The sequence below is a fragment of the Paenibacillus algorifonticola genome, assembly GCF_000971975.1.
In the GTDB taxonomy this organism is placed as follows: Bacteria; Bacillota; Bacilli; order Paenibacillales; family Paenibacillaceae; genus Pristimantibacillus; species Pristimantibacillus algorifonticola.
Window position 1 is genome coordinate 1 of record NZ_LAQO01000018.1, and the last position, 57,671, is coordinate 57,671.

Here is a 57,671-nt window from a genome sequence, read left to right on the forward strand (position 1 = left end):
TATATGACGCCTGTTCAGTATCGCCAAGAAGCCCTTAAAAAAGTTGTCTGATTTACTGTTGACAATCCAGTATTTACATAGAACATATGAGTGTCACCTCCTATTAAGTTTCTATATATTTTCACGCCTGTCAGAATACCAGCTCGCAATCCTGATTCTCCCACACATCAAAGCCATCCCGGCACGCGGTGCTCGGCCACACGTCGGCGGTCAAGCCTGTCCGCAACCGGAATTACATTATAGGCTATGCCTAAGATCTTCCCAGATTTCATGAGTGACCTCTCCTTTGAGAATATATAGTTTTACATTCTTCGATTTTAGATCATAAAAATGATTCTAATATACATGCCAATCACCGGGATTTTTTAATGAAACGAGTTCTAGAGTCTTTAAAAGTATCCTCCTTTAATTTCATTACCTGTTTTCGGATAAATTTCAATAAATAAATGCTTCCACGCAATCATGAAATCACTTTCAAAAATCCTATTATAGAAATCAATATGCTCATTCCAAAAATCAATAGATTTACAATAGTACTCTCCAAGGATGAATGACGGATAGTTATGAATTGAACTTGCCATCGTACTTATTTTCTCCATCTCATTCAAACGAATTAATTCAATTAAGTTGCTTATTATGTACTGAATAGGTGCAACGCTTAAATAAATACGTTCGATATTTTTAGCTCTTGCAAAAGGTCTAAACCTCTCAAGAATAGAAACTATAGATTCTTTATAGGGATTAGCTTCCTTGGATGCCCTTAGATTGTTTATAAGTTTTTGGATTGAACGATAGTTCATTTTCATGTCCTTCTCTAACCAATCTTGATAGGTATGAAGTATTTGATTCAATATAGGATTTAATGGTTCAGACCTAATGAAGATAAAAAGATAGTGCAAGGAATTCATTACGTTTTTTGCATACATCTTTTCAAATATATGAATCAACTACCTTCGGGTTATTATATAGTTGCAGCCATCTTTAAATTAGCGTCTATCATCTAAACCTGACTTGCATAAGATGATATCCTTCTATTTGCCCTCCCTATACGTTTTCTAAACGGGGAGCCGCCCGGCAAAATTATCTGACCTCCAATACTCCTAAAAACACATTCCTTTGTCAGATTTTCAACGATTTCCTGTAAAATCAAAGGCCGATTTTTGCTCGTTGCATTGCTAACGGTGAAGAGCCTATTTTTTTCTATTTCGTGAAATGCCATATATCACAGCAAAAATTACGAAGCCTACAAATACGAAAATATTAGTTATTGGCTCATTAATTTTAGGAATTGAATCTTGAAAAATCTTTAAAAAAATGAATACTCCTACCGTTAAAATAATTACGATAATAGATATTGGCTTCATTATTTTTCCTCCCTAATTACCAACATCCGATGTAGGTTGCATTTAATAAGAATGCCTGCTTATAGCGACTACGATTCCGCGTGAAGTAGTGGCGGCGTTAGAAGGCTTTTTGACACTTACCAATGAAACCGCTACTCTTACATTACTTGAACTCTTTCTTCCGATGAATGTGGACTGACACAAAGTAGGATATGACAAACAGGATTGTTGCCATACACGAAGAAATCATACCAACCAGCGGGTGACGAAGCTGCATGCCTCCTGTAACGGGGGCCAGTAACGCGGCAAGTACCAGCATCATCCCTATCGCAGCAAAGCCCGAGAAAAATACCACAAGTTCATTTTTTTCCGTGCCAATCTTCAACATGATCGGATACATCAAAGACACTAATGTGATCGACAACGTCAACCCGAATCCATAACTATAAATCACAATCTTCGGATCGAGTTCAAAACCTGCAACGTACACAAAACCAAGCGTGAGCAAACTCATCATCACACCAAGGAGGATTAGTAAGGTAAATGACACATACTTCGCCCCAATAATCGTACGACGCCTGATTGGCAGCGTCAGTTCAAACTTGTTCCATTTAGAAGTTTCATCCACTCGCAGCGAGGCACCGGTATTGACAACAAACAGGAATATTTGTATGGACAAAATCATGGGAATCGCGGCCGACTCCTTAAGAACCAAAGGAACCAATGATAAAAATCCAGCCATTATTAAGGAAAGTCGGATATTGCTTGCCATGGAATAAAAATTGTTGCGGAGTAGTCCCCTCATTTATTGATCCCCCTTAACTAATAACAACATAATTTCATCAATGGTGATATCATCAATGATGATTTCACGATGCTTTTTGGCAAACTTAGCTTTGTCAGAGATCAACATTTCGATTTGCAGTCCTCTTTTCCTGTATGCGAGATACTCCAACTTGTCAACAATCTGAAACTGCTCCGATTTGCAACGAGCAATCCCGTATTTGTATAAAAGCGTATCTTTTTTCTCTGTTAAAATGATTCTTCCATTGTGAATAAATGTGATATAATCTGCAATTTTTTCCAAGTCGCTGGTGATGTGGGAAGACATGAGAATAGAATGTTCTTCATCTTCCACAAACTCTAAAAATAAATCCAGCATCTCTTCTCTGACAACAGGGTCAAGTCCGGAAGTCGCCTCGTCCAACAGCAACAGTTTTGCTCCATGCGACATAGCCACTGCCGTGGCCAACTTCATCGTCATGCCACGCGACAAGTCTTTTACTTTGATGTGAGCAGGCACCTGAAGTCTGCGAATTAGATTCTGAAAGAGATCATCATCCCATTTTTGATAAATATCTTTGAACACTGCAGCTAACTTATCGGCAGTGAGATCTCCAGGGAAATTAATGGCATCAAACACAACCCCAATATGATTGCGGATGTCCGGTTGTTCATCTGTCATCTCCTCCCCAAAAATTTCGATCTTCCCGCTGTCTCTCCTGATTGTATTCAGAATTGAACTAAACGTCGTTGTCTTGCCTGCTCCATTCTCCCCCACAAATCCCATGATACTTCCTTGAGGAACAGAAAAAGAAACATTATCCAAATGAAAATGAGATCCGGCATAGGCCGTCGACAGATTTTTAACTTCCAAACAATAATTCATCGACTAGTCCCCCTTGTAGAACATGCTTAAAAGCTCCGTAAGCTGTTCTAATTTTATCCCGCTTGTTCGTGCGGTTTCCGCAGCCAGCATTAGATACTCTTCTATTTTTTTCTGCTGTTCTTCTTGTATAAAATCCCGATTCTGTGCAGATATAAAACTGCCTCGTCCAACTGTCGTTTCAATAAACCCATCTCGTTGCAAATCTTCATATGCCTTTTGCACTGTAATTACACTTACATGAATCGTCTTGGCGAGCGAGCGCATAGACGGAATCGGATCGCCTGTTTTTAATTCTCCTTGCATTACCATCGCTTTGATTTGTGTTGTGATTTGTTCATAGATAGGCTTACTCGAGTTGCTGCTGATAATAATTTCCAATCAAGCTCACTTCCCAACAATGTACTTATCGTTGCAGTACATTATATATCACTACAGCACCGTTTTCAATAGAACATCCTAGTGAACTTCCTGTGCGTCCTGTCCCTCATTTTTATTACATTGAAATTTAAGTGAAATCATAGCGTAATTGGATCGACCGGTCGGGTTTCGAGGAGGGTAAGCGATGAACAAAATGCGTTCATTTCGCGGAGAGACAAAACAATTGATTATGGAGAAGGCTGGAATAATGTTTATGTATAGGGGTTACCATGCCGTAAGCATGAATGAGATCTACATATTAGAAAATATGAGCAAAGGCAGCAACCGGAATCCCATTGTAGACAATGCCTAAGATTTCCCCGGATTTCATGAGTTACCTCCCAAATTATGCTGTGGATGTTTGGCTTTCATAAAATTATATATACATTTAAATCGTTCTACCCCAGGGTACTTCTCACCTAAACTCGTAATAATAAACCCATTCTTCTTATAAAAGTTTACTGCCTCTCTATCGGTTTCAGCAATGATAGGAGCTGATGACGTAAGTTTCTGTATCTCTTCTATCAATTTGCTGCCAAGCCCTTTATTTCTATGATTTGGATGTACGGCTATATGTTTTAGCTCTGTTTCCAATGTATGATGGATCAAACCGATAATTCCTGTCAGTTCATTTTCAAAATAAATGCCATATAATTCTCGATTTTTTAGCGTTTTATAGTTTTTGCATTCATGAATAATTCGCTCCGGTTTCGGACTCATACAGTAAGAAAGGAATTGATATAGCTCTTGATCTGAGATTTCCTTGATTCTCTGTATCTGCATCATGTGATCATTCCTTCTTGTATGTAATGTTCTTATAACTAATTAGTCTATCTTGTTCAATTCCATTTCTTTAAGCCTTTTCTCTACTCTTATAAACATTAATACGAAAAATAAAATCATTAATCCTATTAATATCATCGTTATGGATATCCCTTTAAACAAGAGACTTATTAGACACCCAATTATCAAAAATATGATTCCATACTGCTTCATAATTTCCGCACTATATTTGTTTGCTTCTTTCCATAAATCAATATTTTTTAATGATCTTGATGTTCTATAACCATACGTTACATTGATTTCTTTTGGAGGATATTTCTTCAGGAAGAATCCGCTTAAATAAAAGACTAGAGCAATCACAACGCTTAATATAAGATTACCGAATTGGCTTTTATCCATTTAATTCTCCTCTATTTTTTAAACTTTGGGCTTTTCTCTCCACTCTTCCCCAATCATCCCGTAAGTTACTCGATCTAAATATTTGCCGTTTAGAAATTCGAAGCATCGAACGGTTCCCTCTTCCTTAAACCCTAGGCGCTCTGGAACAGCTCTACTTCTAATATTGCTTGTAGCCATGCATATTTCAACTTTGTTTAATTTAAGTTCTTCAAAAGCATATTTCATAAATAATGAACACGCCTTAGTAACTAAACCTAATCCTTCATAATCTTTAGATAACCAATATCCGATTTCCGTCTTCTTGCTATGCCAATCAAAATATAAATAGCCAATTGATCCTGCAATTCTTCCTTTATGCCAAATCCCAACCCAGTATCCATTATTAGCTGCAAATGAACTTAATGTTCGTTCAATAAATTTCCTTGTATCATTTATTTCGTGTGTATGATTGGGAAAATCCAGCCATTCTCTAATGCTGTCTCGACTATTATCAATTAACTCAAATAATTCTTCCGCGTGTCTATATTCTAAAAATGAAATGTAGGAATCCTGATCTATGATTGATTTGAACATACTTTGCCCCCTGAAAAACTGAATTTATGGATTGAAACTATGCATGAATATGCTGCCATTTGAAGTAAGTTCCTTCATCGATCTAGCCTACCTGATTCTCTTATTACTATCGTCTCGAAGATTATTTGCTAGAATTACAGTACGGATAGAAAAATATCCTCCAATAAAAACTAATTGAGAAGTCCCAATATATATTGGAATTCCAGCTTCCCATAAGACAAACTCCCATCCAAAGAACTTATTCCAGTCTCCAGAAAAAAATAAATCATGGTCTTCCTTCATTTTAATGACTCCATAAATGGTTGATATTGAAACCCAAAGCAAACATATTATTATTCCTTTTATGCCTCTATACCTATTCACGATTTTTGACGAATAATAAAGCATTATAGAAATTATAGAATAAGAAATTAAATAAATTGTCCATGATTCATATCCGTATTTGAACGGCCAAGTTCCTAAGAAGATTCCTGAGCACAAATAGATAATGAAAATAGAAAAGGATCCAATAATTCCTTTCATTTAACCATTCCTTCTATTTATGAATTATGCCGATTTTATTTCATGTTCTTGTATGGTTGGGTAGTGTTAAATCTGAATTTAATACTCGCCATTATATTCAATAAAACTTGTTCGTTTAAATCGTGCTACATGGCTTGGAATATAACTATTCCTTGTATGTGGGGATAGATTTTCTATAAAAGTGATAGCAGCTTCTACAATTTCATTAGTTTGAAAAACACTTTCATCTAAATATCCGCTCAGCAAGGCTGCTTCACCCTTAACTTTTAAACAAAGATACCCAAACCCAGGGTCTACTATAACTAAGTTGATAATCTCTTCTTCCTCTTGCTCTCTTGAACTATCATAAAACCTTAATAAAATATCATCCTCTTTATAAAAAACATCAACATCACATGAAAAGTTCTCAAATATAAATTTCATTTTTTACGTTCCTTTCATATAACGTCCTGGTACTCGAGAAGAAAAATTATTGTCGCAGATGTTTATGGCTCATTCTAATCCCTTGTTTCTCTATATAATTCTGCATATATCAATTCGAATCTTGTTGTTGGTCGTAATATGCTTTCTCTGTTTCCTTGAAGACTCTCGCCTGTTTTACTATCATACCAAGTAGAACAAGTGTTACATTCTTTAATTAGAATATTCTCTGTTAAGTTAGTATAGTAGTACAGGTCTCCTTGACATATATCACAGGATTCTTCAAATGGCTTATTAAAAACTAATAATGATTGCATCAGTCCAATATAAATCATCATATAGCTCTTAACTATTCGTTCATTTTTCAGCCTTTCATAAGCCCGTAACGTGTCAGTTAACATATCTTTCGTAATCATTATTTCCAATGCTTTTATGCAATTGAGTCTATCATTAAAGTGGTTTGTCCACATAGGATTTATGTTTTTTATATATTTGTGAATATAAATCCATGAGCTCCTGATCGCAGCGATAATCACATCATTGTCGATCATATTTTTTTCAGAAAATATGGGCTCTAACTCTTCTGTGGCATGTTTTATATGTCCATATATATTCACAGCATCACATCCCTCCAAATTTACATACTGATTTTTAAAGCGATATTAGTCTTGCTAGAATCCGATTTCTCCAAAATAAATAGTTTTCACAGCAATTACTAGTAACTTTCCTCCATCTACGACATGACCCGGCCTTAGATAACTCTTATCTTAGGTCGGGTCGCGTGTTGTCTGAATATTCTTCTTTGCTTGCATATTGACAGTAAAGTCGTGCATCTTTGTAGCCCAGAGTCAGATAAGATGCCCCTTAACCTATAAGCTTCTTAAATAATCCGTAGTCCCTGTTAATTCTGACCATCTAGCTGAGAGAAATTTCGCATAGTTCAAAGGACTGATTCCATAACTCCCTAGAGAATGACCATCGTTTATTTCTACCAGCTTCATATTTCCTTCTTGATCAATGCCAAAATCCATCCCATATGCAGCTGGCGCATCAATAAAATCCCTAACCGCACTTTTTATTATATTTAAATCCAATTTCGAATCCCAAGCACCTTTATAATATCTAATATCTAGTATTTGTCCGTAGCGTATAAAACAACGCCATTCCGTTGTAAAATCAATAACTTCTGAACACCAAATATTCGTATCTTCATTTTCTTCAATTAAGCCTATAAAATCTTTATATTCTCTCACAACGGTTCCAGCAAACTTTTTTGTAATGTCTTTTGGCTTTATAAAAACGTTCCAGTTCTGTTTATTTTCAAAAAGCTCTTGAGTAGTTGTCGTCCATATTTTTCTGCCAAAATAATGAGATAAGGAAGTCGGATAATCGATTTCTCCTTGATTCCTTTCTACACCTAAAATCTCAAGGCGCTTTCTCACGTTACCAATTCCGCCAACTACTAAATCTTCGGGATTATTTTCTTTGATTTCTGTTATATCATTAAACTTAATGGTCTCCCACCCTAATGACGTGAAACCTTCGTTAGCAATAAAAGCATTCACATTATAGAACTCTCCGTTCTTGTTTGTCTGTATAAAGGCTTTCATCCTGTAGCCCTCTCTTCCTCTATTAGGTAATTTCCATATGTGTGACTTACAGCTTTGTAATCCCTTGTGTTTCATATGGATAGTCAATTTGTTTCTTAAGAATCTCAACAACTTCCTATATATCAGCCCCCTCTGCAAGGTTAGCCTTGCAGAGGGGGCCGATTTTTCTACTTCCTCGTTTCTTCACTTCTCCCGGACCAATGGTGTATGCCCACAGTATGAATATGTTTTATCTAATGAGGCTTTCCTCTTCATATACCTACATTTTTATAGTTTCATTTGAAGCCTTCCTAGTCTTGTTAATCTGGATTTTATTGCCCCTTCCGTCCTCTCATTTATTATTGATAATTTCTTTATTGATTCTCCTTGATCAAAATCTCTTACTAGTTTTTCATCCTCCTCTTCGCTCCATGACTTCCCTGATTTTGAAGGTACAATTAATTCTTTATTCTCGCGCTTCTCTAGTAATTCAATTCCTTTTAATGCAGTATATAACGCTCTTATTACTTCCGGTTGTTGATAAGGACTGTCATTGTGATAGATTTCACCTGTGATTGGGTCAATACCATCGGAAAGCAAAGAAATAATTTCTTTTGCTCTGGCTGCATTCATTAATATCATTCCTTTAGTTTTTTCTTTTAATCCCCAAAAAATCCATGTCTGATAACGGTACTGTATTCACGAATCAGAGAGCCCTAAGCGACGACGTAGGAATGTAATGTTTTCTTAGGGATTGGCATACCCTGAGAAACTCACAAATATTATTCCGATTCTAATATGCTTTTTATAAAATCAGTTTTTGCCTCTGTATAAGCTTCTCTGTCTTCTCTGTTTTCTTCCGCTAATTTTCTTTTTAGTTCGGCGTACTGCTCAGCCAAATTAGACTGTTCCCGAAGTTTATTTCTGAATTTAATTTGTTTTTCCCAATGCTCTTCATCCTCTAACATCAAATGAAGATGACAATCTCTTCTATCATTTTTAACTTTGACAAAAAATCTTCTCCACTCATGCCCGTCCAGTTCCAGTGGAACATAATTCCAATTATCAGTTTTCAAACTTTCAATAATCTCTTCTAAATCATTATAGGTCTTGATTTTTGCCATCATATCAATAATTGGTTTGGCTGGGAGATTGGGAATTGAGGTACTACCAATATGTTCTATATCCCTCACTCCGAAAGGATAAAGATTTTCTCTTAAACGATCAACTTCTTGTGTCCCCTTCACTAACCAAGCGGGATCAGGGATCTTAATCTCAACTGGTTCTGTGGCCCATACTGGCCAGTTATTCGCTTTAACAGAAGATTGGATTTGAGCTATGTGATGATGGTTATGCCATACAAATCTTTGAAGTGCTATATCCAATGTTATTTCTCCTAAAACTTGAGTCTTCAAGATTCGCCTGAAATCTTCCGTTTTTAAATGGTTAAGCAAGACCAGAAATCGTCTATGAAGTATTTCAATTAGTAATATAGAGTCTTCAATAGGTATATTTTTATAGTCGCTTAATTGTGCCCATAAATCTTCCCGATAAGAGTTTCCCATCGGTTCATCTTCAGTTAGCGCCCTCTTAAATCTTAAGTAAGCATTCATATCATTATCAGCAAGGTGATGAACGATTTGCTTTATTGTCCAGCCGTCTTTGCGGTAGGGAATGTTAATTTGGGCTGGCTCCAATTCATTCAAAATAGTCCTTAATGTCTTTGTAATTTCTGGTATATGATTGATGAAGAAAACACGTTCTTCATTTGTTGGATTGATTACTGGTTTAAACGGACCTATAGGAAACCGAATATGATCCACTTCTCGATCAACTCCCCTTAAAAAATTTGCAGTAATTATGCTTAGAGTTCTGGTATTTGTATACGATGTTATCTGATGTTTCTACCTTCTTGAGATTGCTGTTTGAACTTACATACCCGATTCTTCAAGCATCTTCTGATAGATCTGATAGTTTTCTTCATCAAAACAAACGAATTGTATTCTATCTATAGCTGAATGCAGTTCAATATAATTTTTGACTGACTTCAGCGCGATTTGAGCTGCAACGATCTTGGGAAATCGATATATCCCTGTACTAATGTTAGGAAAAGCTATGCTTCTTATATTATGCTTACATGCAAGTTCTAAAATATTTATGTAGCAACTCTGCAGTTTTTCTTCCTCATTATTTTTTCCGTCATTCCATACCGGCCCTATAGTATGTATGACATATTTTGAATTCAACTTACCTGCGGTTGTTATAACTGCTTCTCCTACAGCACATCCACCTTGTCTGGCTCTTATTTGTTTGCATTGTTCAAGTATTTCACTTCCGCCGGCACGGTGAATGGCACCATCTACGCCTCCACCGCCAAGTAAACTAGTGTTTGCAGCATTGACAATACAATCTACTTCAGATTTTGTAATGTCCCCATGTATCAATTCGATGGATGTCGGATTATATTCTTTCCTCATTTTTTTCAACCTGCCTTTCGTACCTTTCAGATAACGTTCCTGTATTTTGGGCGCTATACCACCTTAAGCTCGATGGGCGGCCGTGGATACGCTTAACTACTCACAACCGTTCTTGAGATCGTACTATTTGCTCTATTAATTTATCCTGTCCTATTAATAATTTATTCGAGGTTTCTTTATAATCATGGATTGATATAGCATATTCTTTGGGATCTGATGGACAGACGCTCCATCCCTCCCTTAAAGAATAACCATAAGAAATTTCTATTTGTTGAGTACTAACTCTTCTGATTCTAAAACATCCTGTATATTGATCTGAGAAATCAATTGGTAAGTAGCGTTCTTCTTTACTACCGAGGTTAATTATGTTTTCAATCTAGTATGATAATAGACTTTTTAAAGATGCAGCTATCTTACAAGTACCATCCCTTTCAGGTTGAATCGTATCCTCTATCTCAAAATAATAGGTATCAGCAATGACTAATAAGTCCATTTCTTTAAAACTTACGATTAAATCTTCATGAGCTGTACCATTCTCTTTAATCAAAACCTCCATTGAGTTCCTCCAAAATAAGACTTCTTGTTCTTTAATTTAACGCTTTCGTGTTCAAGATATCTAATCGACTTAATTCAATGGTAGAGATTCGCCACGAAGCGATTAGTCGGTGCCACGTCCGCTGATTCTGATCCCTTGCTTCTCTTCTTTTGCCGGCCACAGAACGTCAGCCCACAGAGTAATTACAGCGTTAAATGATTCCTTCGACTTCCTCAAAATGCTTAAAATATGCCGCAACACCCTGCTTATTAACTTTTATCATATTGAGCTTATGACTTGTATAAAGAGCTTTACTAAAAAAAAGAATCCAATTACCACCATTACTAAAAATATTGTATTCATTTGTATCCCTGTTCTAAGCAACTTTTTGTTGTAGATGAAGTACTCCTCATTAATTTCTTTATCTTCGTAGTTCGCTTTTAATATTCTCAACTTAACGGTTGTTCTAACTAAACTAATAAAAGAAACTATACTCCATAAAAAAATGATTATTAGCAACAAAATAGATATATTTAATAATGTATCATCGATTATATTTCCTAACCTAGGAGCGAAAATAAACACTACAAAAATAAACACTAAAACTAGTCCTGCTTTTCCAATATAGGAAGATGTCTTATTATGATTTGATTTCATTGCTCCCCCTCAAAAAATGCACTCTAGCACATGGATGGTTTCATCTTACGTTCTAATATTCATGAATATTCCATTCGTACAAGCTATCTGCTTTTCTTAGCAATATCTTCTCTAGTTCTTTCTCACACTCAAAATAATAGACATCTGCGTAATGCCCCACTAAAAGTGTTCCTGACCATTCGTCTTTTTACTTTCTGCTTCCACTTCTAATTTCGTCCCCATGACTTGGAATAATATTACTATAAAATCACACAAAAGGGGAGAATACAGGAACTTTCATTCCCATATCCTCCCCACAAGAGGCCTTGCTATTATTCGGCGGCTGCTGCATTCAAGCCTTCTATCAGAATGAACAAAGCCAGTGCCTGTCCATAGCCCATCGGGCTAAGTGGAATATCCTTATAGAACTGGGCATTCTGGCCGACAGGAGTTCCGTAGGACACCTGCTGTACGCCCCCATTATCATCAATGTGCTGAAGCACAGCTTCAAGCGCCTTCAAGCCTGTCTGACGATAGGATTCATCCACATATCCATGCCGAATTCCCTTGAGAATGCCGTATCCAATCGCTGCCGTAGCCGAGGCTTCTTTGTAAGAGTCCGGATCATCCAGTACGGTGTGCCACATGCCATCCTCTTCCTGAAGCTTGCTCAGTGCTCTGATTTGAGCGGTCGCCGTATCCAGCAAATATGCTTTCAGCCCTTCTTCTAGCGGCACGATATTAAGGAAATCAATAACTCCCGCCGTGTACCACGCATTGCCTCTGCCCCAATGGACAGCACCATAATTATGATTCTCGTTAAAATCCCAGCCATGATAGAATAATCCGGTTTTCTTATTATACAAATATTTGATATGCACAAGGAACTGTCGCTTGGCTTCTTCCACAAACTCAGGTTTGTTGAAGTACACCCCTGCCTTGGCCAAAAATAGTACCGTCATAAAAAGGGTATCAATTAGAATTTGGCCATCATTGGCATCTCCGGTTATCATATGCTGAAACGCACCATCTCCCGTACGCAGCAGCCCCTCCATAATCCAGCTGCTCCATTCCTCACAGACACGCTCATATTCCCTGTTCCCGGTAATCTCACATAGCGAAATAAGCGTAAGGAGCGGAGCGCATGTATTCACATTTTTTTCCGGCAATCCTTCCATCAGCCTTGCATTGTACCATGACTCCAGAAATTCCAGCACCTCGGCATCCTTCGTTGCCTCATAAAGCTGAAGCAAGCCATATAGACCGACACCTTGCGGCCATTCCCATAAGTGAATATCAATCAGTCCAATCGGAAACTGCTCGTCTATTGTTGTGTTTTCCATGGACTCCATCGCATGGGATACCTTGCTTATTTTCTCCAGAAGCATCGTTCTGTTCAGCATGTTCGTTTTCGCTCCTTTGCTTTGTTGCACACGACTCAGTGCTCCATGTCCAGCAGCTGCAATTGTCCCCTCACGCCATAACCGCCGTGTACCATTTCCTCTCCTTCTACAAGAAAAGGCTTGTTCATCCCCCATTGAATTTGACCATATATCGGGTCTGCTAGGGTAAGAGATAAGGCTTGAGTGTCGAATTGCGGGCTTGCAGATAAAATTTGGTTTTTAAAGGTGTTAAAAGAACCGAACTGCTGCTCGCTGCCGGCCCTTATAATCCAGGCGTTGCGCAAGCCGGGCGAGATGAGCTCACGCTCTTTCGTCACCCCAGTTGTCTCCATAGCTGCCCCATTGGCCGCATATATGGCGGCATATCCCTTATCCAGACGAGCAAAATACCAGTTTTCCTCCCTTGCCCATTCCGTGAAGGAATAGGAAGGAAAATAAGCATGTGTCCAATCTGAGCTTTGATTAGTGGGAATATCAAAAATCATTAACGCTATACTCTCATGCTGAACGACGTCGGGCAATATTCCATTGCCTGCCCAAAAACAAGGCCGGCCATCCCCATGCTTATAAATCTCTGCCGGATGATTCACCCAAATTTGAGCCTCAGGAGATAGAGATAAATGATTGACATGCTCCTGATAGCCTTGTTTGCCTGGACGAAACCGGATAATTGAAGATAGGGAGTATTCCTCCGTCCGATAGTGATAGAGCTGGGCATAACCTCCCTTGCCCTGCTGATTGGTGAACACCAATTGCTGTTTTTCCCCAAGCAGCAGATGCTCCTGGTACACTGCTGGAGGCGTGTAATCCGATAAACACAACGCAACATTGCTTATTGAATAATTGTTTACATTGCCGACTCCGTATCCAATCCAGCACATTGAGGTCGTTCCCGCTGCATAATGGCCCAACAATTCCTTCTCATAGCTGCGGCCGAATGTCGTAGTCATGACTCCTTGATGCATTTGAACGGTAATATAATAGAATAATAGGTCCATTGCCTTTTTTGCTTGCTCTCTGAGCTGGTCACTATGGGCAAATTCATAAATATGCAGCAGCCCGACCGCATCAATTGGGATATAGGCGCTGGAATTCCATTCTGCCAATCCTTCGTCAAAAAAGCGCTCGAACCATAACGAAAGCCTCTGCTCTGCTTTTTGGCGGTGTACTGCACCGGATTCCCCGCTGTTGCCAAACGTTTCTTCCTCGAACAGCTGGCCCGCCAGCAGCTCATTGGTATGAAACAATAGGGCATGGTTTTCACTGAAAAACCACATCACATCATCGCCCGGCTCATCAATCCAATAGCGATAACCCAGAATGCTTGCTTTTACCCGATCCCAGAACGATTCGGTAAACAAACCGCTATTTCGCTCATCTCTCCAGAGGCGGAATAGCCCGACCAGGTAAAAGTCACTGCAATCTTTCCGCTGTTCTATCCCTTCCACCCCATCCAGCAAAATCTTCTCTGCTGTCTGGAGATCGCCTCCTGTTTTCAGCATGGCGATGGCCTTATGTATATTAGGACTCCCCTTCTCGGCCATACAGCGCAGAGCGAGAGATTTTCGAGCTTCTATATCCGCAGCCTTCTGAGCAGCCTCGTCATAGGCAGTATCATAGGATTGACAACCAAATTTCTTCGTCAGTACAACGTTTGAAACGGAAATGGTTAATGTGAAATAAACGTAATGATGGCCGATTTCATTCGTATGTGCCAAGGTCAGATCAGCTGCACCTTCAGCAATGCGTATCGTTTTATTTTCCGTCCCATCAAAAAAATTGCCATACAGTATATCTGCCTCTGTAACGATGTCAGGAAAGGGGAGCGGGAGCCGCAGCTTGATCTCCTCCCCTTTAAAAATATCCGAAGGAAAATAAGCCTGTTCAAGAGCTTGCTCTGCCGATTGCACGAGCTGCACCAGACCGGGAGCGATAGGCAAGGAAATAGCCAATTCCTCGCCGCCTTGATATTCCACTGCGAAAGCATACATCGTATCCCGTTCGGCAAGATCCTCCCAGCAGGCATAAATTTCATTGATTCCGGCCACAAGCTCTGCTTCAATGACGATTTCCTGCTCCTTGTTCCGGGTGAGCGGGGCAAAGTCTGCCACCAGCTGCCCATTAATCCACAGCGCCAAGCTGCCGTAGGTTCTCACCCGTAACGAGGCAGTATGGCTAGCAGGCGATACAAGCCGTGTCGCCGCATAGCTGCGAAGATGGGTCGGGACGAACCAAAATCCTGATTTCTCCACCCTCGGATTATTCCAAGGCGAATACAGCTCCCAAGACCTCCCACCCTCTATTCCCTGCAGTCTGTCTCCTGGCGTTGGAAACTTACTCCATTGATCGAAGAAGCGACCCGGGGGCTGCATTCTCCGATTGTCTACAAATTCCTTGCGGCAAGGATTTTCATGAATGGCAAAACCCTCTATGAGCCAATCATTAATGTCCCCCTCCATCGTTGTTGGAACAAATTTAACAGGCTTCGTGTAAATTCCGCTAATCAACCAATGATTAATCATTTGATTTTGCCCTAATTTCATGGGCTTATAAGATAAGGCGTCAATTCCGCCACTTATGGTGTCAGACATTCTAATCATCCTTTCATACCTGAAGTAATCATGCCGCTAACAAAATAGCGCTGGAAAACGATAAAAACGACAAGCACTGGAATCATCGTGATGACGGACATGGCAAGCAAGCTTCCCCAATCCACGCTGTATTCTCCTATAAAATTAGACAGTGCCAGCTGGATCGTGTATTTAGCTGGATCACTAATTGCAATGAGCGGCCATAGGAAATCATCCCATCTCCACATAAAGGAGAAGATCGCCAGCACGGCAAGAATAGGCTTAGCCATGGGAAGAATAATGCTCCAGTAAATTTTCCACTCTCCTGCTCCATCCATCCGTGCAGCTTCCAGCAGCTCATCCGGTACCGTCAGCAAATACTGCCGCATCAGGAACACCCCTGTCGGGGTAGCCGCAGGCGGGATAATAATCGCAAGCATGCTATTATACATGCCAAGTGCGCTCAGCACCTTGAATATCGGAATCATAATGACCTCGATTGGAATCATCAGGGTGGAGATAAAACCGATCAAAATGATAGAGCTCCCGCGAAAGCGGTACTTGGCCAATGCAAAGCCTGCCATGGAATTGATCAGCAGCAGGAGCAGCGTTGAAGTGAGCGTCACGATCGTACTATTTTTGAAATACAAGCCAAAATCGCCTTTGCTGAACGCCTCCTTGAAATGCTCGAAGGTTACAGGATGCGGCCATAGTTTTGGAGGATAACTGTACAAATCGCTATTCGTTTTTAGAGCAGAAATGACGACCCATAATACCGGCAGCAGCCAAAATAATGCTGCTACACTTAACAGACTGTAGATGGCGATTTTGGTTAGAGGTCTAAGCTCCATTAGACAGCACCCCCTTTGGAAATACGGAATTGCAGGGCAGAAAACCCGCCGATAATGACAAATAACATCACGGACATCGCACTAGCCAAGCCAAGCTCCTGCTTCGTAAAGCCAATCTCATAAATGTATTGAACAATATAGGTCGTTTCTTTGCCCGGCCCGCCGCCTGTAAGCGCAAATATAAGCGGGAACGCTTTGAACGCATCAATCAGAGACAGCATGAATACGAGCAAACTAGTTGGCTTCAAGAGCGGGAGTGTAATATGGCGGAACACCTTTAGTCCCGTTGCCCCGTCCAATCGAGCAGCCTCATAATAATCCGTAGGTATCGCCTGCAAGCCCGCTATGAAAATGACCATGAAAAAGCCGGCCCGTGACCATACCGTCGCGATAATAACAGCCGCATTGGCCCAGAATGGCGAGGTTAAAAAGCCGACCGGCTCCACTCCGATCAGAGTAAGCATGTGGTTCAAAATGCCAAATGAATCTCCAAAAATCCACTTCCAGGTCAAACCTACTATGATAAAAGAAATCATCGTCGGCCAATAAAATATGGCTCTGAACAAGCCGCGCATTTTAATCTCACGCGCAAGCAGCATCGCAATGCCTAATGCCACTGCATAAATGAGCGGAACAACAATCGCCGCATAAATCCCCGTTCGTCCTATCGTCGACCAAAATTCCTTATCCCCAATAATTTTGATATAGTTGCCGAGTCCATTGAACTTCATTGGATTCAAGCCATCATAAACATGGAAAGAATAAAACAAGCCCAATAAGGAGGGAATTACGATAAAAACACCAAATATCAGGAGGTTGGGAAGAATAAACAGATAAGGAGCAATGGCGAGCTTCCTCGTCTGTCCTGTCTGCTTTTTACGGTTTAAACTTTGACCTCCGTTCATCTGCTTGCCCCTTCCATATGAATAAAATGAAAGGGCGGCCTGACAGAAATCGGTCCGCCACCCCTTTAGTAATACGATTTGTAGCCTTAGGCTCGCCTACTGGCTTCCAATAGCCTCGTTAATCAGCTTGGCTGTCTTGTCCATTGCTTCCTGAGCAGTTGCTTTATCCGACAGAACGTCAATAATATTATTTTTTAAGTCCGTCGAAATTTTGGAGATAAGCGTCTGTCTGGACCAGTCATTGGCTGCAAGCGGCGAAGTATTTTTGAGTTCATCCGAGAAGACCTCATACATTTCCTTGCCAAACTCATAATCCAGCACAGAGCTGTCCTTGCGAGGACTCATAAACAGTGACTCTTGATTATATTTAGAATTCACTTCTTTGGACGTCAAATAGTTAATAAAGGCTGCTGCCTCCTGCTCATTGCCACTGCCTTTGAAAGCCATAAGGAATTTCCCGCCTGGCACCGAGGAACGTTGTGTTCCTTTCGGCATATAGGTAACTCCCCATTCAAAATCAGTAATGTCCTTGTAATTGCTAATCATCCAGTTGCCAGCCCAGTGGGCAGCTACCGTCCCGGAACGGAACAAATTGTTAGGATTCTCCCCGCCGAGCCATACGGATTCCGGCATGATCCCATCCTTATGAAGCTGCTTAAAGAGCTCCATACAGCGAACTCCGGCTTCACTATTAATCGCTGCTGCGCTGCCATCTTCAGTCACAATGCTTCCGCCGTTCTGATACAGAAGCGTGGACCATCTATGCGGTGTAACATCCCAAACCATGCCATATCTTGCTCCGCCTTTGGCCATAACCTCTTTCAGTGCAGCGATATACTCATCCCACGTCCACACTTCCTCAGGAGAAGTCGGTACTTTAACGCCCGCTTTATCGAATAAGGTTTTGTTATAAATCAGCCCATTCGCTGTTACATCCATTGGGGCAGCGATCAGCTTATCATCAATCACATAATAAGGCTTAAGCGAATCAATAAATTGACCCTCGAACTGATCGGCACTTTCCACGTAAGGGGTAAGATCCACTGCCTGATTAGCGAACGATCCCGTATCCGTGATCCGACTCAGAGCAGGCGGCTTGCCGCCAGATATCATCGTTTTCAATTTTGTTTGAAGATCCTTGAAGCCGACTTCAATCAGATTGATTTTGACATTGGTATTGGACTGCTCGTATTCTTTAATGATCCCCTTGATCACTTCTCCTTCATTCCCATCAGAGAACCACAAGAAATCTAGAGTAGCCTGCTTGGCCCCTCCGGTGCTACCGGTATTGACCGTGCTATTATCGGTATTGCCGCAAGCAGTTAGCATAATGAGTGACATAATCAAAACCAGGCTAAAGCTGAGCTTGAAGTTCGTTCTTCGTTTCATACAAACATCTCCTTTGAAATGATTAATGAATTTCGCTTTAGTTAAGCACTTTATTTTTTCGGAATAGCTGTGGCGATGCACCAACATATTGTTTAAAAGCTCTACTAAAATATTCTGGTGTGTTGAAGCCCAGCGTTTCTGATATGGACAAAATCGGCTCATCCGTAGACAGCAGCAGCTTTTTGGCCTCAGCCACCCGTTTTCGTATCACGTAATTGCTCACTGTGTATCCCGTCGTCTCTTTAAAAGAGTGGCAAATGTAATATTTATTCAAATGAAGCATTTTGGACAGCTCATCCAAAGAAACATTTTCTGTATAATTTTGGTTCAAATAGTTAAGAACCCGACTCACGCTTGTTTGCTTCTGAGTAGAAGATGGAATCTCATTCACGGACTGCTCAATTTTCATTTTCCGGTAGATGCGCAGCAGCAATTGAGTCAGGCTCATCTTGACCATCATTTTATATCCTGTATTTCTGGCTTCCATCTCCTCCTTGATTCCTTTGAATATGCTTTTGATTTGTTCACGCTCCTGCAAGGACCAGTGCACCAATAATCCATTAGGATGACGAAATATAGACATCAGATTTTCGAGTTGGCTAACACTGAGCATGTCCAAAAGCAATAATTCTGTAAAATTGACGAAGCTTCGCTTGTATACGATTTCTCTTGAAGGATTAATCCGGTGCGGCACCGCCCCCCTGAATACAAACATATCCCCGGGCGAAGGCTTATAGATTCGATCTCCGATTAAGAAGGTCGCATCCCCCTGTATAAAATAATGAATTTCATAACCGTTATGAGTATGAATAGGCCATTCATCCTGAAAATTATCCGCTTCTGATCGCACATAAACTTCATTTTCCTCCAAAGCAACATTCGTCGGGGTATGGATGGATAGCACCAATAACTATCTCCCTTCTATAAATAGAATCAGCAATATTGATCAATAATTAAAAATGATAGCGCTTTATATTGAATTGTATCATAGTCATTTAAATAGAATCAGGACTATATTGCTGTATTGTTGATCAGAATTGTTGAAAATAATAATAGCTGATTTCACAAGATCATAAATCTCCGTGGGCCTTCCAGACACTGGTTGAATAGTGAAGTCGGCAGTGCCGCATCTCAGGCTTGAACGCTACGACAGCCTCAGTATTTACATGTAGACTTAGCTGCAGAAATAAAAGAAGACCGCATGTACAGCCCAGAGGCTGATCATGCGGTCTATTAGGGAATGGTCAAATGATACACTAATTTGTTCCGTCTAAGTAAAAATGAATTTAGTTATTCTTTATCCAATATCTTTTAATTATATTTCCATCATCCTCAATGAAATCTGTGTCCGGAATTCCGCCATTATTAATGATCGTTTTTTCAGATCCTACATTACCAGCATCACAAACAACAAGCACATCTTCTATTTACAAAAACGATAGCATCTTTTGAAAATCACTTGGATCTTTACTAATAACCCAAGGAACCACATCCTATTTAGATTCTTTCCACTCCTGATAGAAAGCTAATCCTTTAATAGATTTTTTAGTATTTCCAATTCATATTCTAAGTTTGTCTTGCTATATTCATTCCATTCATTCTCATTAAGGACATCAACATGCAATGGTGTTCCATGTAGAGAATAATGCTTTAGCTTCAAATACCGACCTATTGGAAAATCTCCACGGCTCCAGTTCTCTCTATACCCAACCAGACCATACTTTGAGATAATCATATCTAGACTAGCAACTAGATGAATAATAAACTCTCTGATCTCACAAATTTCACTTAAAACCTGTTCATGCAGTTCTTGCCCATTTAGTTCTTTGATTCCGTCCTTATATTGTTTAATAGTAATTCGCATTTGGGTTGTATTAAGTTTTTCCAGTGTCCATTCAACAATAGAAGGTTCTTCATTCCATTCAAAAGTTGATGATTCCACTACTTCATCTATTGGTGTAAATTCTGGAAGCAGAATCATTAGTGATTGAATCAAATCTACTAGTGGTTCCGTTAGATAACTCGGCGTAAAAAATTCTCTACCCCATTTATTTCAAGACTAGCTTTACCCCATCCAACACTTTCTAAGTCATATGTAAAATTCACATAGCGTCCACGCATTCCTTCAGTTCTTTTCATATACTCGTTATATGATTCTTGAATTTTTCTCTTACATATTTCTTCCCATATATTTTTTAAGCTTTCATAGTTATTTTCATCATCAAATGATTCCGGATTCATATCACCACCAAAACCAATCCAAGCATTCTTTTCGAATTCTGACTCGCCTTCACTATCAGAGTAGGCAATTTCACTTGGAGCCTTTATATAAGATAAAGATTCACAAGAGTTTTCTAAGCAATGGTAACCAGGATGATACGATCCATATTTGTAATACAGAGGAGCCTTTCCGTTCTTTTCTTTATCAAATCCACAATACAATTCTAAAATGACATGATTAATTGCCATATTAAATTCCTTTCTTGAGTTCTTCAACAATTTCATCGTTTTTCGATACTTGCAGATACGGTTGTCACAATCACAAACCTTCACAGATTTAGATAGCTCTCCTTTTGGTACATGCAGGGTTATCTGCTGAATCTACTTATAGTTTTTAAAATGTATTAATTCCTCTAATGCTTCTTTTCGAATAGTTTCTATATCTCCATAGATTCCTTGTGTCGCCAAGTAATATCCGTCATCCAATCGATCCAATATATTAGATAACTTATCATCAATTAATAAAGCACTTACTTGAAAATGGATACTACTAATGTATTCAAAAAATTTTTCGTTTGTTATCCGCTTCTCTTCAAGTTTAGTTACCAATTCACCTATTATTTTATATAGTGGTTCATTAATTGTTTTCTCACAACAGGCTTTTTTTAGCATGGAAATGGTTTCTTTAAGCGACTTATTATTGGACAATGAGACGTCAATTAATTCATACGGAAAATCTTCCATATCCTCAATCACAGTATCTGCCCAATTTAAGATGTTTTGTTTAACCTTCTTTGAATTTACTATAAGGCCTCACTCTCTTGAATAAATCAATGCTCCGCCTGAGCCCATAATGACTAGTTTTTTACCCGATGGTGAAAATCCACATTTAATGTTTCCATCTAATCGGTTTATATCAAGCTTAGTAGCGTCATTTAAATATGTATAAGTTGCTTTAAAGGCATTGTCTATTATTACAGATGCTCTTGGCCACCAAGGGTAAATAACATCAACGATCCATCCATCGTTTGTTGTATGAATCCCATCCCCTGATTCAAAACCAAAAATACTTGTATACTCATTATTTAATGGCAATTGAAAAGTTAAATCGTTATTACTCATTCTTTCGTAAGTTAAATTAGAATCCCTATCTCTATGTATTAAAACCCCTGTTCTAGCTTGAGTAATGCTATAGCCTGAACTGCTAATTAGAACAAGATCCTCATCACTATTCCATCCACAAGCCATACAGCCAGCTGCAGGAATAATAACCTCAGTCTCCCATGGATGCGGTGGTTTGGCTGGTTTCATTGATTGTGCTTTATATAACAAATCCACTTCAAATTTAGTTCTTATTTCTTGTGGGGGTGTGGTAAAAAATTTCATATTGAGCTCCTTAATAGGTTATATATCTTGGTATCGCTTTGTTACACAGTGTGATGTTACCCACTCCTTATGCTTATCAACATACACATCTTTCTTTTATGTTAACCTGTAATACTTACTATAAAAATCAATTACTTTTTCTCTAGTCATGTAATCATCATTTGTTTCATATTGCTCTATGTATTCCAATATCTCTTTAGTTTTTGTCGTATTTAATTTTTGCAAAAAATGAATAGTCTCATTAAGTCCTGCACCAATTAGCAATTCTCCATCAATATAGCACCCTGCATCAAAATCTTTCATCTTAGCATTCCAGATTAGGAGAGTGGATCCGCTATCTTCATAGAATCTATTTGCATTTATTTTTGAAATTGGAGTTCCTTTTTGCCATGTTTTTATAGGCACTAAATGAACTCCCTCCAGTAATTTCTCTAAATTAGTTACATTAGATGAAACTGATAAATATACACGGTTCCCCGCACTCATTCCCATAAATCTAACTTTTACTTCGGGTGAAGTATCTAAATAAACCACGAAATAATAGTCTTCATCGACAATAGAAAAATAAAACTCAGCGGATTGTTCTCCATCATTCATTATGACATCTGCTATTTTAGGTTTGTCATTCTCATAAACCAATTTATGTACGGATAAATACTGTTTCGTTAGCTCGAAGGATTGTTCTTCTATTTCCTTAAGTGCAACTTTCTCAAGTATCTCAATCATCTTCGAACCTCCATAAAATATTGACCTCCAGATTATTTATATACTTACTATACTTTCAGATAATAAATGAATATTATTCCAACTAGTTTCAGTATACCAAATTTAGAAATTTAAACATAAAAAAGAGACTCTCCGACTGCCTCGAGCAAAGTTCTTCAAGGTTTATCCTCTTTATTTCCCTCTTCAATTCTTTAGATTTTCTTTAGAAATATACCCGTAAATTCCTTAGATGTTTTCGTTATTATTTCTCTAACAAAATAAATCGAGGAGGCCAATCATGTTTAGCAACACAATCTCGCAACTGTTCGAGCAGCATGGCTATCTGATTTTTTATTTAGCCTTCTCTTTAGGCCCGTTTGGCATTCCTGTCCCGAATGAAATAACGATACTCACAGGCGGCGTTTTGAGCAACACCGGTGCTTTAGATCCGTGGACAACCTATATCTGCATTCTAAGCGGTCTATTAACCGCCATTACGCTCTCTTATTGTGCAGGCCGAATTTTTGGGGAGAAATTAATAAAAAGATTTCAGCATAAGCGACATTTTCAGAGGGCGGAAGAGATTTTAAAACAACGAGGAGATTGGGCCATGTGTATTGGCGTATTCATTCCAGTCGTGCGGTATATTCTCCCCCTATTCATCGGGCTAAGCGGTGTGAAATTCAGAAAGTTTGCCCTGCTTTCCTATCTCAGCGTTTTATTTTGGACCATCACATTTTTTACAGTCGGCAAATACTTTGGCACTCATCTGATAGACTCGCTTCGTACATTCAGCTTCTAATTTGCTTCAGCACGTCATCAAGAAAATGAAATATTGGGGGAACATCCATTGAACATCAAGGAATGTCTACTTTTTCTGCAGCGCTTTATTCAAAGCCCGAAAAGAGTCGGAAGTGTTATGCCCAGCTCTCGATTTCTGGCAACAAAGATGGTTAGCTCTATGCCCTTGCATGGTGTCAAGGCAGTCGCTGAGCTTGGATCGGGTACAGGTGCAATCACACGCTTTATCAAGAAACGGTTATCTGGATCTGCTAAAGTGCTGCTGTTTGAAATGGATGATAGGATGAGGAACAATTTACAGTCGGAATATCCGGATTTTATCAGTCATCCAAACGCCTGTTACTTAGTTGAAGGGATGAAGCAAGAAGGCATTGAGCAGCTGGACTGTATTATTAGCGGTTTGCCCTTTTTTAACTTTTCAAGCGAGCTGCGAGAAACGCTGCTTAATCAGACTACCCAAGCACTCAAACCAGACGGAACCTTTATCGCCTTTCAATATTCCCTTCAAATGAAAAAACAATTTTCCAAGAAATTCATCATTGAAAAAATCGAATGGGTGCCATTTAATTTCCCTCCAGCTTTTGTATACACATGCCGCAAGAGGGACACCCTTTAATTAAAATAAATGATCCCTTTTTTCTTTGTTAAAATCATTGATAAGGAGGTAAATCCGTTGAGCATTACCGAATGTCTGCTTTTTTTGCAAGGCTTTCTTAAAAATCCAAATCGAGTAGGAAGTGTTCTACCTAGTTCGCGATTTCTAGCAGCCAAGCTGGTCCAGTCCATACCTTGGAATGAGGTACAGGCAGTCGCTGAGCTAGGGTCAGGCACAGGCGCGGTTACACGCTTCATGAAGACACAGCTAAAGGACTCTACTAAAGTATTATTGTTTGAAAGAGATAGGAAAATGAGAAATAAACTAAGGGCAGAGTACCCTAATTTCGTAGGTCATTCAAACGCTTGCTACTTGCTTAAGAAAATAAAGCAAGAGGAAATCGAACAGTTGGATTGTATTATTAGTGGATTGCCCTTTTTCAATTTTTCCAACGTAATGCGAGAAAGGCTGCTTCATCAAATTATGAACTCACTTAAGCCCGGGGGGACTTTTGTTGCTTATCAGTATTCCCTTCAATTGAAAAAGCATTTATCCGATAAATTTATTATTGAAAAAATCGAGTTTGTGCCATTCAATTTCCCTCCAGCTTTTGTATATACGTGTCGAAGGAAAGAAACGCTATAACTAAATAATGAAACCATTTTTGATCATAAAGAACCAAAGAAGGAGCATCATGCCATGCATACCGTGCTTGTTGTTGATGATGACTCGGAAATTAGAGATGTCATTCATGTATATTTGCGAAATGAAGGATATCGTGTCGTTGAAGCGACAGATGGTCTTGAAGCTTTAAATGTCATACAAACATCCTCCATCCAGCTTGTCATTTTGGACGTGATGATGCCTCAAATGGACGGGATCAAAACCTGCTTTAAAATAAGGGAAATATCGAACATTCCGATTATTATGCTGTCGGCTAAGGAAGAAGATATTGATAAAATCACAGGCCTTACGACAGGTGCTGATGATTACATGATCAAACCCTTTAATCCGTTAGAGCTGCTTGCTCGAGTTAAAGCCCAACTGCGGCGACAATCACTAATTGGAAAAGAAGAATATCATTCGCTTATCCTTATTAAAGATCTTGTCATTGATAAGAGCAAGCATTCCGTAAAGCTCAAAGGAAATGATATTTCGTTGACCCCTCTGGAGTTTGCTATTCTGGTGCTGCTTGCAAGCCACCCTGGGCAAGTATTCGGCGCTGATAAAATTTACGAAAGTGTCTGGAAAGAGCCCTATGGATATTCAGATAATACGGTGATGGTCCATATTCGTAATTTAAGAGAAAAATTGGAGGAGTTCCCAAGAGATCCTCAATATATTAAAACTGTATGGGGAGTAGGCTATAGAATTGAATGAACATATCAAAAAGCCAAAACGCAAAAAAAAGATTCAGGTTCACATTTTGAGCAGAATAGCACTAAGTATAATCATATCCCTTGGTATAAATAATCTTATTATTATGCTTTTTTTAAAAATTAGTACAGTCATGGAATCGACTTGGTTTCGCAATTTCTTTCCATATCTGATTACCCCATTATTTATGCTTATATTTATTTTCACTTTTTTGATTTTGACAAGACGCCTCGTTAAAGACTTAATCAACTTGGAACGTGGACTGCAAATTATTTCTGAAGGGGATTTGAGTTATCGGGTATACGTAGATCGTCAGGATGAGATCGGCCGGGTTGCCAATAACATCAATCGAATGACGGAACGTTTAGAGCAGCAGATTGTGAAAGAACGTGATTTGGAAAAATCCAAGATGGAGATGATCACAGGTATTTCACATGACTTGCGTACGCCTCTGACAAGTATCATCGGCTATATCGAGCTTTTAAAATCCGAATCGTTTCAAGATAAGGATGAATATTCGCGCTTTGTTCAAAACACTTATAACAAAGCGATTCATTTGAAAAAGCTGCTGGATGACTTATTCGAATATACCCGGCTTAGCTCTATCGAGACTCAACTGGGTTTAAAGATGATTGATGTGCATCAACTGCTATATCAATTGCTTTTTGAATTTGAGCCTATTGCCCAAGAGAATGATATCCATATCGAAAAAGAGATTGGTGACACTCCCCTTCTGGTTCGCATAGACAGCGAAAAAATTGCAAGAGCCATTGATAATCTATTGATGAACGCTCTAAAATACTCCCTAAAGCCGGGAACCATCCGCATTTTTATGAAAACGGATAAGAATCATATAACGATTGTAATAGAAAATAAAGGGCAGCCCCTCACTCAGGAGCAACAACTTAAACTCTTCGACCGCTTTTATAAAGTGGATTATTCCAGACGCAGCGACGGCATACAATCTGGTGCTGGGCTCGGCCTTTCGATTGCCAGAAACATTATTGAACTGCATGGAGGAACCTTAACACTCGATCATATAACCAACATTTTCAAGTTTAAGCTGACTCTGCCTTTGGAAGACAGTATCATAAATCCAAAATGATTAAAATTCATTGCTATCATTAACTTATGCAATTGTTGCAGCCGCCTCCTTATATTAACCTGAGTACAGGTTATCACTATTTTGTATTTGGGGGGTCCACATGAGTCAGACGATCATTTATCCAGCACCGGAGGGTGCCATTGGTTCAGATAACTATCGCGTTCGCGTTCGGCCAATCGGAGGAGGGTGGCAAGAGCTGTTCGTGTACGAAGTCAAGGTGGATATGCATAACGTTCGGAAGGCTTCCATGGCTTATTTTGATATGGAGGGCACGGTTGAGGTAGAAATCGACTGCTGCTTCACGCCTATAGTCAGCGTCGTAGTACGCCCTCTATCGACTGGCATTCAGGCTGAATATAGCAGCAATACCATTCGCTTCACATTGGATCGACCTGAAAAGTTATCGATTGAGGTTAATGACGAACGCTTCCGCAATCTGCATCTATTCGCCGGTAAGCTTGAGCTTACAGCACCTAAGCCCGGTGATCCCGGTGTGCTTGTGCTGGAGAGCGCCGGAAAACCTGTTATTCACCGAACCGAGGATATTTTAAAATTAGCCGAAACCCCGACAGCTGAGACGGGGCACGCGCCCGATGTGATTTATTTTGCTCCCGGCATGCATTATTTAGAAGAAACGATACTCCGTATTCCTTCAGGCAAAACGGTTTATATTGCTGGGGGCGCCATCGTTGTCGGCTCGCTCGTCTGCGAGCATGTTGAGGATGTAACCATTAGAGGAAGAGGCATCTTATACCTATCCGATTTCCATCGCTACTCGGCTTTCCGTGGCGTACGTATTGTATTCTCACAAAATATTCAGGTTGAGGGGCTTATATTGATCGATCCGCCCCATTACAGCATTTATATTGGAAAGTCCTCTCATATAAGCATTAGCAACTTCAAATCCTTCAGCACAAGAGGCTGGTCAGATGGCATCGATATGATGGCTAGCTCCGATATAGACATTGATGATGTTTTTCTGCGGACATCGGATGATTGCATCGCTATTTATGGAACTCGCTGGGATTATAAAGGAGATACGCGCCGCGTGCGTGTCCGCAATTCGGTGCTATGGGCGGATGTCGCTCACCCGTTAATGATCGGAACCCATGGTGATCACCAGTATGACGGAGATACGATTGAGGATATTACCTTTGAGAATCTGGACATCCTTGAGCATCACGAGCCCCAAGAAAATTATTGGGGGGCGCTAGCCATTAATGCGGGGGATAAAAATACGGTTCGCCATGTGCTGTACGATAATATCCGCGTCGAGCCGTTCGAGCAAGGACAGCTGATCGATATCCGGGTCGTTCACAATGCTGATTATAATCCTGTACCTGGCAACCGTATCGAAAATATTACGTTCCGCAATGTCGCTTACAATGGAGACAATAGCAATCCCAATCGGATATACGGATTCGATGAAGAAAGGCCTGTCGAAAATATTACTTTTGTTAATCTCCGCATCAATAACAAATGGATTAGCGATGCTTCTGAGGGCCATTTTCAAATCAATGCATTTGCCAAAAACATCAAGTTTTTGCCCAATTAATCTGAAACAGCCCCTTCGTCACCGAATGACGGAAGGGGCTGTTATTTGCGCTATATGCCGCTGTCTACCGCTATCGCCGTTAATTAGCTAAATTCTCGCTTGCCAGAAGCGGAACTGAAGAAAGCTTATAATCGGTTAAACCGCCACTTCTGGGAGGGACCTCCATTGTCCGTCCATATTTGCACATTCGTTCCGTTGGCCGTTCCATTCCCCGTTACATCGAGCGCTTTGCCGCTATTTGCATCCATGAGTTTGAACGAGCCGTCTGCGTTGTCTACTATTTTCCAGCTCTGATTAACTCCGCCGTTATAGCTCCATATTTGCACATTCGTCACATTGGCTGTTCCTTTGCCGCTTACGTCCAGTGCTTTGCCGCTTTTCACATTGATTAGCCTGTATGTGCCATCACTGTTGCCCGTAACGGTGAAACGCTGATGATCACCGCTGTTATTTTGCCAAATTTGCACATTGGTTCCATCCGCCGTGCCCCCGGAAGCAACGTCCAGCACCTTTCCGCTGTTTGGATTCATGAGCACATAGGTCTCGCCTGATAACACAGGGCTTTGTGTATATAACAATGTCGTAAATGGTTGATGATCAGTCTGAATCCCTTCCGGCTGGGTAGTGGCTACCAATGCTTTCGTGTTGTAGACTGGATCAGCTGCTTCGGCATCCGCCAAGCCTTTGACTCCATGGTAATGGCTCCCTATCATATTATATATTGGCCTTATTTGCTCCCTGCCCGATGGGGATACGACTGGCTCGTTTCTCCAATCATACGTATAAATAGGGGTAAAGGGTACTGTGCCGCCCTTCAAATATTTGGCCGTATATTCCGCTCCTTTGAGAATGATGCGGTTCGAATATTCGTACAAATCCTCATAAGACGAGTCCTTTTTATGCTGATAATACGATATTTGTGCCATCGTTGCGAGCAGGCCGATCCCTAGCTGGGTATGCGGCTGATCCCTTCCGCTTTCCTCAGACTGCGCCAAATTAGGATCGCTTGTCGTTCTAAGATAATTGGTAACACGGCCATTGTGATTGCCATTTTTAAAGGCATCAACCGCTTCATTATACATGGCTGTATCGTCCAGCAGCACACCTATGGCCATAATCGAGACCATAGCGGCAATGTCCTGATTGCCACGGTAATAGTAGGGAAAAGCGGTACCATTATTTTTACCCTGATGATTAAGTAAGAAATTGTGCAAAGGGGGATAAAAATAATTGCCCAGCATCTGCTTGGCCGCCGCCAATTTCCCAGCGTTTACCCAGGCGCTGTCATCCTTTAAAAGATCCGCTGTCGCTGCAAAGCGGTAGCCTGTCAATCCCGCCAGCAGTTGGTTTTCATCGCCGCCTACTGGCGTGTTTACTGTACTGGACCAAGCATCTAATATTTGCTGCGCTTTCAATTTTGCCTGATTCGCTTCCGCAGCATTGCTGGACACCTTCCATATAACAGCTTGAACAAGCGCCGCCTCTGAATCGTTGAACAGCTGGCTGTTGCCTGCGTTCAATTCAGGGTGGCCTCCCCATCTTGCCGGTGCCGGGACCGGATTAGGCATGTAGGAGGCAGAGGCGAATGAGGATGATTTCCCGGCATTCCATGCCTCTATCCACGGGCTCACCCCAGCCGCCACCCTTTGCTTGGCACGATCAAAGTCATCCTTCGAATACAAAATTCCTTCATGAGTAAATGCAGATACCAAATCGGCTGCTTCTGCGGTTAATTGCAGCTTCCGATCGACCAGTACATGGGTGCCGCCTGTTCTTAACGCCATAATGGCTTCCTGCTCGCGGACAACCAGGCTCGCCAGCGCTGACAGCACATTGGCAGCTGCCGTATCGACCTCTTCCTGCGTCGCTTCTGCTGATGCCAGCAGCGGCTCAGCGGCAGCGACGACTATATTCAAATGCGCTATGCTTTCGGGTGTATATACGCTGTCCACAACGGAAGAGGCTTGATTAAGCGCCGCTTCGAGCTCCGAAATATCCACTACCACCTGCTGCCCTATCAGCTTTAAGCTCTCCAGAGCTGTGAGCAAAGCGTCAGAAGCAGCATCAATCTCAGCTTGGGAGGCATCCGCAGCGACTGCTGCCGCTTGTGTTCTTTTCTCCTGCATCGCCGCTATGCTCTCTTCTGTGTAAAGCTCCGTATCAACAGCGAATGATTCCGCCAGCAATAGCGAAAGCAGCGTATGATCCTTCACCTTTTGATAAAACTCAATCTCGGCTACATTCGAGTTATTAGCTGCTGAGTAATAGCGCAGATAACGAAAGGACTGCTCCTCCGCGATCGGCACCGAATGCCATTCAGCCTTGCTGACACCGCTGATTGTATGAAGATTAATCCAATTCGCATCATCATTGGAGCCTTGGAAAATTGCGCCGTTTACCCGCGTAATATGTGTACTTCGCGGATAAAAGCGAATGCTGCCCATGCTTTCTTCCTTTCCTTGGCCCAAATCAATGCGAATCCAGCTCGGATTATTTTTGGTATCGGTAAAGGTTGTCAGGCTACCGTCGAAGGCTCTCCAGCCATTCTCGGCTGCTCCTGCCGAATTATCCCAAGAAACGGTAGAGGCAGCCACCATAGAAGCGGCAATATTAATTTTCTCCGCAGCGATGGTCGTTAAGGCCACAAGCGTTAATTCGGCCTGGGCAAGCTGGGCCGCCAGCTGCTTTTTGTCAGCGTCCGGCTGCTTCAGCTCCTCCTCATTCAGGCTCACCGTCTTCATGTAACGGTAATAGCTGCCTTTGGTATACAAGGCTGGCGGCAAAATATGATACCCAACCTTCAAATCCAGCTTTTGACTGACGTTATAGAAACCATTGCTTGCCTGGAAGACAACCGAATAATTTCCTGCATCCACCTGACCCGGCGTCCACGAGAAAAGGCCGGTTACGGGATCAAACACCGCGCCTGCGGGTAAATGGGTGGCAGTCAGCACAATTGCCTCGCCCGTCGGATCGGATGCGACGACATTGTACGTGTAGGCTTGCGTTGCGGTCAGCGCTGCTTCCGTATCCATTGCAATAAGCGGCTGCCCTTTTACGATAAGCCTTGTTGTAATGGAAGAGGTTTTTCCGCCTGCTGAAGCGGTAAGCGTTACCTCATGTATGCCGCCCTGCTCCTTGGCAGGAACCCACGCAAACTTGCCATTTTCCGTATTGAAGGTGGCACCGGCAGGCAAATTCTCAACTCCCAGCTCAAAACCTTCAATGCCTCTCGTCTCATGAACCTGAAAGGCGATAGACTGGCCTGCAATAATGGTCTTATCTCCTATTGGAGCAAGAACGGGCACGCCCTCCAAATAATGCAGCCCTTCCATGGCCGTGAGCAGCACAGCTGCGGCTTCATCCAGTTCCTCCTGCGTGGCATTGGGATTGTCGGCTGCAGCTTGGGCGACAATTGCAGCGTCTGCCAGAGCAGCCAAGCTTTCAGACGTATAAAGCTCATCATTTAAACGAGCCGCTTCATTCAGCAAATAAGCGAGCAGCGTCGCATCCTTGCCAATCTCAAGCCATTCAATCTCCGCATAGTTGGAATACCCTGCGTGATTGTCATAGATTCGCAAATAACGGAATGCCGTTGAATCATTATTGATACCCGAATAAAATTTATATTCCGAGGCACCTGTAAAGACAAGAAGGTCGGTCCAATTTATACCGTCCTGCGATCCTTGAACGATGCTGCCGTTCACCCGGGTCACATAATTCGTTCTGCCATGATAACGGACCGTGTCTACCACCTTCTCATTGCCTTCCCCAAAATCCACATCGATCCAGCTTTCCGCCAGCCTCGCATTGCTAAAGGTATCCAAGCTGCCATCAAAGGCATACCATCCGTTCTGGGCCTCGGATATATTATCGTTCCCGTAGCCTTTCGTGGAAGCTTTCACCATGGAGGGCAGCAAAGGAATTTTCGTCAGCAGCGTCCTGAACGAAATCAGCTCTTTTTTCGCTGCATAGATTTCATGAATAAGCTGTTCTTCGTCAAAGTCGGGCTTGGTCATATCAGCTTTGATGCGGTCCAGTTCTTTATGGAACAAATAAAAGCTGGCCCGTGTATAATCTTTAGCTGGCAGCCCCTCCGCTTCGGCAAGGACGAGCGCTAGACCATCCGCATAAGCAGAAACAGCAGCAGAGAATGGACTAGGAGATCCGTCACCATAAATAGCTAAAACCTTGTAGTGCACACTGCCATATTTTAAGCTAGCTTCCTTATAGGACGTCTGCCTCGTACCCGCAGCAACCTCTGTCCAAGGGGAGCCATATTCCAATTCCAGCGTGCCTGCTTTAAATACTGGATTGATGGCGCTCGCGGCCGCATCATTCGTCCGGTACAGCTGGAAGAAGGCTGCCTGCTTCGGTTTGTTCCAATAGACAGTGACCTGGTCTTTGGCTTTAATGATATAAGGAGCGATCGTATCACTCTGTATTTCCTCCACCGTCACCTCGCTGAATTGCGCTTGCTCAGCCGAGACAACGCCTGAATAAATGGCGTATGCGAACGGCGTAAACATTTTGCGAACAAATTCCCAAGCTTCCCCGTCCTTGGATACAAAAGCAGAAACGGACTGCGAAGCATAGTCGCGAACCAGCTTAATGTAAGGATAATCAGCTGCCTGATAGCCTTGCAGGCCGGCATTTAACGGACTTGCTTTTAAATTTGACCATTGATGCTGGGAATTTCGGGTACGGTTTTGCAGGACAAGCTTTCCGCTTGCATCTGCTCCAAAATATATATAGCGCGTATTGGAAGCAAGAGCTTCCCGGAGCATGATTCCGCTTGCGCTGCCTGCATGGCTGTCCATCCTCGCACTTGTCGCGAAGCTGCCAGCCGCTGCTTGATTGACGAAATGCAAGGAGTCATGTATAGCTCTCCCGTCAGGCTTATAATCATCGCCATCACCCAGACCCGAGCCGTTCGCAGATGCTATAGCGATAGAATTGCCATTAACCGTTGCCATTCCTGTTGTGCTGCTGCCCAGTTGGTCATCGCGCCATACCGTTTCTGCAACGATAGATACGGGTGCAGCTAATATGACTTTAGCACGATAGGAATCCCAGCCTGCTCCGTTGTCATTAACGGCCGCTACCTTGTAATAGTATGTGCTGCCGTTCTGGGCAGTCGTATCCTTATAGGCATTTCCGGTCACGCCCGATGCAATAACCTCATAGCTGCCATTTTCTGATTCCGAACGTGTAATCGTATAGGATTGTCCACCGGATGTTGTTTTCCAGCTCACTTCTGCATAACCATTTCCGGCGAGCGCATTAGCAAAATCAACATGCAGCGGCTTAGGAGCCAGTTCAGCTGCAGCTGTTAGTTTCAGCACCATGGCAGATTTATGGGCAACTGTAACTTTTCCATTAACAATAGGAACAGACTGGCCCGACACTAAATCGAGTACCGTATTGCCTAGATAATCAGCAGGCATCTCGACCTCAAAGGTTTGTTGATTGCCGAAATCGTCGCGAGTCGTGTTAAAAATCATAAAATAGCTGCCGTATCTGGCTGTCAATAAATCAGGATAGCCGGAATAGGCGTGATCCACTTCAAAATTGTCCCTTACAACTGTGCCTACGCCTGGCTGATAAGTTACTGGCGCAATTTCGCCGGCGAGCGCCTGTGGCGCACCGCTTACATTGGTCATCTGGTCTGACATAAAGTCGACATCGACATTATCCAATCGAAGATAATAATCCTCATATTGAAACTTGCCATTCGTTGCCACCTGCACGATATTATCATGGTCCGCATTCATAACATGAAGGCGTCCATTGCCTGCAAAACCGCGGTTTCGTTCATTCAATGCGCCGAATATCGTCGTGTTTCCATCTTTCAACGAGATGAATAAATTATCCAAATCCACCCAAGCAAACTGCTCATAATCGCCCGGATCTACACCAAGCTCAGCGATTTCCTGCTCCGTATAATAATCAAAATCTGTCTGAGGGTGAACAACCCCAGCTATTGCGCTGTCAAAACGGTCATATTGTGCCCGATCAGCCGTTACATAGCGGTACGTGTCTGCAACCTGATAGTCCACTTTATTTTTAATCGCAGCAAAATTATTGAACAGCTGGTGATCGGCCAGCTGCTGCTGTACATATCCGACAGCCTCCTTTGCATATTGCCATGTTGCCTCCCATTCAGGCCCCGTATAGTTCTGCTCGTTCCGTATCATATATTTCTCCAATGAGGCGTATAACAGCGCTTTTCCTTCCGAATGCCTCGTCGCATAGCCGTACACGCCGGGCAGTCCTGGATTTCGTTCGTCCGTCACCTGCTCCATTCTCATAATACGTTTTCCGTCGTCATCCAGACTTGTATACCTCGTATAACCACGGGCATGGAGATTTTTTAAAGCCAGCTTCAAAATCTCATCATTCAATTGCTCGTCGCCTGCGTGCTCTGCTGTTTTGAAGACGTATTCCGGCAAATAGTTGGCTGCCTCGCCATAATTGGCGACATAATTATTTTCCCTGGTGAGTCCCGCTTCAGATATGCCCGTAAAGTGCTCGCCAAGCGGCAGCCGCCTTACCACCTTGCCTTCCGCATCAAGCTTGCTTTGCGCCAGTCCTTTCCCGACAATTTGCACAAAATCGTCTGTAAACTGCGCCGTTGCATCATGATAGAACAAGGAATGGTACAAATCCAGCTCCTCGCCGCTCGGGCCTACAAGCACCTCTTCGCCCAAAAAGGGTCTCGCTCCAAGCGCCTCCAGCAATATTTGATGGCTGCGCTCCTTCCCTTCATAGAAGGAAGAGCCTACCATCCGCAGTCCCTCATGAGCCTCCCAGGCCCCTTCGTACGTATAGAGAATTTGATTATAAATATTGGACAGCCTTGCACGCGCAAAATCAAAGTTGGCCTTCAGCACCCGCTCCCATGCTTCACGCCTCGTCAATTGCCCGCCCTCCCCATCCACGCCGGCAAGGGAAAATGGTCCTTTAATCGTACCGGTAACGAATGGCTGATCCAAAAAAGCCTCATAAGCGGCGTCACCGTAAACATCGTCATCGTGAATGAAGTTCTCGACAATGTACAGCGCCTCGCCCAACGCGCCATAATAGCCGCCCCAGTCGCCTTGATGCCCGCCTCGCAATACGAGTCTCGTATCTCCGTAATAGTCCTTTACATGATTATCAATCGTTTTGAAAATACGCTCCAGCGCCGCTTTTTTGAGTGCTGCCGTATTAGCCGGAGACCAGTCATAATGCAGCGAATTCGCATAAAATCTTAATTCATCCTGATAACGGACAATCGACAGCTTGCCGGCAGCGCTATTGTCCATTCTCGCTGAATAACTGTTGAATAAATCGATTTGCCCCTGCGTATAGCCGCTAAGTAGCGCCTGCTTCTCGGCCTCCGTTTTATCGGGAAGCAGAATGGATGCTGCATGCTGCGTTAATTTCTCGCCTTGCTGTTCTCCTTCGACATTCAAGTAGGCCTGCGTATGGGTATACGCATTATAATAACCCCTTGAAATCGCTTCCATTTTTCCACTAGCGTTTAACGTTTTAATTGTAATCTCAACCTGGCTTCGGCCGAAGGTGCTCTCTAGAGGAAGCATCGTCGTATTGTAATAGAAGCGATTAGGAAGAGATCTGCTCATGCCCATGTTAATCGCTTCGTAGTCTCCTTTTCTTAAGTAGCCGATTTGCTCTCCATTTATATTGATTGCGCTTACATAATTCGAGACGTCCTCTCCGGAAAACTTCACTGTTAAATAGTTTTGCTCGGCAGGGTCAACCTCCATTGTAAAAGTCAAATCCCCGCCCTGCCCTTCCAACGGCGCTCTTGGGTTTGATACCCGTGCAGATTCACCTAAAAGACCGACGATCGAGCTTGTAAAAGCACCTGAAAAACGATGGGCGTTTTCAGACGCCGCTTGGCCAAAAATCAGTTTATCGGTATAGGCATCCGAAGCCTCCTGGATCACTGGCTGGCTTTCGGCATGCACGACCGAGGCTTGCAGCGGTACGGCCAACTGGAACAGCAAAGCAGCGGCTAGACAAACGGCTGCCACTCTTGAAAAGGATGGAACGCAAAACCACAGCGGCTTTGAACTCCTGCGATTGAAAAGGCTCATTTTCTTCCTCCTTCATTCTTCAATATAAGTTGTTTCCGAAACGATCGATAATGATCTGTTATCGAACTGTTATGAATCAGTTATGAATCAGTTACGGGCCTGTTATGAGATGTTATGGAGAAGTGATAGTTAGAAGCTGGGACATCAACCTAAGTTAATGTCCCAGCTTCCCTTTTCTTATTTACCGCCTGCATCCAAATAAGCCTGCACTTGCTTGAGCACTTCCGCACGTACCGTCTCTAGTCCGGAATCGCGCATTTGTTTGTTTAAGCTTTGCGCCATTTCCAGCCAGTTTTTCTCGTATCCTACCTTGAGAATTTGCTCGACCTCATCAAATTTAGGCTTGATTTTGGCAAGCTCTGTCGCTACCGGCTTCGAATCGAAGATAAAGCCCGAAAGCGCAATTTGGAAGTAGTTTTTGTTATCAAGCGCATACTGCAAATAGTTCATCGTAGCCGGGTCCTGATCCGAATTCAGCCTCGACAAGCTCGGATTCCAGGTAAGCTCATACGGCTGGAACTGATATTTCGTCGTATTTGCCGTTGTTTTGTAGCCATTGTCGCCATCAGCTACCCAGTGCTCGCCCTCAATGCCAAGCTCGAATAAATCATGGTTGGCCTTGCTGCTGAACAGCCAATCAAAAAACTTCATCGTGCGATCAATATTTTTGGAGCTTGCTGGAATCACAACGCTATTGTTCGCGCGGAAATCTGTACGAATAGCTCCTGGCTTCATATTGCGAGCATCCTCGCTCTCATACACGAACGGCTCGATATCCAGCCCTGTACCGTAAGCCTCTTGCAGCTTTTGCCGATCTCTCGAAATTCCGCCAATCGTGCCTTCTCCAGCGCCTCCCTTATCTGAGACGACACCTGTTGCTGGAGCTAGAGCATCCTTGTTAATGTACTTGCTCCAGTCCACCCGCTTTTGGAAGTGTCCGTAAATCGAATCATGCGTATTGAACGGCGCAGGGAAGCTCGCAAATTCGGAATCCGGATCACCCAATGTTGCCGCGCCGATAACCTTCTTGCCATCCTCCGACAAAGCGACGCTGAAAGGGATGCCTCCGGTAAAGGAATCGCTTCCAACCGCTGCTAAGCGAATATCTGTCCGCCCATTTTCGGAAGGCGTGAACAGTTTATGAAAGCCGCGGCCTCCTAAGGCGAGTGGCGTATAATCAGGCTTCTTTTCTTGAACCTGCTGAAGATAAACTTCTAATTCCTCCAACGTTGTAATCGGGCCTAGTCCCAATTCCTCGCGAATATCTTTGCGGATACTGATGACGTTAAGATCGGTATAGTAGTACGTAAGCGGAATCGTATAAAGATGGCCGTTAATTTTGTTGGCTTCAACGAACTCCGCTGGGAATGCCGCTTTCAGCCCTGGATATTCATCATTGTTAAAATATTTATCAAGCTCTGCATAATAGCCGAGGCTGACATGATTGTACAAATTCATCCACCCCGCATCGAACATGACGTCAACGGCTTCGCCTGTCGACATCTTCAATTGCATTTTTTGCCGATGATCCTGAGGCGTGTTGTATTCAAATTCGATCTTCGTATTAATCGAATCCTTGCTCACTTCCTCGAACTTAGCGAGAACCTTATCCATATCCGCAGGTTTATCGCCGAATAGCATGAACTTCAAGGTCACCGGATCAGGTACTGCTGCATCTGGATTACTCGTACCCGCCGTCTCACTGCTGCTTGGAGAAGGCTTCCCGCTCGTATTGCCATTAGTTCCGGTGCTGCCGTTGTTTCCACTGCATGCCGCCATTAAAAATAGCACCATAACCAGCGCTGCCGCGATAAACATTTTTGCTTTCATTGTTTTTCCTCCCTTTTTTTGTGCTGCTGAATCTATCTACATCTATCTAAAATCATCCTGCGATGAGATTAGCCTTTGACTGAGCCAACGAGCAGCCCTTTTACAAAATATTTTTGCAAAAACGGATAGAGGAATATGATCGGACCGATGGTCACGACTGTTGTTGCGAGCCTTGAGGTCAGTGTCGGGACAATATAGCCCGGAGCCGTTACGCCTGAAGCAAGATTGTTAGCAAATGCCGCATTATCCAAAATCCGTTTGATCAAATATTGCAGCGGAAACAAATCTTCATTCGAAATGTAGAGCATCGCCTCAAACCATTTGTTCCAAAAGGCGAGCGCATAGAACAGGCTGATCGTCGCAATGGCCGGCAAGGAGATCGGAATCATAATGCGGAACATAATATAAACATCATTGGCCCCGTCAATCTTGGCCGATTCACCTATCGATTCATCAATGGAATTAAAAAAATTACGCATGAGGAACATATTCCATGGGTTAATAAGGGCGGGAATAATCAGCACCCAGATCGTATCCTTGAGTCCTAAATATTTGGAAATCAGCAGGTATGTAGCAACCAGACCGCCATGAAACAGCATCGTAAAAAAAACATAGAAGTTAATCGAATTGCGATATTTGAGCGATTTGACAGATAGCGGGTAAGCAAGCGCACAAGTCACAATCATCGCCAATACCGTTCCGACGACCGTCACAAAAATCGTGACGCCATAGGATTTATAAATCGTGCTGTCCTTAAGCAGAAGCTTATAAGCTTCAAGGGAAAATTCCTTAGGAAGCAGCGTAAATCCGTTTCTAATGATGGAGCCCTCCGTGGATAATGAACCGCTAATGACGGTCATAAACGGGATCAGGCATACGAGAGCAAATACCGTAATTCCGACATACATGAGCGATAGGAGCAGCCGGTCTCCAGCGCTTTCTTTTATCATGCTACGCCTCACCTTTTCTGATAGATTTATTAAAAGAGCGCCGAATCAGGCGAAAATTTCCGTGCCAATTGGTTTACCGTTACGACCAGCACGAAGCCTACGATGGATTGAATCAGGCCGACGGAGGCAGCCATGCTCACATTGCCCAAATCCACCAGCGCCCGATACACATAGGTGTCGATGACGTCAGTTGTCGGATAGAGCAGCGCATTTTTTCCTACGATCGCATAAATCATGCCGAAATCCCCGTAAAAAATGTTCCCCATGGCAAGCAGCAGCAGCAGCATGACCGTTGGTTTCACCATCGGCAGCGTAATATGGCGGATTTTGCCCCAGCGCGTGGCGCCGTCCATGGAAGCCGCTTCATAAATTTCCGGATTAATGCCCGATATCGTAGCCAGATACACGATTGAGCCAAAGCCTGCAGCATGCCACAGCTTGATGATGACGAGAATAAGCGGCCAATACGCAGCCGTGTTATAGAAGGCAAAACCTTCTAAACCAAAATCCCTCAGGATTTGGTTGATAAGCCCCTCTTTGTACAAGAGGAACGAGGTAGCAAAGGTCGCGACCACCGTCCAGGACAAAAAGTTCGGCAGGGTCACAATCGTTTGTGCGATCCGTTTAAAATATTTTCCTTTCAGCTCGGAGAAGATGATGGCGATGATTAATGAAGCAAGGGTGCCGAAGCCAATAAATAGGAAATTTAGAAACAAGGTATTAAAGACAACACGATACACATCGCTGGATTCCAGAAAAAACTGAAAGTTTTTAAAGCCAACGAATTCGCTTTTCAAAATCCCCTTCACCGGATTGTAATTTTGAAAGGCAATGACGATCCCAAACATCGGCAAATAGGAAAAAACAAACAGCAGCAGAATACCGGGCAGTGTTAACAAATACAGCAAATGATTTTTTCGAATCTCCTTAAAAAAAGAGGGCTTCTTGTTGAGCGTGATCCGCTTAATTGCTTGGTCTTGACGCGCTATGGAATTTTCCATGCTGAACCTCCTTTATCTGATTGTTGACTATGTAAGCTCCAACTGGCTCCTTTATTATTTCGTTTCGGGCTGTTTGAGGCTAGAATTCAATCTAGGCAAAACCATGTTTATTACCATTTCTGGACTATCTAATCTCACTTTTTCTACCGAAAACGAACAAAAAAGGGCCGCCCACGCCGTCATGAAATGACTTTGTGGGCTAACCCTTATCTAATGGCCTCCGCTATCGATATAAGCCTGTACCTGTTTTATAAACTCTGCCCGGATCTTTTCCAGTCCCAGCATGCGAAGCTCCGCATTCAGCTTGCTTGCCTCTTCTCGCCAGTTAGGCTCAAGCCCTGCCTGCGTGATGAGATTGAAAGCCTCAAAGCGCGGCTGCACCTTCGCGATTTCTATTTTCACCGGTTCGGGATTAAAAGTAAAACCGCTTAAGGCTACCCGATAATAAGAATCCTCGCTTGCCTGATATTGCAAATATTGCAGCGTCTGCTCGTCATGATCGGCATTAAGACGGGATAATAACGGATTAAGCGTCAATTCGTAGGCGGGAAACAAATAATCCTTCGCATAAGGCGTCATCTCATACATATGGTCGCCCTTCTTGTTCCAGTGCAGTCCTTCAATACCTAGCTCGAATAAATCATGATTGGCCTCACTCTCGTACAGCCAATTTATAAACTTCATCGACTCTTCCTTATGCCTAGAAAAGATAGGGATGACGATATTGTTCCACGCTTTATAGGAGGTTCCTATCGCCTTCGGCTGCAACGTGCGGGCCGCATCATTATAAACAAAAACCTCCAAATCCGCTTCCGGCACGGCTCCCTTCAGCCGCTGCTTTATTTTTGAAATGCCGCTTATGGCCCCTTCTCCCGCAGCCGCTTTCCCCGTAACGACCAGATCCTCTACATTGCTCAGCACATCCGCCGGAATGAAACGGCTAAATTCCACCCTCTTATCATTGTGGCTGTAGAAGTAATTGGATTGATTAAACGGCGCCGGCAGCTTAGCGTAGTCGGCCTCTGGGTCTCCTATTGTTGTTGCGCCTAAAACCTGCTTGCCATCGTCAGACAAGACTAAATTAAATTCGACGCCAGTCCCATAAATAACATGAGGCACCGCTCGAAAACGAGTCTGCTTGTCTTTAAAATTATAAAACATATCAAAAAATCCGCGATTGCCAATTCCGAATGGAATGATTTCCGGATTGTTTTGCTCGACCTTTTCCAAAAAGACTTGGAACTGCTCCATATTTTGAATAGGAGGCAGCCCATATTTCTCGCGTAAATCCTTCCGAATGAAAATTGTGCCAAAATCCGTATAATTGCTCGTCAAAGGAATCGTATACAGGCTACCATTGATGCGATTGGCATCCAAAATCGCCTGCGGAAAAGCCTGCTTCAAGCCCGGATACTTGTCATTTAGAAAATAATCGTCCAAGGGCTGGTAATAGCCTTGTCCGATGTTCTGCTCCAAACTCATCCAGGAAGCATCAAACAGCATATCAATCTGCTCGCCTGCAGCCATTTTCAATCTCATCTTCTGATTGTAGGTATCGGCTATATCCCAGGAAATGTCCAGCTTGATATGAAGGGTATCTTTCGTTAAACGCTCGAATTCCGCCAAAATTTTGTCCATATCGGCTGGCTTGCTCCCGAAGAACATCACCTTTAAGGTGACAGGATCACTCGCTTTCTCTCCTTGCTTTACCGCCGCATTTTTTAAGTTTTTGGCAGAGCTTCCTTGGCAGCCCGCTGCAAGAAGAAGACAAATCATCACAAGTATAAGAACTAAGCTACGATTTGATAAATGACTTGCCTTCACGATTCATCCCCCTATTCATTGCAAAATAAATGGCTGCATCAGCCTTCTTGGGTTTGTATATCCTTCAATTTGTCGATCAATTGGTATTCCTTGCGAAAATGAATCGGCGACTTTCCGGTATACTTTTTAAACGCGGCATAAAAATGATTTTTACTGGTCAAGCCGATCATTTCACATATTGTTCCTGCCAAATGGTCCGTTTCCAGCAAGAGCTGCTTTGCCTTCTCAAAACGATAATCGGTCACATATTGGGTAATGGATTTGCCCGTCTGATCTTTAAATATTTTGCGGGCATAATTTGTAGATAAGCCTACTTGCTCAGCCAACCCTTCCACCGACAAATTAGGATTATCGAATTCCTGTTGGATGAGGTCCGTAATGATCAAAACGACCTTGACGTTTTTTTGCGATGAATTTTGATCTCTCCGCTCCATGATTTGCTCGCATACCGCTTGAAACTCCACTTCCATTTGTTCAATCGTTTCTTGCTTTCTAATTTTCTCCGGCAGGGCAGAGATGCCGTTGTACATTAAATCCTCTTCGTTCAGCATGCCTTTGAAAATTCTGATCATGCTGCCGCACAGCTGGGATAGGAAAAACATAATTTCATCATAAGGATAACCCTTTAATTCATGAAAAAAATCGCCAATCGCCTGCTGGAGCTTCTCCCGCTCCCCCATCTTCAGGCTGTCCGTTATCGCTTTCTCGAAAGCGATCGGGTATTCATGCTCCTTCTGCTCATTAGTGCGAATATCCTCAGATGTTATGAAAGCATGATGACCATAAATCAGACGATAGCGGGACGCATGATAGGTCAAATTCCAGGAATGCGGAATTTCTTCTATTGTATGAACGACGCTGCCGACCGCAGCCGTCACGCTGATTTTCAAATACGAGGAAATGCTAGCCTGTACATCCTGAATGATTTTCAAAATAGCCTGCTGCGTAATCTCGCTTTCGGATGCCCAATGCAGCAGCATGACAATGCCATCGTCCTGATCGTCAAACACGGACGCTTGAAGCTGGCCTGCAATAATTTCCTCGGCAATATTAGCCGCAGCATATTTTATTAAGGACACATCCATTAAATCCATCCGTCCAAAATGCTGCTCGTAACCGTCCAAGCGAAGCATGCAAACTTGAAACAGGTCACCTTTAAATCGAATGCCTAGCTCTGAAAGCTGCTTATTATGCACATGCGGAACGTATCCGCCTTTCACAACGAACGTCAGCAGCTCTTTCCTTCTGGCAGGCTTATATCCCGAAATATTATGCTGCAAATCGCTCACTTTGCTTTCCAAATGCTGAAAGGATTTTGTTAAGAACTCATATTCATTAAGCTGTGCGCCATCGCGCAGCTCTCCAAGAGACGAGCCCACTCGTTTAATCAGCCGATGAATCGGGGTGTAAATTAAGCGAATGGAGAACAGCACCATCAGCGCCGCAATCGCGATAAAAATAACGGTCAGCCACACAATAAATTGCTTTAATTTATCTACCTTCGTGAGCAGGCTGTTTATCTCCGCCATGCCAATGAAGCTCCAGCCCAAAGAATCCGCTTTCATATATGAAATTAAATAGCTTTTGCCATCAATTTCTTCCCTCAATTCGCCTTTGCCGAATTTCGATTGAATCACTTTCTTAATATGCGCCTCGCTCCCCCAATTTTGGTTGATCAGGCTGGGATCAGAATGAGAGATGACAGTCCCTTCCTCGTTAATGATCATCGATAGAAGAGACTCGTTGCCAATGCCTTTCGTGACTAGATTTTGCAGCGTCTGCTGGTCCAGGTTTACAACAAACGTACTATCCACGATTTCTTTGGTCGCATATTTGGAATAAACGAGCGAGATCAGGTTTTTGTCTATTTTTTGATCCGATTTTAAGGCGGCCAAATGACGCGGTATAAAAATGCCCAGCTTGGACGTATTCGTATTTTTAATAATTTGCGTCATATCTTTATCATAAAAATCGTCTACTTTTTGCAGCATCGTCTCCGACGAGAAAACGGTATCATTTTCAAAATTATAAATATATATCGATTCAATTAACGGGTTGGCTGCCTTTAGGTCAATTAAATATTGATTAATTCGGTACGTATCCAGAACCGAGAACTGTTCCCCATACAACCCGTTAATAATATGCTCATTCCCAATATATACGGACGAAAAATAAGTATAGGTCGATGAAAGCAGCACATTCGCCGTATTAAAGGATTGATTGTTCATCGTCTCCACCGAGTCGAAAATATCATCGGTCAAATTCCCCGTCACTTTGTCGACGACAAGAAATGAAAAAATACCGATTAATATAAAACTGACGATTAAATAAGAGAAGATCATTTTTAACAACAACTTGCGCTGCTGCACGAATTGCTTTATACCCCACATTGATTCCTTGCCCCCCTGCTTGCTCGATTCCAAAACTACGAATAATAATGATGATATCATGCGCAGATAAGAGAAGGAACAATAATGGGGATTAACTGGAGGCCAGATCAGCAACGAATTTTAAAGAAATGTATGTAGGTTGATGATATTGGCTGAATTAGTACTTCGTTATACAAGCTTATGCTTGTGAACTCTATTAACCATTTCTGAAGATGCAAACATGATACTAAACAGGATCAGCAAAATAATGGGTACCATGAACATGCCGAATTGGCTTGCAATAATCCCCATTAATAATGGAATCAGAGTTGAACCCGTATAAGCGCTTGCCATTTCAAGTCCAATTACACTCGAAGAAGCTTTTTCCCCAAATCGTTCCGGTGTTGCATGAACAATACTAGGATAGATGGGTGCGCCACCTAGCCCTACAACAAACAAGGCTCCTGCAGCAATCCCATATGGAACTGGTAAAATAAGAATCAGCAGTCCCGCACAGCCAACTAACCCACCGTATCTTATAAGGCTTTTACTTGATACATAGGTCGAGAGAAATCCTGAAAAAATACGTCCTATTATGATGCCAATATAAAATAAGGAGGACAGAGCCGCTGCTTTCCCAGGAGAAATCCCTTTACTAGCTATAAAAAAGGATGCCATCCATAGACCTGCGGCTGTTTCCGAACCATTGTAACAAAGCATCGAAACCATGGACATTTTAACACCAGGGATTTGCAAAGCCTCTCGGTTGCTGACTGCTTTCTTTTCGTCGTCATTTCCTATCTTTCCGTTCTCCAAAACTTTCCACAAAGACAGCGATGCCAATAATATTGCCAATATAACAGTAAGTAATATCGCTATCGTAACGTATCCTGCACGCCAGTCACCTCCATTATCAAGCGAAAATGACATAACAATAGGTCCCGACATTGCTCCAACTCCCCAGAAGCAATGCAGCCAACTCATATGCTTGGCTTTGAAATGCAGCGCTACATAGTTGCTTAATGCTGCATCTACAGAACCGGCGCCTAAGCCCAAAGGAATTGCAAGAAATATAAAGAATAAAAACTCATTTGATACAGAAAATCCAAATAAGGCGATCGTTGTTGATAGGATGCTGAATAAAGTTACCTTACCTGTGCCGAACCTATGCAACAATCTGCTCGCAAATAAACTGGATATAACCGTACAAAATGAGATCACTAACGATATATAACCTGCCATTTCTGTTCTGGCGCCAATATCGAGTTTCATAACTGACCAAGCACTGCCTAGCAAGGCGTCTGGCAATCCAAGACCTATAAATGCAAGATAAATAACAATTAGCAGTAACGTAACCATCGTTGCTCTCCCCCTGTGTTTCCTCTTTATCGATGCTTTACAAGTTCTCTAAGTAAATGCGCACATGAAAGTTTAGTTCTATTCGCCTTTCTAATATGCTACAATCAAAAATTATAAACTTTAAAGTAACTTTAAAGTCAATATCTTAAGTAAAGGAAATAATATATGGAACCATTTATAAAGATCAGCGATGTCTCAGAAGCTCTCGGTGTGCCTACATCAACATTGAGGTTTTGGGATAATGAGGGCCTGATCCGCTTTGAACGCAACGACGATAACAACTACCGGAATTTTTCATACCAAACGATGCTCGATATTTGTGATATTATTTTTTTCAGAAGTCTTGAGCTCCCCCTATCTACAATCAAAATCATCAACACCAAGAGTGCCGATGATTTAAACTTATTATTGAGAGAAACAAAGACTGAATTGGAACAGAAAATCGCCTATTTACAGCAAGTGACCGAACGAATCGAAGCAAGAGAGAAAAATCTGGAAAAATATCAGCATATGCAAGCTCAACCACTGCGCGTAATAAAAGCCAAGCTATCACCAGTCCGCTCTTTTAATTTTCAGGATAAAGAAATGGTGCAGTTGTATTTGGATGACCCTGGTCTATCGGCCGATATACTTTCTGGTCCTTTGAATGATTCAATGGTCTGCGGCATGTTTGTAGATTCGGAGGTAAAAAATATTATACGCGAAGGTGACGATGAAGAAAGAAACTATCTGTATGGATTGCTCTGGATGAACCGAGACCAACAAATGAATGCAGAGGAATTTTGGAGCACTTCACAACGTTTGGGGTACAAGCCAGGTCATATTATTTGTAAATATCTTGTTTCAACCAAGGAAGAGGGACAAGAACTGCGTAATTTTTTTGAAGCATGGCTAGAGATTGATTAATTGATTCCCCTCTTGCCCGTCATACAGTCGTGCTAAGCACGAGTCGTGTTTGGGAAGCAGAAAGCCGCTCCATTAGAGAGCGGCTTTCTGCATTTGATAATCTTGGATAATCTTTGATAACCATTGATATCCTCGCGGATTCATTCATATTGTATTTTTATGAACCGCCAATCGTCATGATCATCGTGTCATACGGAGCTAATTTCAACGTTTGTTGCCCATATTCCGTATTAATTGTCGTGCTTTGAAGCTGATCGCTGTTGTTAATCGCAACGAGTATTTTACTTTCCGGATAATACGCACACTCCGTATATAAGTTATCTGTCATGTACTTCGTTTCGTGCAGCTCATTGCCGGCATAGCGGATCAGGTTCAGCAGCAAGCGGGTATTCTCTAAGCTGAATTCGAACGAAGGAAGGTAGATTCCCTTGCCTTTGCCAAAAGCATGCGTAGACAGGGTGATTTTTCCGTCCGTTTCATGCGCTACCGCAGCTGACCCGTCGGTAAGATAAATGCTCTTCTTAGCTGTTATGCTTGCCCCTTCAGGCACCAATCCGTGCTCGTCACGAGCCTCATAAGTCCACCTGCCATGAACAACTCTGGCACCAGTATCCTCATCCAGACCGAGAATATGGGCCATTCTGAAAAAGCTGTCATACCCTTCAACCGCCGAAGGCTGGTTAACTCCGATAAACGTACCACCCTCATACACCCATTTGGTCAGAATGTCCACGCATTTGCTGTCGTTCCAGTGCGTTCCTCCGCTCCATGCTGAACCGGCCGAACCAGCATTGATCACCACATGATAGTCCTGCAGTTTTCCCTGACGGATATCCTCAAAATCGATAAACGCCACCTCAACCGGCAATCCGGATAACGCCTCATTGATATGAATCAGATCATGCATATAGGTCTCATGGAAATGGCCGGACAGCGTCCACGATCTCAGCTTGCCCCAGCTGTGCAAAATGGCAACCTTCGTCTTGATCTGATACGGCTTGCCTTGCTGATGCAGCTCTTTGATTTCCCTGAATTCATTGGCAATCTTCTCGATATAATCGCAGAAATCCGGGTAAGGCTCTACCAGATGCAAGTATCCACCCAATCCTATCCGATCAATTGGCTCCCTTAGCAGGGCGCGACGGATATTGATCCAGTACTTTTTGGCATCCAGCGTAGGATCACCGCCCTCCATAAAGGTAGGCAGTCCGCCTAATCCGACCGGGAACAAATAAGGATGCAGCCGGATTTCATGCGTGTCCACTTTTATCCCGGAACACATCCGTGCTTCATAACCCGAGAATACGCATTTGATCATCCCGTCGAAGCCAAACTCCTGAAAGCGGTCATTATAAGGCTCCATGCCCACCCAGCTGTCATCATAGAAGACGTACGCTAGCTTGCCGTGCTTATGCACAATATCAATCAGCTGTTTGCTGAAGACGATGACAAAATCATTAATAAAAGCCATCCAGTCGAGCTTGCGCTGCTCCGCCGGAATATGACTGACGCGGTATTTGCCGCCATTTACAAAATCCTCAGCCGTCAGCGAATAGCCGTACTTTTTGGCGAACAGATCAAGCGCTTTTGCACTCACCGTGAAATCATATGAACCCCAATCCGAGAACAGATGGCGATTGCGCTCACTGCTGCCCCAGATCCAGGCAAAATTATAAAATAAGGAGGTGAACCGGACGACCGTTGTTTCCTTATGCTGGGCGCACCAGTTTTCCATCCAGTCCAGCATATACTCTTGCGTTTCCAGATACATGGGATCAATCTGCATCAGATGCTCTTTGTCCCAGTTATTCGTGGTGTGATTGTACATGGAGATCTCTTCCCAGATCCGGTAGGCCATGAAGCTGACCGTGTATTTATGCCAAGGCACAATTCCGGTAAGGACCACATTCCCCGATTCGCGGTCATAATTCCACTGTTCTCTAGGAACCTCTTCCCCGGTCGTCCGGTCAACAATCTGCCAATACTTAAACGCTTCTTTGGAATCATTGACTCTGAACTGCTCAGCGAAGAAGTCCTCCATCAGATAAACGGATAAATAATCCTGCACCGCTACCTTCGGATTCGTAATTAAAAAACACTGCTGCAGCTTATCCAGATTTTGCGACGCCCATTCATTATGGTCTCTAACGATACAAATCGTAGAATAGATACCGTACCCTGCATTGATAATCTCATCGGACAACTTCGTGCCGTCACTGTCACGAATGACATCGGCGCCCCAGCGTTCAGCCAATTCCAGGGTCAGTGCCTCATAGCCGGATTCACCCGGCAGGGTAAAGGCCCCCGTCGTTTTTTTCGACAAATGGATTCCCTCCTATTTAAGCATATCGGATAGAAAAGCGAGTGCCAGGCCTTGTCCCCAGCCCTGAATCCAATCTTTTGGAATATTGCGGTATCCTTCTCGGTCCTTCATGACTGCCGTTCCGCCAGATACACCCAGCACCCGTCCATCTTCGCTTATATTTTCCATGATGCCTTTGAGAGCCTTCTGCACATATTTGGTGTGCAGCGGATTGCCGTTATTGATCATCGCCGCCGCAATTCCGCAGGACGCAGATACCTCCTCATAGGATTCCACGTCATCGAGCAATGTCCGCCACAAGCCGTTCTCCGTCTGCTCAAGCTTCAGTGCGGCCAACTGGTCCCGGAGCGAGCACTCTACGTCCATACACTGCGGATACAAATACCATTCCTTCAACAGCGGCTTAACCTGCGACATCGTATAAGCACCCCAGGCATTCGCTCTCGCCCAGTAAAACCCGGACATGTGATCCTGCTTCACATTATTGTAGCCATGGTACCAGAGCCCGGTGCTAGGGTCTTGCAGGTATTTAATATGCCAGTAATATTGATTCAGGGCATCCTGAATCATGGCCTGGTCTTGCAGCTTGCTTCCTACCCGCAGCAGGAAAAATGCCGCCATAAACAGCGTGTCCGCCCAAGCCTGCTCTGGAAAATCATTGGATACGGACACCGTATGCTGCAGCACATGATCTCCGAACCTCAGCGCACTATTTTGGAGATAATCCACCTTGCTCATCACAATATCCCAATATTTCTGGTTGCCGGTCTCTTCATACAATGTAATCAGCATATGGCCCATCGCACAGGTGTTGACCGTCCAGCTCGGCACGCCCAGCTCAATATATTCATCCGCCCAGCTAATAAGCTTATCCAAATACTCTTTATTTCCTGTTGTCTGATAGGCTCTGGATATGCCGTAATAAGCCACTCCGCAAGGCCAGTCCCATGTTAAATCCATGGCCAATGTTTTTTTGGCAACTTTGTCGATAACGCTTAATATCTCTTCCCTGTCATAAGTAATTTGAAGCATCCTAATTACCCCTCTCCTTCGAACATGTCTCCCAAAGGCGCCTGAGAGCCATCGGGCTTATTGTAAACGCTTTATATTCTCTATTGTAAGCAGTAAAATGGTCTATATCTAAGCGTATTCGCAGAAAAAATGTGCAATTTCAATCATTTATTCTTGTTCACTCATTGAATTCGGAAGCCCTTTCGCCTATAATCAACTCAAATTAATGTAATGGGAACGGGAGTGTGGAACATGCCCAGAAAAAAGAAGCCCGTCATTGAATACCGCCACTACAGCTTGCCTATCAGCTTCCCTGTCTTGCTGTTAAGCGGGGAACGCTGGCGGATTTCGGATATCAAAAGCGAGCATCTTCATTTCCACAACCACTTGGAGATCGGTATCTGCCATTCGGATAGCGGCATTATGGAAATCAAAGGAGAAACGATCCCTTTTAAGGCAGGCGATGTCACCTTCCTTCCAAGGTATCTCCCTCACACCACTTATAGTTCGCCTAATACAGCCAGTCTGTGGTCCTATCTCTTTTTTTCGCCGGAGGATCTGTTTCAGCATTCCTTTAAAAGCGCTTACAGCAGCTTCGAGCCGAATCTGTGGAGAATGCAGGGAAAGAACTGTATTTTAAATAAGGAGCAGTATCCCAAGGTTTATTCCCTTGCTACATCGGTTGTAGAGGAATTGAAGCAGCAGAAGCCGTACTATCAGGAAAGTGCCTACGGCTTATTGCTATCCCTCTACATAGAGCTCATTAGAATTCATTCCACGAATGAAATGCTGGCTGAACAAGAAGCGGAGCATAGTCTGAAGAGCGATTTTGTCATCTCTCCAGCACTAGAATATATAACGACAAACTATATGACCCCTATTACCATCGATTTTCTGGCCGATCTATGCCACTTAAGCACCACCCATTTCCGCAGAAAATTCCATGAAATCATGGGCAGCGCTCCTCTTGATTTTCTGAACAGCACCCGGATCGAAGAGGCCTGCAAGCAGTTGAAGAGCTCAGATTATTCCATCCTCTCGATCTCCGAGCAGGTCGGCTTTCATTCCATTTCCAGCTTTAATCGCGGCTTCTCTAAGCTTATGGGAGCATCTCCAAAAGAATGGCGTAAAGGGGCTAAATCCGAAGCACAATCGGCAAAGGCGTCGATTTTGGAGTTTACAGGGTGGGTTTGAGGTGGTAGTAACAGGGGCAGGGTATCATGTGGTAATAATCGATTGACCGCTGGCAGACAAGCAGTATTTTCACGACAAGGAGGACATTTATGGACATCCCCAGAGGCACCTACGGCTTTCGGTTCGCTGAAGATAAGGAGCTGCAGTTGTGCGTATTATATGCGGCCGGATATGATGCTATCACCGATCCCTCTTACCGCTGGGACGGCCTGGAGCGGAATGATGGGCCTCTTCTGTTGTTCCAATACACCATCTCCGGTGAAGGCGTGTTTGAGTCGGAAAACCGGACTCACCGGGTCACTGCCGGACAGGCTTTTCTAGCTGAAATTCCCGGACCCCACCGTTATTACTACCATCCGGATTCAAAAGAGCCCTGGCAATTCCTGTTTCTGCTGTTCCGGCCCAACCTGATTTTGCCCCATTGGCGCAAATTTTTGCGTGTTGCGGGGGAAGTCCCCCATTTGCCCGCAGACTGTGCGCCAGTCCGGCTGTCGCGGATGATTGTGGCTGATGCGGGAGCAGGAAGAATCTCAGATCCGCTGATTGCTTCGTCTTGCGTCTATCAGTTCGTGACAGAACTGGCCAGAATGCAGGTAACCACTCTGCGAGACAGGGACAACTGGTCAAAGAATATAAGGCTCGCAGCCGAATTTATAGAGCACAACTATTCACGGATGATCAGTATCGATCAGCTTTCCGAGCATGTCTCCCTGTCCAAATATCACCTGATCCGCCGGTTTTCGGCTAGTACGGGCCTGACACCCGGCGCTTATTTGACCCGCGTGCGCACGGAGAAGGCCATGGAGCTGCTGCGGGGAACCAGCCTGAGCATTGAAGCCATAGCCGAGCGGATTGGCTACTCCAGCGGGAGTTATTTCATTAAGGCGTTCCGCAGCCTGACCGGGCTTACACCGGGAGAATTCCGGAGCGGGGGCGAAAGCCTAACCTACCGCAGGCTGTTTTTTGATTAACCGCAATATAGTACTATTCCACTCGTAAGATTACTATAGATATCGCTAGTCTCCTTTATTATGATGAACTTAGAAAGAGCAATAATTAATCAGTAAAGGAGCTTTACGATGAATCATACGCTTACAGCACCAACTCCGCCGCTTGGCTGGAACAGCTGGGATTGCTACGGCGCGGCCGTAACAGAAGACGAAATCCGCGGCAATGCGGAATACATGGCAGAATATCTCAAAGACTTCGGCTGGAGCTACATTACCGTCGATATTCAATGGTACGAGCCCTTTGCGAATTCTTCACAATACCGTCCATTCGTTCCGCTGGTGATGGATGAATATTCCCGGCTGATGCCTGCCGAGAACCGGTTTCCTTCCGCAGCGGGCGGCCAGGGCTTCAAACCATTAGCCGATTATGTCCATAGTCTTGGACTGCAATTCGGCATTCATATTATGCGCGGCATTCCGCGGCAGGCCGCTCACGCCGCTACCCCTATCTCAGGCACAGCTGCGACAGCACGCGATATTGCGCATACGAACTCCATCTGTCCATGGAATACGGATATGTACGGCGTAGATGCGTCGAAGGAAGGGGCTCAGGCCTATTACGATTCTCTCTTTCAATTGTACGCAGAGTGGGGTGTCGACCTGGTGAAGGTAGACGACATCGCCGCTTCCAGGCTGTACGACACTCATCAGCCGGAGATAGCCCTGATCTCCAAGGCGATTGAGCGCTGCGGCCGGCCCATGGTGCTGAGCCTTTCTCCTGGTCCTGCTCCGGTGGAATACGCGGAGTTCTTCACCGAGCATGCCAACATGTGGCGGGTTACGGACGATTTCTGGGATCTATGGCCGCTGCTGCTGGATATGTTCGACCGCTGCCGGAAATGGCAAGGCGTCCCCAAAGCCGGCTGTTGGCCGGACTGCGACATGCTGCCCCTCGGGCACATCGGCATCCGCTCGGTGGATGGCGGCGGGGCGGACCGTTGGACCAGGTTCACACGCGATGAGCAGTTGACGATGATGTCGCTCTGGAGCATCTTCCGCTCGCCACTTATCTTCGGTGGTGAACTGCGGGACAACGATGACTGGACGCTTTCGCTGCTTACCAACCGCGAGGTTCTGCGCATGCACCGGGAGAGCCATGGAGCCAAGGAAGCCCTCTGCCAGGGAGATCTCATCGTCTGGACAGCCGAATACACCGATGGCGCCCGCTATGCTGCCGTATTCAACGTTGGCGAGAACCCGTTGCCTCTGAATCTGGCCATTGAGCAAATCGGCCTGACCGGCATTACCGGAGGCACAGAACTGTGGAGCGGAGAGCCAGCTGAGTTAACAGCAGGCTCGCTGCAGGCCACGATACAGCCGCACGGTGTACGCCTCTATCGATTCGTCTAAGAGTTCAACAACAAAAACAACAAAAAGAGATCTGCTGTCATAAGCCGGATCTCTTTTTTTATTTCTAATTTTTCATCCATCAGATTATCGAATTAATATTCTTCGTTCAGGTGAACGCGGATTACAATATCCTGATCGTGATTGCCGAATCCCGAACCATAGAGGGTCAACCCTCCTGCATTAACAGCATGCTCATCAACGGCGAAACGAAGCGTCCAGAACGGTTCCTGCAGCTTAATATCCGCGAGGGTCACATCCGACATACGTTCTTCATCCATAAATGTACCCGCTCTGTCAATTCGAATCGTCTTCAATAGCCCGTATTGATTCACATTTCGATGCCACCATTCAGGTGTAAGTCTCCCCCTCGCAGCTCTTCCAAAGTCAGCCGGACTAGTCCATGTGCCTAGGGAGATGCCGTTGAACGTGTACTCAATATCCGAAGGCCAATAATCTCTTAAGCCAGGCGCTTCCGAAGCAATCTCCATCGATATTTCAATGGCCTCTGCGGTTTGATTTGCAAGCAGATAGTTAGGCATTTTGTATTCAACATAGCCCCACCCAAACCACAGAATGGCGGCGTGAACCCGCTCGGGATCAAGAAAATATCGAGGGTCATCCCATACCCCGATCTCTTTCTCGAGCGTACCAAGCCCGCAAGTAGGATGGACTTCAAAAGCCGTGTAATGACCGACCGAAATACTTTGTTCTCTGACCTTCGCTGTCTGGCTGGCGAACGGCAGCTCAATCTCGACGGCTTTCTGTTTGAGAAAACACATTTTGTGCGTCCCTCCGCCCAACCGCACCCTGCGACTTCCGATGAGCCCGGCTTGTTCGAGTTTTCGGATGTGCATCGTGACGATAGAGGGACTGAGCTCTAAGTGATTCGCAATATCTTTCACGTTCATTTCGCTGTCGGCAATGAGACTCATAATTTTCCATCTGACCTCACTGGCCAACGCTTCATATAACGGTATGAACTTCGCTTCCCCGTTCGCTTTGATTATCATCATAATCTCCTGACCACATTTATTGAAATCATATATATATAAATTTAATAGATTTAACAGGAACCTTCAAGCCCAATCTATTGCAAGAATTTCAACAATAGTGTTTAATTTCATTAGCTGCTGATCACATTAAATTCATATACATGTGAATTAACAAATGAGGAGGATATATGAAATACAATAATCCGGTTATCAAAGGATTTTATCCAGACCCTAGTGTATGCAAAGTAGAAGACACCTATTATCTGGTTTGCAGTTCCTTTCAGTACTTCCCTGGCGTACCGATTTTTGAGAGCAAGGATCTGATTAACTGGACGCAAATCGGTCATTGTCTAACCAGAGAGAGTCAGGTTCAGCTCGGCAAGGTGGGCAGCTCCGGCGGAGTTTTTGCTCCAACGATACGTTACAACAACGGAAGATTCTACATGACCACGACCAACGACACCACTCGTCAAAATTTCTATGTATGGACCGACGATATTTACGATGAATGGTCGGAGCCGATCTATGTGGAACAGGGGGGAATCGATCCCGATTTGTATTTTGAAGATGGAAAAGCCTTCTTTATGAGCAACGGGAAAGATGATAACGGGATAGGCGGCATTGTTCAGTGTGAAATTGACATTGAAACGGGCAGCAAATTGTCGCCGAGCCGCTCGATTTGGCAGGGAACAGGCGGGCGCTATTTGGAAAGCCCGCATCTATATAAAATCAATGGCCGGTATTACCTGATGGCGGCTGAAGGCGGAACGGAATATGGCCATATGGTCATCTATGCGCGGGGAGAATCTACTTCCGGACCGTTCGAAGCTTACCCGAATAATCCCGTACTGACCAACCGCAATAAGGGCGGTTATGAGCTGCAGGGGGTTGGCCATGGCGATCTGGTTCAGGATAACGAAGGAAATTGGTGGATGCTCCATCTGGGCTTCCGTCAAATCGGTCAATGGCTTACCTACCATCATCTCGGACGCGAAGTTTTCCTTACACCGGTTGCCTTCGATGAGGATGGCTGGTTTACAGCAGGGCACAACGGCACCACTCTAACGAGTTTTGACACTGATCGGAACTGGGGTCCTGTCATCCAGCAGGAGAAAAAGCTTTATACCTTCGAGAACACGGATTGGAATTTGGATTGGTGCTATCTTCGTCATCCTATTGCAGCGAATTACCTGTTAGAATCCGATAAAGCAACGCTTAAAGGGACCGCAGTGACGCTGGATATTCCAGCATCCCCGACTTTTATCGGCATACGACAAAGAGACTTCAACGCCGTCATTTCATGCGATGTCAGCCTCACCCACGGCGAAGCCGGTATAACTCTTTATATGGATGAGAATCATCATTATGATTTGGCTATACGTAAAGCTGAAACCGGGTATATAGTTATTGAGCGTTTGAATATCGGAGATATTAAATCCATTGAATATGAAATAGATTTGGAAAGCGACAACCATGCTACTCTGATTATTCGGGCAAGCCATGAGTGCTATAGCTTCCTTATTCAAGCAAACGGCAAGGATACTCTCTTAGGCACGGCACAAACCAGATACCTATCCTCTGAGGTTGCAGGAGGCTTTACAGGCGTCCTCATCGGCTTATATGCTTATGGGGAAGAAGCTAAGGCTGAGTTCTCAAACTTCAAGTGCGAATATCTTTAAATCTCTCCTAAACATGGGTTGCTAGAAAAATGTAAAGCCGGTTATTCAGGAACATCCTGAAAACCGGCTTTTTGTTTTAATGGTATGAAATTAAAGATATGCATTGGGTTGGAGCAAATTCCCGCACCGGACTTAATCGGCAGTTAATCCTTCATATATTCCTTATCTAAAAGGAAAAACCATCTTCTCTGCATTTCCGACTTCATAGGCTACCGCTTCGTCATAACCAAGACCTTTGGATTTCGTAATCATCTCTTCCTGAAGCTTGTTGAATTCAGCATCGTTCTTGGCAAAGACCATTTTCCATGAATACTCCTTAATAATCTTTCCAATTCCGTCAATCTTCTGCTGCAGCTGGGCAGGGACGGTAACCGGGGTTTCCGTCGTAAAGAACGGCTTCGAGACTTCAATCATGTTGTTCTTTACAAAATAGTCTTTCGCTGTCATTACACCCGTAGCTTCGCGCCAGCTTTTGGTAACCGGGTCCGGATTATGATTCAGCGTTGAAGGCCACAGGTTGTAGTCATACGTTTCCCCTGTATCCGGGTTGATGTTCGTCAGCTTCAGGGTCGTATTATTAATTTGATTCGTACCGTCTTTGAATGTGCCGCCACCATATTCCGCTGGTACCGGCTCGGCATTCGCCGGCAGCGCCTTCCAGCCGTATTCGGTTACGAAAGGCTTGCCGCTGCCGTCGATATCCCAGGCCAAGCCTTTCGGGCCATAGTTCGCTTCCATTACGCCTTCCGGAGAGTACAGCCAGCTCAGGAATTCCATAATGCGCTCAGGGTCCTTGGCATCCGCCCCGATTGCCCATACCCGGTTGCCGCCGTACGGGCTCTGCCCGTAAGAGGTGACTTTCTCATCGGCAAAAGGCACCAGTGCAAAGCCCTTGCCCTCAGCTGTACGTTCAGGGGTATTGTAAACGTTATCAACCCAAGGGAAGTGTGAAAATAATACTTGCCCGTCTTTGATCTTGTTGGAGACATCCGAGAATTTCTGCGTTAAGGAATCCGGATCAAGCAGCCCCATTTGATTCGCATCGTAGTAGAACTTCAAACCTTGAAGATAATATCCGTCTTCATCAAGGACGCCCTGCCATTCATCTTTATTCTGATGCGTCAGAATCATCCCTGCCGGATTCAGGCCGTCGCCTTCATTATATCCGTGAAACTGGGCAATGACTTTGGCCAGTGTCATATAGCTGCCGTCCCAGTCGGACCAGAGCGAAATACCGTAAGTCGGACGGCCGTTTTCACTCTTTGGTTCGAGCTCCTGCATTTTTTTAAGCAGTGGCAGATAATCATTCAACGTCTTGATTTCCGGGCTTCCAAGCTGCTGGTACAAGTCCCAGCGGAGATTCGGTCCGTAATTCATCGTCGCGCCTTCGGAAGGACCTTCACCGGTTCCCACGTCAAATCCTACTCCGTATACCGCCGTGCCGCCGCCAAATTGCTTCTTGTTCGCTTCAATGGCTTCCGGGGCATTGGCCAGCAAGCCCTGACCATATTTGTTCAGCAGATCGTCCTTGGTAAAGTCCAGC

49 protein-coding genes and 1 pseudogene (1 of these 50 running past the window's edge) are annotated in these 57,671 nt (G+C 43.6%); 12 read left to right on the forward strand and 38 right to left on the reverse strand.

Annotated elements, in window-relative coordinates; translation table 11 throughout:
• Positions 1-389: 389 nt before the first annotated feature.
• From WH37_RS21995 to WH37_RS22010, 4 genes are all read right to left on the reverse strand, one after another.
• Positions 390-800, reverse strand: a complete 411-nt coding sequence (locus tag WH37_RS21995; RefSeq protein WP_046232803.1) for a hypothetical protein — start codon at positions 798-800, stop codon at positions 390-392.
• 706 nt (positions 801-1,506) lie between these two features.
• A complete protein-coding gene (locus tag WH37_RS22000) occupies positions 1,507-2,148 on the reverse strand; it encodes an ABC-2 transporter permease (protein ID WP_046232804.1) in 642 nt (213 codons plus the stop codon).
• Positions 2,149-3,012, reverse strand: coding sequence for an ABC transporter ATP-binding protein (locus WH37_RS22005; protein WP_046232805.1), 864 nt, complete (start codon positions 3,010-3,012; stop codon positions 2,149-2,151).
• Between the two features lie 3 nt (positions 3,013-3,015).
• Entirely contained in the window at positions 3,016-3,390 is a 375-nt protein-coding gene (locus WH37_RS22010; RefSeq protein WP_046232806.1) for a GntR family transcriptional regulator, read from the reverse strand.
• A gap of 184 nt (positions 3,391-3,574) precedes the next feature.
• On the opposite strand from WH37_RS22010, the gene WH37_RS35690 reads away from it, so the two are divergent.
• The gene (locus WH37_RS35690; protein ID WP_156182351.1) at positions 3,575-3,742 is read left to right on the forward strand and encodes a hypothetical protein; all 168 of its coding nucleotides are present in this window, start codon (positions 3,575-3,577) and stop codon (positions 3,740-3,742) included.
• A gap of 14 nt (positions 3,743-3,756) precedes the next feature.
• On the opposite strand, the gene WH37_RS22015 is transcribed toward WH37_RS35690, so the two are convergent.
• The 23 genes and pseudogenes from WH37_RS22015 to WH37_RS33895 all read right to left on the reverse strand — a co-directional run bounded on the left by WH37_RS22015 (position 3,757) and on the right by WH37_RS33895 (position 22,813).
• Positions 3,757-4,215: a GNAT family N-acetyltransferase gene (locus tag WH37_RS22015; protein WP_231594319.1), complete on the reverse strand. Its 459-nt coding sequence runs from the start codon at positions 4,213-4,215 to the stop codon at positions 3,757-3,759.
• Positions 4,216-4,254: 39 nt separating this feature from the next.
• Positions 4,255-4,611: an SdpI family protein gene (locus tag WH37_RS22020; RefSeq protein WP_046232807.1), complete on the reverse strand. Its 357-nt coding sequence runs from the start codon at positions 4,609-4,611 to the stop codon at positions 4,255-4,257.
• Positions 4,612-4,629: 18 nt separating this feature from the next.
• Positions 4,630-5,184, reverse strand: coding sequence for a GNAT family N-acetyltransferase (locus WH37_RS22025; protein ID WP_046232808.1), 555 nt, complete (start codon positions 5,182-5,184; stop codon positions 4,630-4,632).
• 87 nt (positions 5,185-5,271) lie between these two features.
• Complete coding sequence (locus WH37_RS22030) at positions 5,272-5,706, reverse strand: hypothetical protein (protein WP_046232809.1); 435 nt, start codon at positions 5,704-5,706, stop codon at positions 5,272-5,274.
• Between the two features lie 78 nt (positions 5,707-5,784).
• On the reverse strand, positions 5,785-6,129 hold the full coding sequence (locus tag WH37_RS22035; protein WP_046232810.1) for a hypothetical protein: 345 nt from the start codon (positions 6,127-6,129) through the stop codon (positions 5,785-5,787).
• A gap of 74 nt (positions 6,130-6,203) precedes the next feature.
• A complete protein-coding gene (locus WH37_RS22040) occupies positions 6,204-6,743 on the reverse strand; it encodes a hypothetical protein (RefSeq protein ID WP_046232811.1) in 540 nt (179 codons plus the stop codon).
• A gap of 252 nt (positions 6,744-6,995) precedes the next feature.
• Positions 6,996-7,736: an ATP-grasp domain-containing protein gene (locus WH37_RS22045; RefSeq protein WP_046232812.1), complete on the reverse strand. Its 741-nt coding sequence runs from the start codon at positions 7,734-7,736 to the stop codon at positions 6,996-6,998.
• 267 nt (positions 7,737-8,003) lie between these two features.
• Entirely contained in the window at positions 8,004-8,348 is a 345-nt protein-coding gene (locus tag WH37_RS22050; RefSeq protein WP_046232813.1) for a hypothetical protein, read from the reverse strand.
• Positions 8,349-8,497: 149 nt separating this feature from the next.
• The gene (locus WH37_RS37125; protein ID WP_082110953.1) at positions 8,498-9,538 is read right to left on the reverse strand and encodes a YfiT family bacillithiol transferase; all 1,041 of its coding nucleotides are present in this window, start codon (positions 9,536-9,538) and stop codon (positions 8,498-8,500) included.
• A 108-nt stretch (positions 9,539-9,646) separates the two neighbouring features.
• Entirely contained in the window at positions 9,647-10,192 is a 546-nt protein-coding gene (locus WH37_RS22065) for an O-acetyl-ADP-ribose deacetylase (protein WP_046232814.1), read from the reverse strand.
• Between the two features lie 376 nt (positions 10,193-10,568).
• Positions 10,569-10,748, reverse strand: a complete 180-nt coding sequence (locus tag WH37_RS22070) for a hypothetical protein (protein WP_046232815.1) — start codon at positions 10,746-10,748, stop codon at positions 10,569-10,571.
• Positions 10,749-11,695: 947 nt separating this feature from the next.
• Complete coding sequence (gene bglB / locus WH37_RS22080) at positions 11,696-12,766, reverse strand: beta-galactosidase BglB (RefSeq protein ID WP_046232934.1); 1,071 nt, start codon at positions 12,764-12,766, stop codon at positions 11,696-11,698.
• A 35-nt stretch (positions 12,767-12,801) separates the two neighbouring features.
• Positions 12,802-15,357 (reverse strand): hypothetical protein, encoded by a 2,556-nt coding sequence (locus WH37_RS22085; protein WP_046232817.1) that lies wholly within the window; start codon positions 15,355-15,357, stop codon positions 12,802-12,804.
• Positions 15,358-15,362: 5 nt separating this feature from the next.
• Positions 15,363-16,187 carry a carbohydrate ABC transporter permease gene (locus WH37_RS22090; RefSeq protein ID WP_046232818.1) on the reverse strand — a complete coding sequence of 275 codons (825 nt, stop codon included), beginning with the start codon at positions 16,185-16,187 and terminating at the stop codon, positions 15,363-15,365.
• Complete coding sequence (locus WH37_RS22095; RefSeq protein ID WP_046232819.1) at positions 16,187-17,092, reverse strand: carbohydrate ABC transporter permease; 906 nt, start codon at positions 17,090-17,092, stop codon at positions 16,187-16,189. Before WH37_RS22095 ends, WH37_RS22090 begins: the two co-directional genes overlap by 1 nt.
• A 96-nt stretch (positions 17,093-17,188) precedes the next feature.
• Positions 17,189-18,481 (reverse strand): ABC transporter substrate-binding protein, encoded by a 1,293-nt coding sequence (locus WH37_RS22100; protein WP_046232820.1) that lies wholly within the window; start codon positions 18,479-18,481, stop codon positions 17,189-17,191.
• Positions 18,482-18,518: 37 nt separating this feature from the next.
• Positions 18,519-19,385 (reverse strand): AraC family transcriptional regulator, encoded by an 867-nt coding sequence (locus WH37_RS22105; RefSeq protein ID WP_046232935.1) that lies wholly within the window; start codon positions 19,383-19,385, stop codon positions 18,519-18,521.
• 382 nt (positions 19,386-19,767) lie between these two features.
• A pseudogene (locus WH37_RS37480) lies at positions 19,768-19,908 on the reverse strand (GNAT family N-acetyltransferase); the annotation flags it as partial.
• A 98-nt stretch (positions 19,909-20,006) separates the two neighbouring features.
• Positions 20,007-20,477: a hypothetical protein gene (locus WH37_RS22110; protein WP_046232821.1), complete on the reverse strand. Its 471-nt coding sequence runs from the start codon at positions 20,475-20,477 to the stop codon at positions 20,007-20,009.
• A 17-nt stretch (positions 20,478-20,494) separates the two neighbouring features.
• The gene (locus WH37_RS33890; protein ID WP_156182353.1) at positions 20,495-20,950 is read right to left on the reverse strand and encodes a hypothetical protein; all 456 of its coding nucleotides are present in this window, start codon (positions 20,948-20,950) and stop codon (positions 20,495-20,497) included.
• Positions 20,951-21,082: 132 nt separating this feature from the next.
• Positions 21,083-21,457, reverse strand: a complete 375-nt coding sequence (locus tag WH37_RS22120) for a hypothetical protein (protein ID WP_046232822.1) — start codon at positions 21,455-21,457, stop codon at positions 21,083-21,085.
• 57 nt (positions 21,458-21,514) lie between these two features.
• On the reverse strand, positions 21,515-22,087 hold the full coding sequence (locus WH37_RS22125) for a hypothetical protein (protein ID WP_046232823.1): 573 nt from the start codon (positions 22,085-22,087) through the stop codon (positions 21,515-21,517).
• 96 nt (positions 22,088-22,183) lie between these two features.
• Positions 22,184-22,813 carry a hypothetical protein gene (locus WH37_RS33895; RefSeq protein ID WP_052737146.1) on the reverse strand — a complete coding sequence of 210 codons (630 nt, stop codon included), beginning with the start codon at positions 22,811-22,813 and terminating at the stop codon, positions 22,184-22,186.
• 277 nt (positions 22,814-23,090) lie between these two features.
• Here WH37_RS33895 and WH37_RS22135 point away from each other — a divergent pair, with 277 nt between their 5' ends.
• The 6 genes from WH37_RS22135 (at position 23,091) to WH37_RS22160 (ending at position 28,225) form a co-directional block, all read left to right on the forward strand.
• Positions 23,091-23,594, forward strand: coding sequence for a DedA family protein (locus tag WH37_RS22135; protein WP_046232824.1), 504 nt, complete (start codon positions 23,091-23,093; stop codon positions 23,592-23,594).
• A gap of 48 nt (positions 23,595-23,642) precedes the next feature.
• Complete coding sequence (locus WH37_RS22140; RefSeq protein ID WP_046232825.1) at positions 23,643-24,209, forward strand: class I SAM-dependent methyltransferase; 567 nt, start codon at positions 23,643-23,645, stop codon at positions 24,207-24,209.
• A gap of 9 nt (positions 24,210-24,218) precedes the next feature.
• Entirely contained in the window at positions 24,219-24,833 is a 615-nt protein-coding gene (locus WH37_RS22145) for a class I SAM-dependent methyltransferase (RefSeq protein WP_046232826.1), read from the forward strand.
• 54 nt (positions 24,834-24,887) lie between these two features.
• Positions 24,888-25,568: a response regulator transcription factor gene (locus tag WH37_RS22150; RefSeq protein WP_046232827.1), complete on the forward strand. Its 681-nt coding sequence runs from the start codon at positions 24,888-24,890 to the stop codon at positions 25,566-25,568.
• Positions 25,561-26,670 carry a sensor histidine kinase gene (locus tag WH37_RS22155; protein WP_046232828.1) on the forward strand — a complete coding sequence of 370 codons (1,110 nt, stop codon included), beginning with the start codon at positions 25,561-25,563 and terminating at the stop codon, positions 26,668-26,670. Before WH37_RS22150 ends, WH37_RS22155 begins: the two co-directional genes overlap by 8 nt.
• Before the next feature lie 100 nt (positions 26,671-26,770).
• Entirely contained in the window at positions 26,771-28,225 is a 1,455-nt protein-coding gene (locus tag WH37_RS22160; RefSeq protein WP_046232829.1) for a glycosyl hydrolase family 28 protein, read from the forward strand.
• A gap of 125 nt (positions 28,226-28,350) precedes the next feature.
• Here the strand turns inward: WH37_RS22160 and WH37_RS33900 are convergent, their stop codons facing one another.
• The 7 genes from WH37_RS33900 to WH37_RS22195 all read right to left on the reverse strand — a co-directional run bounded on the left by WH37_RS33900 (position 28,351) and on the right by WH37_RS22195 (position 45,663).
• Complete coding sequence (locus WH37_RS33900; RefSeq protein WP_052737147.1) at positions 28,351-36,330, reverse strand: RICIN domain-containing protein; 7,980 nt, start codon at positions 36,328-36,330, stop codon at positions 28,351-28,353.
• Between the two features lie 177 nt (positions 36,331-36,507).
• Positions 36,508-38,160 carry an extracellular solute-binding protein gene (locus WH37_RS22170; protein WP_046232830.1) on the reverse strand — a complete coding sequence of 551 codons (1,653 nt, stop codon included), beginning with the start codon at positions 38,158-38,160 and terminating at the stop codon, positions 36,508-36,510.
• Positions 38,161-38,228: 68 nt separating this feature from the next.
• Positions 38,229-39,110 (reverse strand): carbohydrate ABC transporter permease, encoded by an 882-nt coding sequence (locus WH37_RS22175; RefSeq protein WP_046232831.1) that lies wholly within the window; start codon positions 39,108-39,110, stop codon positions 38,229-38,231.
• A 29-nt stretch (positions 39,111-39,139) separates the two neighbouring features.
• Positions 39,140-40,111, reverse strand: a complete 972-nt coding sequence (locus tag WH37_RS22180; protein WP_046232832.1) for an ABC transporter permease — start codon at positions 40,109-40,111, stop codon at positions 39,140-39,142.
• Between the two features lie 210 nt (positions 40,112-40,321).
• A complete protein-coding gene (locus WH37_RS22185) occupies positions 40,322-41,935 on the reverse strand; it encodes an extracellular solute-binding protein (protein WP_052737148.1) in 1,614 nt (537 codons plus the stop codon).
• A gap of 38 nt (positions 41,936-41,973) precedes the next feature.
• On the reverse strand, positions 41,974-44,325 hold the full coding sequence (locus tag WH37_RS22190) for an AraC family transcriptional regulator (protein WP_046232833.1): 2,352 nt from the start codon (positions 44,323-44,325) through the stop codon (positions 41,974-41,976).
• Between the two features lie 168 nt (positions 44,326-44,493).
• A complete protein-coding gene (locus WH37_RS22195; protein ID WP_046232834.1) occupies positions 44,494-45,663 on the reverse strand; it encodes an MFS transporter in 1,170 nt (389 codons plus the stop codon).
• Positions 45,664-45,828: 165 nt separating this feature from the next.
• Here WH37_RS22195 and WH37_RS22200 point away from each other — a divergent pair, with 165 nt between their 5' ends.
• Positions 45,829-46,569: a MerR family transcriptional regulator gene (locus WH37_RS22200; RefSeq protein WP_046232835.1), complete on the forward strand. Its 741-nt coding sequence runs from the start codon at positions 45,829-45,831 to the stop codon at positions 46,567-46,569.
• 157 nt (positions 46,570-46,726) lie between these two features.
• Here the strand turns inward: WH37_RS22200 and gnpA are convergent, their stop codons facing one another.
• Both gnpA and WH37_RS22210 read right to left on the reverse strand, forming a co-directional pair.
• Complete coding sequence (gene gnpA / locus WH37_RS22205) at positions 46,727-48,892, reverse strand: 1,3-beta-galactosyl-N-acetylhexosamine phosphorylase (RefSeq protein ID WP_046232836.1); 2,166 nt, start codon at positions 48,890-48,892, stop codon at positions 46,727-46,729.
• 12 nt (positions 48,893-48,904) lie between these two features.
• Positions 48,905-49,924: a glycoside hydrolase family 88/105 protein gene (locus WH37_RS22210; RefSeq protein ID WP_046232837.1), complete on the reverse strand. Its 1,020-nt coding sequence runs from the start codon at positions 49,922-49,924 to the stop codon at positions 48,905-48,907.
• A gap of 231 nt (positions 49,925-50,155) precedes the next feature.
• On the opposite strand from WH37_RS22210, the gene WH37_RS22215 reads away from it, so the two are divergent.
• The 3 genes from WH37_RS22215 to WH37_RS22225 all read left to right on the forward strand — a co-directional run bounded on the left by WH37_RS22215 (position 50,156) and on the right by WH37_RS22225 (position 53,457).
• Positions 50,156-51,097, forward strand: coding sequence for an AraC family transcriptional regulator (locus WH37_RS22215; RefSeq protein ID WP_046232838.1), 942 nt, complete (start codon positions 50,156-50,158; stop codon positions 51,095-51,097).
• Between the two features lie 89 nt (positions 51,098-51,186).
• The gene (locus WH37_RS22220) at positions 51,187-52,068 is read left to right on the forward strand and encodes a helix-turn-helix domain-containing protein (RefSeq protein ID WP_046232839.1); all 882 of its coding nucleotides are present in this window, start codon (positions 51,187-51,189) and stop codon (positions 52,066-52,068) included.
• A 108-nt stretch (positions 52,069-52,176) separates the two neighbouring features.
• Positions 52,177-53,457 carry a glycoside hydrolase family 27 protein gene (locus WH37_RS22225; RefSeq protein WP_046232840.1) on the forward strand — a complete coding sequence of 427 codons (1,281 nt, stop codon included), beginning with the start codon at positions 52,177-52,179 and terminating at the stop codon, positions 53,455-53,457.
• Between the two features lie 92 nt (positions 53,458-53,549).
• On the opposite strand, the gene WH37_RS22230 is transcribed toward WH37_RS22225, so the two are convergent.
• Positions 53,550-54,464, reverse strand: a complete 915-nt coding sequence (locus WH37_RS22230) for an ArsR/SmtB family transcription factor (protein WP_046232940.1) — start codon at positions 54,462-54,464, stop codon at positions 53,550-53,552.
• A 173-nt stretch (positions 54,465-54,637) separates the two neighbouring features.
• Between WH37_RS22230 and WH37_RS22235 the strand changes: the two genes are divergently transcribed.
• Positions 54,638-56,128, forward strand: a complete 1,491-nt coding sequence (locus WH37_RS22235; RefSeq protein ID WP_046232841.1) for a glycoside hydrolase family 43 protein — start codon at positions 54,638-54,640, stop codon at positions 56,126-56,128.
• Positions 56,129-56,290: 162 nt separating this feature from the next.
• Here the strand turns inward: WH37_RS22235 and WH37_RS22240 are convergent, their stop codons facing one another.
• On the reverse strand, positions 56,291-57,671 hold the 3' portion of the coding sequence (locus tag WH37_RS22240) for an extracellular solute-binding protein (RefSeq protein WP_046232842.1). The gene runs 389 nt beyond the window's last position; only the last 1,381 of its 1,770 coding nucleotides appear in the window; the start codon falls outside the window, past its right edge; it ends in the stop codon at positions 56,291-56,293.

Coding starts and splice junctions, on each gene's coding strand:
- WH37_RS22090 (WP_046232818.1), bottom strand. CDS start 16,187: ATGGAGCTTAGACCTCTAACCAAAATCGCCATCTACAGTCTGTTAAGT.
- WH37_RS22175 (WP_046232831.1), bottom strand. CDS start 39,110: ATGATAAAAGAAAGCGCTGGAGACCGGCTGCTCCTATCGCTCATGTAT.
- WH37_RS22050 (WP_046232813.1), bottom strand. CDS start 8,348: ATGAATGCAGCCAGAGCAAAAGAAATTATTTCTTTGCTTTCCGATGGT.
- WH37_RS22235 (WP_046232841.1), top strand. CDS start 54,638: ATGAAATACAATAATCCGGTTATCAAAGGATTTTATCCAGACCCTAGT.
- WH37_RS22100 (WP_046232820.1), bottom strand. CDS start 18,481: ATGAAACGAAGAACGAACTTCAAGCTCAGCTTTAGCCTGGTTTTGATT.
- WH37_RS22020 (WP_046232807.1), bottom strand. CDS start 4,611: ATGGATAAAAGCCAATTCGGTAATCTTATATTAAGCGTTGTGATTGCT.
- WH37_RS22210 (WP_046232837.1), bottom strand. CDS start 49,924: ATGCTTCAAATTACTTATGACAGGGAAGAGATATTAAGCGTTATCGAC.
- WH37_RS33900 (WP_052737147.1), bottom strand. CDS start 36,330: ATGAGCCTTTTCAATCGCAGGAGTTCAAAGCCGCTGTGGTTTTGCGTT.
- WH37_RS22030 (WP_046232809.1), bottom strand. CDS start 5,706: ATGAAAGGAATTATTGGATCCTTTTCTATTTTCATTATCTATTTGTGC.
- WH37_RS22180 (WP_046232832.1), bottom strand. CDS start 40,111: ATGGAAAATTCCATAGCGCGTCAAGACCAAGCAATTAAGCGGATCACG.
- WH37_RS22095 (WP_046232819.1), bottom strand. CDS start 17,092: ATGAACGGAGGTCAAAGTTTAAACCGTAAAAAGCAGACAGGACAGACG.
- WH37_RS22135 (WP_046232824.1), top strand. CDS start 23,091: ATGTTTAGCAACACAATCTCGCAACTGTTCGAGCAGCATGGCTATCTG.
- bglB (WP_046232934.1), bottom strand. CDS start 12,766: ATGCTGAACAGAACGATGCTTCTGGAGAAAATAAGCAAGGTATCCCAT.
- WH37_RS22145 (WP_046232826.1), top strand. CDS start 24,219: ATGATCCCTTTTTTCTTTGTTAAAATCATTGATAAGGAGGTAAATCCG.
- WH37_RS22215 (WP_046232838.1), top strand. CDS start 50,156: ATGCCCAGAAAAAAGAAGCCCGTCATTGAATACCGCCACTACAGCTTG.
- WH37_RS22070 (WP_046232815.1), bottom strand. CDS start 10,748: ATGGAGGTTTTGATTAAAGAGAATGGTACAGCTCATGAAGATTTAATC.
- WH37_RS22005 (WP_046232805.1), bottom strand. CDS start 3,012: ATGAATTATTGTTTGGAAGTTAAAAATCTGTCGACGGCCTATGCCGGA.
- WH37_RS22085 (WP_046232817.1), bottom strand. CDS start 15,357: ATGTCTGACACCATAAGTGGCGGAATTGACGCCTTATCTTATAAGCCC.
- WH37_RS35690 (WP_156182351.1), top strand. CDS start 3,575: ATGAACAAAATGCGTTCATTTCGCGGAGAGACAAAACAATTGATTATG.
- WH37_RS22025 (WP_046232808.1), bottom strand. CDS start 5,184: ATGTTCAAATCAATCATAGATCAGGATTCCTACATTTCATTTTTAGAA.
- WH37_RS22225 (WP_046232840.1), top strand. CDS start 52,177: ATGAATCATACGCTTACAGCACCAACTCCGCCGCTTGGCTGGAACAGC.
- WH37_RS22150 (WP_046232827.1), top strand. CDS start 24,888: ATGCATACCGTGCTTGTTGTTGATGATGACTCGGAAATTAGAGATGTC.
- WH37_RS33890 (WP_156182353.1), bottom strand. CDS start 20,950: ATGGCAATTAATCATGTCATTTTAGAATTGTATTGTGGATTTGATAAA.
- WH37_RS22170 (WP_046232830.1), bottom strand. CDS start 38,160: ATGAAAGCAAAAATGTTTATCGCGGCAGCGCTGGTTATGGTGCTATTT.
- WH37_RS22015 (WP_231594319.1), bottom strand. CDS start 4,215: ATGATGCAGATACAGAGAATCAAGGAAATCTCAGATCAAGAGCTATAT.
- WH37_RS22125 (WP_046232823.1), bottom strand. CDS start 22,087: ATGAAATTTTTTACCACACCCCCACAAGAAATAAGAACTAAATTTGAA.
- WH37_RS22045 (WP_046232812.1), bottom strand. CDS start 7,736: ATGAAAGCCTTTATACAGACAAACAAGAACGGAGAGTTCTATAATGTG.
- WH37_RS21995 (WP_046232803.1), bottom strand. CDS start 800: ATGAACTATCGTTCAATCCAAAAACTTATAAACAATCTAAGGGCATCC.
- WH37_RS22190 (WP_046232833.1), bottom strand. CDS start 44,325: ATGTGGGGTATAAAGCAATTCGTGCAGCAGCGCAAGTTGTTGTTAAAA.
- WH37_RS22000 (WP_046232804.1), bottom strand. CDS start 2,148: ATGAGGGGACTACTCCGCAACAATTTTTATTCCATGGCAAGCAATATC.
- WH37_RS22065 (WP_046232814.1), bottom strand. CDS start 10,192: ATGAGGAAAGAATATAATCCGACATCCATCGAATTGATACATGGGGAC.
- WH37_RS22160 (WP_046232829.1), top strand. CDS start 26,771: ATGAGTCAGACGATCATTTATCCAGCACCGGAGGGTGCCATTGGTTCA.
- WH37_RS22035 (WP_046232810.1), bottom strand. CDS start 6,129: ATGAAATTTATATTTGAGAACTTTTCATGTGATGTTGATGTTTTTTAT.
- WH37_RS22220 (WP_046232839.1), top strand. CDS start 51,187: ATGGACATCCCCAGAGGCACCTACGGCTTTCGGTTCGCTGAAGATAAG.
- WH37_RS22195 (WP_046232834.1), bottom strand. CDS start 45,663: ATGGTTACGTTACTGCTAATTGTTATTTATCTTGCATTTATAGGTCTT.
- WH37_RS22200 (WP_046232835.1), top strand. CDS start 45,829: ATGGAACCATTTATAAAGATCAGCGATGTCTCAGAAGCTCTCGGTGTG.
- WH37_RS33895 (WP_052737146.1), bottom strand. CDS start 22,813: ATGATTGAGATACTTGAGAAAGTTGCACTTAAGGAAATAGAAGAACAA.